This is a genomic window from Rahnella victoriana (genome assembly GCF_021276285.1).
In the GTDB taxonomy this organism is placed as follows: Bacteria; Pseudomonadota; Gammaproteobacteria; order Enterobacterales; family Enterobacteriaceae; genus Rahnella; species Rahnella victoriana.
Genome location: NZ_CP089919.1, coordinates 1,382,692 through 1,440,362 on the forward strand (window position 1 = coordinate 1,382,692; position 57,671 = coordinate 1,440,362).

The window sequence follows — 57,671 nt, forward strand, 5'->3', positions numbered from 1 at the left end:
TGTGAAACCTGTCTTAAGCCTAGCGGAGAACCGCGCCGCGCGTGGAAACCGGCCGGAGATAAGAACGGCAATCGCGCCACAGCGACCGCCGGACGCGGGCTGAAAGAGACGTAACAAAGTGCGAATGAGAACAATAAAAAAGGGGCACCAGAGTGCCCCAAACGTGTCAGTAACAACACAACGTCATTTTACTCAGTGCAAAATCAGGCTTTCTCAGCGCGCAGGCGCCTGGCGGCTTTCACCATGTTTTCCAGCGACTCGCGGGTTTCCGGCCAGCCACGGGTTTTCAGGCCGCAGTCCGGGTTCACCCACAGGCGTTCTGCCGGAATACGATCCGCTGCTTTACGCAGCAGGTCTTCAATCCATTCCACGCTGGGTACATTCGGTGAGTGAATGTCATACACACCCGGCCCGATTTCATTCGGATACTCGAAGTCTTTGAACGACTCCAGCAAGTCCATATCGGAGCGTGAGGTTTCGATGGTGATCACATCCGCGTCCAGCGCGGCAATCGAGTCCATGATGTCGTTGAATTCGCAGTAACACATGTGGGTGTGGATCTGCGTGTCATCGCGGGCAATCGCCGCATTCAGTTTGAACGCATCCACGGCCCAGCGCAGGTAGGCGTTCCACTCAGACCGGCGCAATGGCAGGCCCTCGCGCAGTGCCGGTTCATCAATCTGGATAATACCGATACCGGCTTTTTCCAGATCTTCCACTTCGTCGCGCAGCGCCAGCGCAATTTGTCTGGCGATGGTTTCACGGCTGACATCTTCACGCGGGAAGGACCAGCAGAGAATGGTCAGCGGACCGGTCAGCATGCCTTTCACCGGTTTTTCGGTCAGCGACTGCGCGTACTTCGCCCACTCAACGGTGATGGCCTGCGGACGGCTGACGTCACCGATAATCACCGGCGGTTTTACGCAGCGTGAACCGTAGCTTTGTACCCAGCCGTTTTGCGTGAACACAAAACCGTCCAGATGTTCGCCGAAGTATTCCACCATGTCGTTACGTTCAGCTTCACCGTGAACCAGCACGTCGATACCCAGACGTTCCTGCTCTTTAATGGCTTGCTTAATATGTTCGCTGATGCCGGTGCGGTATTTAGTGTTATCCAGACGACCCTGTTTGAAGTCCAGACGCAGGCCACGGATTTCGGTGGTTTGCGGGAATGAACCGATGGTGGTAGTCGGCCAGGCTGGCAGGTTGAAACGGGCGCGCTGCGCTTTGGCGCGTTCGGTGTAAACATTCGGCCGCTCAATATCTGCGGCTGTGATCGCCGCCACGCGTTTACCGACCGCCGGATTGTTCACACGGGCGGATTCACGGCGGGCGCGGATTGGCGCGCTATACTCCGCCAGTTTTTGCTGCGCTTCAGCGGTCGGATTGTTCAGTGCCGAGGTCAGTAAGGCCAGTTCTGCACATTTTTGCAGGGCGAAGGCGAACCAGCTTTTCACTTCCTCATCCAGACGGCTTTCGACGCTTAAGTCGATCGGGCTGTGCAGCAGCGAACAGGAGCTGCCGATCCAGATATTGCGCGCCGCCACCAGCGGTTTCAGACGCTCAAACCAGGTGCTCAGATCGGCGCGCCAGACGTTACGGCCATTGATGACACCCAGAGAAATCAGCCAGTCTTCAGGCAGTTTGCTGATGACGCTTTGCAGGTCATCGCGACCGGCGACGGCGTCAATGTGCAGCCCCTGTACCGGCAACTGACGGATAGTGTCTAGGTTGTGCCCGACGCTGTCGAAATAAGTGGTCAGCAGCAGTTTGGTTTTGCTCTGTTCCAGCGCGGTATAAGCCGGTTTATACGCATCCAGCCACTCCTGCGGCAGTTCCAGCACCAGTGCCGGTTCATCAATCTGCACCCATTCGATGTCACGTTTTGCCAGTTCAGCCAGCACCTGCTGGTAGACCGGCAGAATGTCGTTGAGCAGGGAAAGACGGTCAAACTGTTCGCCTTTCACTTTGCCGAGCCACAGATAGGTCAGCGGCCCCAGCAGAACCGGTTTTACTTTGTGGCCGAGCGCCAGCGCTTCGTCCACTTCTTCCAGCAGTTGTGTCCAGCTCAGTTTGAATTTCTGCCCTTTGACAAACTCCGGCACCATATAGTGATAGTTGGTGTTAAACCATTTTGTCATTTCCGCAGCGGCAGCCGGTTTACCGGTCGGTGCGCGGCCACGGCCAAGACGGAATAAGGTATCGAGATCAACAGAGCCGTCGGCATTCTGGTGACGTGCGGGCACGTTTCCCAGTAACAGGCTGGTGGTGAGTACGTGATCGTACCAGGCGAAATCGCCCACCGGCACCAAATCCACGCCTGCTTCAGCCTGTTGCTTCCAGTGACGGGCGCGCAGTTCACGTCCGGTTGCCAGCAGTTCTTCCTGAGTGGAATTGCCTGCCCAGTAGCTTTCTTGTGCTTTTTTAAGTTCACGACGCAGACCAACGCGTGGAAAACCCAGAGTGTGATTCAGTATCGTCATCTTTTTAATTCCTGTTTAGCCATCCAGATGTTTACACATCCATAATCCGCAGGTACTGTATATTCCACAAGCGCAAATTATTCATGACACAGTGAAGGACTCTCATGATCGAACTGAAACACCTGCGAACGTTGCAAGCACTGCGCAACACCGGGTCACTGGCCGCAGCCGCCTCGCAGCTTCATCAGACACAATCGGCCCTGTCGCACCAGTTCAGTGACCTTGAGCAACGCCTCGGTTTCAGGTTGTTCGTGCGAAAAAGTCAGCCTTTGCGTTTTACCCCGCAGGGCGAAATCATGCTGAATCTGGCTGAACAGGTGCTGCCGCAAATCCAGCAGGCGTTACAGGCCTGCAACGAGCCGCACCAGACTTCACTGCGCATCGCGATTGAATGTCACAGCTGTATTCAGTGGCTGACGCCCGCGCTGGATAACTTCCATCAGAACTGGCCGCAGGTGATGATGGATTTCAAATCCGGCGTGACCTTCGACCCGCAGCCCGCGCTGCAGCAGGGCGAGCTGGACATCGTATTAACCTCCGACATCCTGCCGCGCAGCGGTTTGCATTATTCACCGATGTTCGATTTTGAAGTGCGTCTGGTGCTGGCTCCGGACCATCCGCTGGCGGCCAAAACGGTGATCACGCCGGAAGACCTCAGCACAGAAACGCTGATGATTTATCCGGTACAGCGTCAGCGTCTGGATATCTGGCGTCATTTTCTGCAACCGGCAGGGGTCAGCCCGTCACTGAAAAGTGTCGATAACACGTTGTTATTGATTCAGATGGTGTCGGCGAGAATGGGTATTGCGGCGTTACCGCACTGGGTCGTAGAGAGTTTTGAGCGCCAGGGTCTGGTGGTGACCAAAACCCTGGGCGATGGCTTATGGAGCCGCCTGTACGCTGCCGTGCGTGACGGCGAACAGCGTCAGCCGGTGACCGAAGCCTTTATTCGTTCGGCGCGGCAGCACGCGTGCGATCATCTGCCGTTTGTTCGCGACGCGGCACGACCCAACGCCGGTGTACCCACAGTGAGGACATAATCACGGCCGCACCGATGATAAAGCTCGGCCAGTGCGGCTGCTGTTGCCAGATCGCCAGATTCACCAGCAGCCCGGCCGGGACGTGAAAGTTATTCATAATCCCCAGCGTTCCCGCATCAACCTGCGTCGCCCCGTAGTTCCACATGAAATATCCCAGCCCGGAAGCGCCGATCCCCAGCCACACCAGAATGCCCCACTGTAAATTCGTGGTCGGCAGTTTCTGCGGATTGCCCCACAGGAACCACGCCACGACGGCACACAGCAGCGCGCCAAGATAGAACCAGGAAAACGCCGTGTGCTGCGGCATCGGCCGGGTTTCCATCAGTCGTTTGTAGCCCACCTGCCCGATGGCAAAACAGATATTTGCCGCCTGCACCAGCAGCAAGCCAATGATGAAGTGTTCGCTGATATGGTCGTAACGGATAATCGCTGCTCCGGCCACCGCCAGCAGGGCGCTGAGCGCATAGCCAATGCGGATTTTGCGGCCACTGATCAGGTCATAAATCAGCGTGACATACAGCGGCGTCATCACCGTGAACAACAGGAATTCCGGTACCGACAGGTAGAGATACGCCTCGAAGCTGATGAGATACATGATCCCAAGCTGCATCGCCCCGACCGCCATATACAGCAAAATGGTGGTGAACTGATGGCCTTTCCAGCGCAGGAAAGGCAGAAAGACCAGCGCCGCCAGCCCTAAACGGACCAGCACGGAAAACACGCTGTCGACCTGTCCGGCCAGATAGACGCCGATCAGGCTGAAGGAGAAGGCCCACAAAATGGTGGTGATAATAAGTAAAGGCACGGCAGTTCGCCCTGTTTGTCAGTGAAAAGTGTGAAAGATGCACGATTGTAACGGAATGAGGGAAACCGCGACGGGTGAAGGTGGTTGACGTCTGTTCAATTATAGAGCAAACGAGAGCCACGCCACGCTTTGAGGGAATCGTGCGCTCAAATGACACGCCCGCCGCCGGGATGGCATACACTTAAACGATGACTGTAAATGGAGGATGACCTGATGAAATGTTTATATGGAATGCTCGCCGCGCTGCCATTGCTGTTTGCCGTGCAAACCGCCAGCGCCGCCGAAAAGGTACCGAATCCTAACGATCCGCTGCTGACCAACCCGTCGCAACAGCGTATGCAGCAGCAACAGCAAAACAATCAGCAGATGCAGAAACGTCAGCAGGAGCAGGATCTGCGTAACAGTCAGCAACAGCAACAACTCAAGCTGAAGTCGCAAATCCAGAGCAATCAGCAGCGTTTGCAGATCCAGCAAAATAACCAGACGCTGAATCAGAAATTGAATCAGACGCCTTAGGGCGTCTTTCCTCTTTTCTGTTCCTTAAACGCCCGCCACTTTCTGTAAAATAAAGACTCTTTCCAACAAGGCTATTATTTTTATAAGAGCCTTGTTATAGCCGTTCGCATTACTTAATATATCGCCGGATTACTCTGGGCATGAAGTCAATCAGAGTAAAAATGCTCACCAAGATCGGTGAATGTATTATTTATGGAAATGGATTTTTAATGAAAAAGTTAAAATTTATATTTTTAATCGTCGGATTATTCTTTCTCGCCCTCACCGCTTATCTGTCTTTCAGTACAATACAGTTTCAAAAAACAGCGCAGCGTACTGAAGGCACAGTAGTAAAACTTCATGAACGAATTTCCACCAAAGACAAAAAACGCGAAGTCATGTATTACCCGGAATTTGCTTTTCTGGACGGGGATAAACAACTTCATTTGATTGAATCCTCTAAAGGAAGTCATCCGCCAGCGTATGACATCGGTGAGAAGGTGTCGATAATCTATCAGCCTGATGAGCCTGACAATGCCAAAGCGGATACCTTTGTGGAGTTATGGCTCGCGCCGGTGATTATGTTGATCCTTGGCGTCGCGTTCACGTTGCCCGGACTGATTATGTTCCTCATTCCTGTGCTTTCCGGTAATAAAGCAGAAAAACTTCAACGTACAGGTTTGTCAGTAAAAGCAAAAATCATTCGTGTTGAACAAAATGAAGCCATTACTATGAATGGACGATCCCCATGGCGGATTGTGTGCCAATGGCATAATCAGCTGGAAAATCGCGTGTATGTATTTAACAGCCAAAACTTTTGGTTTGACCCTCAGGACTACATAAAGTCAGACGAATTAACGGTATTCATTGATAAGTCCAACCCGAAAAAATATTGGGTTGACACTCGGATGATCCCAAGCAAAGCATAAATAATCACAAGGTCTGACAGGAAAATTCCTAAATTAAAACGGGCGCTGTTATGGCGCCCGTTTTTATATACCACCTAAAGAATTTTTATTCGAAATCCGGCCCGATCACATCAATCTTATCGGTACAAATACAGTCCACGCCCCAGCCCAGCAATTCGCGGGCGCGCGCCGGATTGTTCACCGTGTACACCAGAATATGCAGCCCGGCGTCTTTAATTGCCCGGACGCGTTCCGCGTTGAGCAATTTATGATTGAGATGCAGCGAAACGCATTCCAGTTCGTCGGTCAGCGCTTTCCAGTCTTCGCGCCATTCGTCGATCAGCAGACCGCGTGGCAATTCCGGGGCGGCTTTTTTGGCGGCCATCAGCGCGTCGAATTCAAACGAGGAAAGCAGCGGCGGAATCGCCTGGTCTTTCCATAATTCACGGGCGGCCAGCGCGACGTCGGTGCCGGTTTTCTCATCCAGGCCGGTGGTCGGTTTGATCTCGATATTCACCATCATGTGATGACGGGCGCAACGCTCTGCCACCTGGGCCAGCAGTGGCAGTTTCTCGCCTTTAAACGCAGCACCGAACCAGTCACCGGCGTCGAGTTGCAGAAGTTTTTCCCACGGCAAATCCCCGGCGACACCCCAGCCGTTGCTGGTGCGTTGCAGCGTGTCGTCATGCAGCAGGAAAATTTCCCCGCCCTGTGCCAGTTTGGCGTCAAATTCGATCATGGTATGACCGTATTTTGCGCCCGTGTCGATGGCTGCGAGCGTATTCTCCGGCGCCAGTGCGCCGCCGCCACGGTGTGCCACAAAACGTGGATAGGGCCAGGCTTTCATGTTCATTCCATCCGTAATCCGCTGTGAGTATCGAAAAAGTGTAACGCTTTCGCCGGGAAATCCAAGCGCAACAGCGATCCGGCTGTCGGGAACACTTCATGCGATAAACGCACCACCACGCCGCTGCCCGCCAGCCTGCCGTGCGCCAGATTATCCGCCCCCAGCAGTTCCAGCGTATTCAGCACCATCGGGATGCCATTTTGTGTGTCATCAGTCAGATGAATATGTTCCGGGCGGATACCGACCGTCAGCTCACGACCGCCCCATTCCGGACGAGGAACCGGCAACGGCAGCTCAAATCCGTCTTCCATCACCAGCGACGTACCGTCAGTGGTCAGCTGGCCGGGCAACAGATTCATGGCCGGAGAGCCGATAAAGCTGGCGACAAACAGGCTGGCCGGACGGCGGTAGACTTCCGACGGCGTCCCGATCTGCTCGGCGATGCCTTTGTTCATCACGATCACCCGCTCGGCCAGCGTCATGGCCTCGACCTGATCGTGCGTGACGTACAAACTGGTGGTGCGCAGACGACGGTGCAGTTGTTGCAGCTCGAGGCGCATCTGCACGCGCAGTTTGGCGTCGAGGTTGGAAAGCGGTTCATCGAACAGGAATACCGCCGGTTCACGCACGATGGCGCGCCCCATCGCCACGCGCTGACGCTGACCGCCGGAAAGCTCGCGGGGCTTGCGTTTGAGCAGCGGGCCGAGTTCCAGAATACGCGCCGCTTCTTCGACGCGGGCGAGGATCTGCGCCTTACCGAAGCCACGAATTTTCAGGCCATATGCCATGTTGTCGAACACGGTCATGTGCGGATACAGCGCGTAGTTCTGAAACACCATCGCGATGCCACGGTCTTTCGGTTCCAGCTCGGTGACGCGCTGGTCGTTGATATAGATATCGCCGGACGTGGTACGTTCCAGCCCCGCCACCATCCGCAACAGGGTCGATTTACCGCAGCCGGAAGGCCCGACCATCACGATGAATTCGCCGTCGGCGACGTCCAGATCGATACTTTGAATGATCTGATTTTTGCCGTCGTAGGATTTGGTCACTGCCTGTAATTTCAAATTTGCCATTTCAGTTACTTCTCACTGTCTACCAGACCGCGCACAAACCAGCGCTGCATCAGGAGCACCACCGCCAGCGGTGGCAATAAGGTCAGGATCATGGCCGCCATCACCTGATTCCATTGGGTCGAACCGTCACCGGAGGAAATCATGCTTTTAATCCCCGCCACCGCCGTGCCCATTGAGGCATCGCTGGTGATCAGGATCGGCCACAAATATTGGTTCCAGCCATAAATGAAGGTGATGACGAACAGCGCCGCGAGGTTGGTTTTCGACAGCGGCAACACGATGTCCCAGAAGAAGCGCATCGCACCCGCGCCATCGATACGCGCGGCTTCCAGCAGCTCATCCGGCAAGGTCATAAAGAACTGGCGGAACAGGAAGGTCGCGGTCGCCGAGGCCATCAGCGGCAACGTCAGGCCGGTGTAGCTGTCGAGCATATGCAGATTGGCGATCACCTGTACGGTTGGGAAAATACGCACTTCCACCGGCAGCATCAGCGTCATAAAAATCAGCCAGAAGAACAGGTTACGCAGCGGAAAACGGAAATAGACAATCGCGAAGGCCGAGAGCATCGACACAGAAATCTTACCGACGGTGATCACCATCGCCATGATGAAACTGTTGATCAGCAGGCGTCCGAATGCCGGGCTGTTGTTGCCTGCGCCCTGCGTCCAGATGGTGCTGATGTTTTCCCACAAATGCGTGCCGGGGATCAGCGTCATCGGCACATCGAAAATCTGTGTGTTATCCAGCGAAGCCGCCACAAACGCGACGTACAGCGGGAATAAAATCACCAGCACGCCGAGCAGCAGCATGATGTGGCTGAAGATATCCAGCCCTCTGCGGTTTTCAATCATTGGTAACGCACCTTACGTTCGACGAAACGGAACTGAATGAACGTCAGACCGATCACCAGCATCATCAGGATCACGGACTGTGCGGCGGAACTGGACAGGTCCAGACCGGCAAAACCTTCGCGATACACTTTGTAGATAAGCGTGGTGGTCGCCTGCACCGGGCCACCGGCTGTCGCGGCATCAATCACCGGGAAGGTATCAAAGAAGGCGTACACCAGATTGACCACCAGCAAGAAGAAGCTCACCGGTGAAATCAGCGGCAGCACCAGATGGAAGAAACGGCGTACCGGGCCTGCCCCGTCGATAGCCGCCGCTTCCACCAGCGATTTGGGGATCGACTGTAACGCCGCCAAAAAGAACAGGAAGTTGTAGCTGATTTGCTTCCAGACCGACGCCAGCACCACCAGGAACATCGCCTGACCGCTGTTTTGCGCGTGGTTCCAGTTGTAGCCCATCGAGCCTAAGAAATGGGTGATCAGGCCCAGACCGGGGCTGAACAGGAACATCCACAAGACGGCGGCCACCGCAGGCGCAACGGCGTAAGGCAGGATCATCAGCGTCTGATAAATCCGGCTGCCGCGTACCACATGATCGACCAGCGCCGCGAAGAACAGCGAAACCGCCAGCCCGATAAAAGCCACCATAAAGCTGAATTTCAGCGTGGTGTAGAAAGAGTCGAGATAGTACGGATCCTGAAACAGCTGCGTGAAGTTCGTCAGACCGGCAAACTCGCTGGATAAGCCGAACGGATCCAGCGTCTGCACCGAATACCACAGCGCCTGACCGGCAGGCCACAGGAAAAATATCGCGGTGATTAACAGCTGCGGCAACACCAGCGCGTAGGGCAACCAGCTGCAACCAAAACCGGGACGGTGTGAACTCATGATGGTTTACTCGTTGATATAAAAGACTCCCCGAAAGGGAGCAAACCAGGTTGGTTTTGAATTTGGCTTTCGGCTCCTCCCCCTGCGAAGGGGGAGGTTGGGAGGGGGTTTTGCAAGCGACTGAGTTGTCTTTAATACCCCACCCCAGCCCTCCCCTTCGCAGGGGAGGGAGCAAAACGGGATTACTTAGTAGAAGCTTCGAAGCGACGGAGTAACAAATCCCCGCGCTGTGCTGCTGTGTCTAACGCTTCTTTAGCCGTTTTCTTGCCGCTCCACACGCTTTCCAGTTCTTCATCCACGATGGTACGGATCTGCGGCATGTTGCCCAGACGCAGACCTTTGGTGAACGGTAACGGTGGCTTGTTCAGCATCTGGCGGGTAGCAACGTCAGAACCCGGGTTTTTCTCGTAGAAGCCGTCTTTTTTGGTCAGCTCATACGCCGCCGTGGTGACCGGCAGATAACCGGTTTTCTGATGCCATTCGGCAGCGATTTCCGGCGTGGTCAGGAATTGCAGGAATTCGGCAACGCCTTTGTAGGTGTCTTTGTCTTTGCCGTTCATCACCCACAGGCTTGCACCGCCGATGATGGCGTTTTGTGGCGCGCCTTTGATGTCCGCGTCGTAAGGCATCATGCCTACGCCGTAGTTGAATTTGGAATACTGACGGATATCCGCCAGCGAACCGGAAGACGCGGTGGTCATCGCACAATCGCCGTTGTAGAACTTGGCAGTGGATTCATCTTTACGACCAAAATAGGTGAAATCACCTTTTTTGTTCATGTCTTCCAGCATCTGAATGTGCTTGATTTGCTCAGGTTTATTGAATTCCAGTACCGCATCTGTGCCATCGAAACCGTTGTTTTTGGTGGCGATCGGCAGACCGTGCCAGGCGCTGAAGTTTTCAATCTGGATCCAGCCCTGCCAGCCGCTGGCGTAACCACATTTCATGCCCGCTTCACGCAGTTTCTCGGTATACGCGGCCATGTCCTGCCAGGTTTTTGGCGGCTGATCCGGATTCAGACCGGCTTTCTTAAAGGCATCTTTGTTGTAATACAGCACCGGCGTGGAGCTGTTGAAAGGCTGCGACAGCAGACGGCCTTTGGAATCGGAATAATAACCGGAAACGGTTGGCACAAACTGGGACACGTCTTCTTTAATGCCTGCATCGCTGAACACTTCGTAAACCGGTTTGATGGCTTTGCTGGCCATCATGGTCGCGGTGCCCACTTCGTAAACCTGCAAAATTGCCGGAGCATTACCGGTACGGTATGCCGCGATACCGGCCGCCAGACTTTCGTCGTATTTGCCTTTATAGACAGGCACGATTTTGACATCAGGGTGCGTCTGGTTAAAACGGTCGGCCAGCGAGTTCACTTCTTTGCCTAATTCGCCGTCCATTGAGTGCCAGAAAGGAATTTCTGTCACAGCGAAAGCATTGGCGCTGAAAGCCAGCGTCAGCGCAGTGCCGATAACCGTTTTTTTGAGGTTGATGAACATGCCTGTCTCCTGAATTCTGCTGGTGTGCTGCAAGTGCAGAGAAATAATGGATGTTAAGAAACGTTTTTAATCGCTGGTAAAATGACACGGCTAAATGACAGAAAAATAACCGTTAAATGACAATGAAGTGACAGCAGCATGAAGTGCAGGTGACGAACAGATGGCAAAAAATAAGGCGCATCGGGTTAACGATGCGCCTCAGGGAAGACGAAAAAGAGGAATTACAGTGCGCGTTTCAGACGGGCGACCGCCTCGTGCATTTGTTCTTCCGTCGCGGTGGCGAAGGACAGACGGAAGGTCGAGTGGTCAGGGTTATCGGCGTAGAAGAATTCGCCCGGCACAAACACCACGCCCTGCTCCAGCGTCTTTTTCATCCACTCCGCGCAGTTACGCGGTTCGCGGAAGCGCGCCCACAGGAACATGCCGCCTTTCGGGTATTCAAAGGTCAGCACATCACCCAGCTCGCTTTCCAGCAGTCCGGCCATGATCTGACATTTCTTTTTGTACGCCGCACGGATGGTTTCGATCTGCTTCGGCAGACGACCCAGACCGAGATAATATTCCGCAATAGTCTGGGACAGCGCGCTGGCGTGCAGATCCGCAGCCTGTTTGATGATGGCGACTTTATGCAGCAACCAGTCAGGCATAATTACCCAGCCCAGACGCAGGCCCGGTGCCAGAATTTTGGAGAACGTCGAGGTGTAGATGATGTTCTCCGCGTGACCGAACAGCGCCTTCGACAGCTCGAACAGCGTCGGCTGGCGTTCATCGGTGAATCGCAGTTCGCCGTACGGGTCATCTTCGACGATCAGGAATTCATGCTCTGCCGCCAGTTTCACCAGTTGCTCACGACGGGCGCGGCTCAGGGTCACACCGCTCGGGTTGCCGAACGTGGGCACCAGATACACGCCTTTGATTTTCTGCGTTTTCAGCAGTTCCGCCAGTTCATCAACAATCATACCGTCGCCGTCAGAACCGACGGACAGCAGTTTGGCTTCGGCCAGTTCCAGCGTCTGTAACGCCGCCAGATAGGTCGGGCGTTCCACCACGAAAACGTCATCCGGGTTCACCACGGCGCGCATCACCAGATCCAGCGCCTGCTGGGAGCCTGCGGTGACCACGATATCGTCCGGGCTTGCGACCACGCCACGTTGCTGACAAAGCTCAGCAATACGCTCACGCAGCGTATAACTGCCTTCAGTCAGACCATACTGGAATGCGTGTTCCGGTTGTTCGGTAATCGCCAGTTGGGTGGCTTCACGCAGACCGTCGAAATCAAAAAGCGCCGAAGAAGGAATACCACCCGCCAGCGAAATAACGCCTTCCATCTTGCTGTGTTTCAGCAATTCCCGGATGGCTGAACTTTTGAGCCTGACCATACGGGCGGCGAGTAAACCTTCTGTGTTCATGACATGTTCCTGATGATGTGCAAAGTTATACGAATGTAAGAGATGTTAATTTATAGACAAAATAAAAACCGCAAAGCGCTTGCCGTGCGGTTTACCAGATTTATCACAGATTTTTAAAATGTGAAGCCACTTTATGCGCCGAGATAGGCCGCACGCACCGCTTCGTTCGCCAGCAAGGCCGCGCCGGTATCTTCCAGCACCACATGACCGTTTTCCAGCACATAACCACGGTCGGCGAGTTTCAGCGCCTGATTGGCGTTTTGCTCGACCAGGAAGATGGTCATGCCTTCTTCGCGCAACTGCTGGATGGTGTCGAAGATCTGCTGAATGATGATCGGTGCCAGCCCCAGCGACGGCTCATCGAGCAGCAGCAGACGCGGCTGACTCATCAGCGCACGTCCGATTGCCAGCATCTGTTGCTCACCGCCGGACATGGTGCCGGAACGCTGAACGCGACGCTCTTTCAGGCGCGGGAACAGCGTAAACACGCGCTCCAGCCGGGCATGAAACTGATCGCGGGTGGCAAAGAATCCGCCCATCGCCAGATTCTCTTCCACCGTCATGCGGGAAAACACCCGACGGCCTTCCGGCACAATCGCGATATCGCCGCGCATGATTTTGGCGGTCTGCCACTGCGTGATGTCCTGCCCTTCGAAAATGATCGCGCCGTGGGAGGCACGCGGTTCGCCACATAAACTGCCGAGCAGCGTGGTTTTACCCGCGCCGTTCGCGCCGATCAGTGTGACGATTTCGCCTTTGTTAATACTCAGACTGACTTCATGCAGCGCCTGAATTTTGCCGTAATGGGCGGATACCTGATTGAATGACAACATCTTGTTCTGTCCCTTAACCTTCGCCTAAATAGGCGCGGATCACGTCAGGATTATTACGAATTTCAGCCGGTGTGCCTTGTGCCAGCGGCGTGCCCTGATTCACCACGTAGATGCGGTCAGAAATGCCCATCACCAGTTTCATGTCGTGCTCAATCAGCAGCACCGACACGTTGTGCTGGTTACGCAATTCCGCAATCAGCTGGTTCAGCTCTTCGGTTTCACGCGGGTTAAGACCGGCAGCCGGTTCGTCGAGCATCAGGATTTCCGGCCGCGTGACCATGCAGCGGACGATTTCCAGACGGCGTTGCTGGCCGTAGGCCAGATTGCCCGCCTGACGGTTGGCCAGTTCAAGTAATCCGACACGTTCCAGCCAGTCGGCAGCGCGATCCAGCGCATCGGCTTCGGCGCGACGGAAACCCGGCGTTTTGAACAGCCCCGCCAGTACGCCGCTTTTCAGGTGCTGATGCTGGGCAACCAGCAGGTTTTCAATCACCGTCATTTCACGAAACAGTCGCACGTGCTGGAAAGTACGCACCACGCCCATGCGGGCAATTTTCTGCCCCGGCAACCCTTCCAGATGCTGATCACGCAGCTTAATGGTGCCGCCGCTCGGTTTGTAGAAACCGGTCAGGCAGTTAAATACCGTGGTTTTACCGGCACCGTTCGGGCCGATCAGCGAAACAATTTCGCCCTGGTTGAGGTTCAGCGCCACGTTGTTGACCGCCAGCAGGCCACCAAAACGCATCATCAGACCTTCAACCGCTAACAGAGGTTGCGTGCTCATGCCTGTTCCCCCTGATCCGCGATTTGTTTCTTCGAAAGCTTCAGTTTGAGATGAACACGTTTCATCGGCAGTAAGCCCTGCGGACGCCAGATCATCATCAGCACCATTAACGCACCGAGCAGTAACATGCTGTATTCGTTGAGATCACGCATCAGTTCGCGGGAAACCACCAGCAGAATCGCCGCCAGAATGACCGCAAACTGCGAGCCCATTCCGCCGAGTACCACGATAGCCAGCACGAAGGCAGATTCCGCAAAGGTGAAGGATTCCGGGCTGACAAAGCCCTGACGCGCGGCGAACAGCGTACCGGCGAAACCGGCAAATGCGGCGCTGATGGTGAACGCAGTCAGTTTGATGCGGGTCGGGTTCAGCCCCAGCGAACGGCAGGCAATTTCATCCTCACGCAACGCTTCCCACGCGCGGCCCAGCGGCATCCGCAACAGACGGTTGATGATGAACAAGGTGGCGATCACCAGCAGCAGCGCCACCATGTACAGGAAGATAATGCGGTCACTCGGGTCATAGGCAACATTGAAGAAGTTGCTGAAGGTATCCCAGCCGCCGTCGCGTGGCGTCCGGCTGAACTCCAGCCCGAACAGCGTCGGTTTCGGGATCTGGCTGATGCCGTTCGGCCCGCCGGTCAGTTCGGTATTATTGAGCAGCAGGATACGGACGATTTCGCCGAATCCGAGTGTCACAATTGCCAGATAATCTCCGCGCAACCGCAGCACCGGGAACCCGAGCAGGAAACCAAAGGCTGCCGATACCAGTCCGGCCAGCGGCAAGGCTTCCCAGAATCCGATGCCGTAATAGTGATTGAGCAGCGCATAAGTGTAAGCGCCGATGGCGTAAAAGCCGCCGTAACCCAGGACCAGCAGGCCGGACAGCCCGACCACCACGTTCAGACCGAGGCCGAGCATGATGTAGATCAGGGTCAGCGTGGCGATATCCACCGTGCCGCGCGAGACGATAAACGGCCAGGCAATGGCAGCGATAATCAGCACCAGCGCCAGCAGTTTTTGTTTCGGCGTCGAGCCATCAAAGCTTGGCAACACCCAGCCCGGCCCCGAGACTTTTTTCAGGCCGCTGCTGACCATCGGACGGAATAACTGGAACACGAAGACGATGGCGCAGCCGATGGCAATCCACGTCCAGCGAACCTGACCCGCGCCGTTGACCACCAGTTTTGTGCCATCAAGGCCCAGTTGCAGGCCCATGATGAACGCCGCCAGCACCAGCAGGACGAAAGCGGAAACCAGCGCATTTAACAGATTCAGGCGCTTCATACTTTCTCAACCTCCGGACGGCCAAGAATACCGGTCGGCAGCACCAGCAGCACCACGATCAGTAATGCGAAGGACACCACGTCTTTATATTCAGTGCTCAGATACGCCGAGGTCAGCGCTTCGGCCACGCCCAAAATCAGGCCGCCGATCATCGCGCCCGGAATACTGCCAATGCCGCCGAGAACCGCAGCGGTGAAAGCTTTCATGCCGGCCATAAAGCCGATGTACGGGTTGATCACGCCATAGAACTGACCGAGCAGAACGCCCGCGACGGCCGCCATTAACGCGCCAATCACGAAGGTCAGGGAAATTACGCGGTCAGTGCTGATCCCCAGCAGGCTGGCCATTTTCAGATCTTCCGCACAGGCGCGGCAGGCACGACCCATACGCGAATAACGGATGAACAGGGTCAGCGCCAGCATCGCGACAAACGTGACGATCCAGATGATTAACTGCATGGTGCTGATGGTCGCCGCAAAGCCGTTGGCTTCGCCCAGTTTCCACTGGCCGGTGACGAGGCTTGGTAAAGCGAGATCGCGTGAGCCTTGCGTGAGGCTGACGTAGTTTTGCAGAAAAATTGACATCCCGATGGCGGAAATCAGTGCAATCAGTCGTTTGGAGTTACGCACCGGCTTATACGCCACGCGTTCAATGCTCCAGCCGTAGGCACTGGAAATCACAATCGCGGCGATAAAACCGGCACCGATCAGCAACCAGCTGGCGTCGATACCCATCATCATCAGAGCGGCGATTACGATAAAGGAGACATAACTGCCGATCATATACACCTCGCCGTGGGCGAAGTTGATCATGCCGATAATGCCGTAAACCATGGTGTAACCAATGGCGATCAGCGCATAAGTACTGCCCAACGTGACACCGTTGAACATCTGCTGAATGAAATAGAGGAACTGCTCTGACATACCCTATCCTTATTAATCAAGGGTTTGATAACTTGTGCTACTCCTCCCCCTGCGAAGGGGGAGGTTGGGAGGGGGTTTTGCAAACAACGCCGTTGCCATTAATACCCCACCCCAGCCCTCCCCTTCGCAGGGGAGGGAGCGGAGAACCACTTTGGTGCGGTTTTATTTGATCGGGGTAGACGTGCCGTCTTTATGCCACTCGAAAATACCGAATTCGAATCCTTTCAGGTCACCTTTCTCATCCCAGCTCAGCGGGCCCATGACGGTATCCACTGACGCTGATTTCAGGTTTTTGGCGATATCTGCCGGTTCCATGCTGCCGCTGCGTTCCATACCGGTGGTCAGCGCCTGCAATGCAGCGTAAGTCGTCCAGACGAACGGACCGGTTGGATCCAGTTTCTTGGCTTTCAGGGCATCGACGATTGGCTGGTTAGCCGGAACCTGATCGTAACGTTTTGGCAGGGTTACCAGCATGCCTTCGGAAGCATCGCCGGCGATGTTAGACAGTGAGGAGTTGCCTACGCCTTCCGGACCCATGAATTTCGCTGCCAGACCCGCTTGTTTTGACTGACGCAGGATCTGCCCCATTTCCGGGTAGTAACCGCCGAAATAGACGAAATCGACGTTTTCTTTCTTCAGACGCGCCACCAGTGTGGAGAAGTCTTTGTCGCCTGCGGTCACGCCTTCAAACAGCACCACGTTGCCGCCGCCTTTTTTCAGCGCGTCCTGTACGGAACGGGCCAGGCCTTCGCCGTATTGCTGTTTGTCATGCACAACAGCGATACGTTTTGGTTTGATGGTGTCGAGGATGTATTTCGCGGCAGTCGGACCCTGATCGGAATCCAGACCGGTGGTACGCATCACCATTTTATAACCACGGGTGGTCAGGTCAGCGTTGGTCGCCGCCGGGGTGATCATCAGCACGCCTTCGTCTTCATAGATATCAGAAGCAGGCTGAGTGGAAGAAGAGCACAAGTGGCCGATCACGTAACGGATACCGTCGTTGATCACTTTGTTGGCGACCGCCACGGCTTGTTTCGGGTCACAGGCATCGTCATATTCCACGCCAACCAGTTTGTCACCCTTCACGCCGCCTTTGGCGTTGATGTCAGCGATAGCTTGTTTTGCACCTGTAAATTCCATGTCACCGTACTGGGCAACCGGACCTGACATAGCACCCACAATGGCGACTTTAATATCTTTGGCGAATGCCGCCTGACTCATTGCTAATGCAATACAACCTGCCAGCCAGATCTTACCCTTTGTTACTTTCATCCGATTACCCCGTTCATGTGTGTGTTGTGGTTTGCTCTTTTGTTGCCTGTTCAAAACATCATCACTTAGGAAATTTAGTATAAGTAATAACGAGTTACCGGCTTATTTCGTCTTGTTTTCGAATAAGACTTTATAATTCATATCATTAAACAGGAATTTTCTTCTGCAAATCAAATGGCACAATCAGAAATATGAGGTGTAAACAGAATTTTATTTGGGTGAAAAAGCGGTTCGGATTTAAACAATCAGTCGTTAACACTGGCATTATTGATTAAAGCCAACATTTATCGCTTATGCAGAGATCGCTAAAAAACTTTTCGACCTGTTACTGTACAAAAAAAGTTACGCCCGTTTTTCAGAACGATCCGCTACACTGGCGTTCCCATTTTCTGACCCGTCCGCCTCATGAAATTAACCATCCAAAAACGCACTTCACTCAGCTCCCAGGACCTGATCGATCTGGCAAAAATCTGGCCGGAGCAAACCGAAAGTGACTGGCAAGCCAGCCTGCAAAACAACCGTGCGCTGTTTGCGGCGGTATTTAATGAACGCATTCTTGGCGCAGTGAAAATCACCCTCGACGGCGATCAGGGGCAACTCAGCGATCTGCGGGTGCGGGAAGTGACGCGCCGTCGCGGTGTCGGGCTGTATCTGATGGAAGAGTTGCAGGCGCAACTGCCGCAAGTGAAAAGCTGGACGATGCACGCAGAGCCGGAACCCGTGCTGAATGCGTTTATGCAGGCATGTGGTTTTGTGCGTGAAGGGAATGTCTGGAAAAAATCCTGAAGGCTGAATTTCAGGTATAAAAAAAGCGACCATAAAGGTCGCTTTTTAACAGAGTAAATCTGCGTTTATCAGGCTTCGATCGCCATACGCAGTTTCTTCATCGCGTTCTTTTCCAGCTGACGAACACGTTCTGCGGAAACACCGTACTTGTCGGCGAGTTCCTGCAGGGTCGATTTGTTATCGTCGTCTAACCAGCGGGCACGGATGATATCCTGGCTGCGTTCGTCCAGACCTTCCATTGCACTGGAAAGTTTGTCGGTCGCGTCCTGATCCCAGTTATCTTCTTCGATGGTTTCTGCAAAGTCAGAACTTTTGTCTTGCAGATACAGCATCGGTGCCATCGCTGCGCCGTCGCGTGGTTCATCATCCGGGGTCGGATCAAACGTCATGTCCTGTGCTGCCATGCGTGATTCCATTTCCAGCACATCTTTGCTGGTGACACCCAGTTCGCGGGCAACATGCTCCACTTCGTCATGGCTGAACCAGCCCAGACGCTGTTTGTTTTTGCGCAGGTTGAAGAACAGCTTACGCTGCGCTTTGGTGGTGGCGACTTTCACGATGCGCCAGTTACGCAGCACATATTCGTGAATTTCAGCTTTGATCCAATGCACGGCAAAGGACACCAGACGCACACCGACTTCCGGATTAAAACGGCGAACCGCTTTCATCAGGCCGATATTCCCTTCCTGGATAAGGTCTGCCTGTGGCAAACCGTAACCTGAATAGTTGCGGGCAATGTGAGCAACAAAGCGCAGGTGAGACAGGATCAGCTCTTTCGCTGCTTCCAGGTCACCGTCGTAATGCAGCCGTTCAGCCAGTGCCCGTTCTTCCTCTGCGGTGAGCATAGGATAGGCATTGGCGGCCCGAACATAGGCTTCCAGGCTACCTTGGGGTACTAATGCTAAAGTGCGCATTTCTTTGGTCATTCAAGCCTCTCATGTATGACGTAATGCAGGTTTTATACCACGTTGCTGCGGGATGATACCGCTACGTTGCTGGCCTTAAGGGGCGACAACAAAGCAACGCCGAGCCCTTCATATTCGCTGCTCTACGACCACGAATTTTACATAAAGTTCACGGACAGATTCAACAGTCTGATGACTGTAAGTGACAGACTGACTATTGGATAGTGAATTTGTGCCATTGCAGGGGAAGCAGGAAAATGACGGGACGATATAGCAAGAATCGGCTGTTCCCCTGAACACAAAGACTGAGCAGCAGGGGAACATTATAGCAAATTCTCACTACTGTGGTGTAAATCGCCGTAAATGTTGAACCGTCGCCAGCCAGGCGGCAATCCAGCCAATCATTGCGGACACGATCAGCAGCAGCAGGCTTTCATCCCAGCCCAGACCGTGCAGGTCAAACGTCGTGCCGAACACTTGTGCGACCTGAGTCACCACGCTCTCAAGGCGCAGCACCAGGACTTCCGAGAGGATCAGCGACAGCAACGCGCCGGTGAAACCGAGCATCGCCCCCCCGTTGAGGAACGGCCGCAAAATGAATCCGTCGGTCGCGCCAATCAGCTTCATCACGTTGATGGTATCGCGACGGCTGAAGATACTCAGTCGCACACTGTTACCAATCACCAGGAAGACGGCGATCACCATCAGGATGCCAATCATCGCCGCAATCTGCCCCACCAGACCGGTCAGCGCCGCAAGACGGGCAAACCAGCTGTCATCCATTCGCACTTCATCCACGCCATGCACCGCCGCCACGCGGTCGCGCAAGGTGTTGAGTGTGGCGGAGTCCTGGAAATTCATTTTCGGCGTGATAATGGCGACGGCAGGCAGCGGATTTTGCTCCAGCATGTCCATCGCGCCGCCAAAGCCTGACCAGTTGCGGAATTCACCCATCGCTTCTTCACGGGAGAGATAATTGACTTTATCCACGCCCGCTTCGGTTTTCAGGGTTTTCACCACATTTTCTGCGGCGTTATCATCCAGTGCTTTGTCGAGATACACGGTCAGTTGCGGCGTCGGATACCACTGTTCAGCCGCGGTACTGACGTTTTTCCACACCAGATAACAGACACTTGGCAACGTCAGGGAGATGGCAATGACCATCACCGTAAGCAGCGTCGCCAGCGGCTGACGCAGCATGTCAGCCAGCGCGTTCATCCACGCATAGCGCCACTGTTCGCGCCAGCCACCCTGCAACGCTTTGCTTTTCGCGGCGCGGGCACTTTTGGCGGTTTTCGCCGGGTTCGGACTGTTCGCCATTAGTACATCCCTCCCGACATACGCCCCTGACTCAGCGTCAGCGTGCGGTAATTACGACGGGCAATCAGACCCACGTCATGCGTCGCCATCAGAACGGTGACGCCGACACGGTTAAATTCTTCGAATAAACGCAAAATGCCTTCCGACAATTCGCCGTCGAGGTTACCGGTCGGTTCATCCGCCAGCAGCACCGCCGGTTTATTCACCACCGCACGGGCGATGCCCACACGTTGCTGTTCCCCGCCGGAAAGCTGGATTGGCAGATTCTTCGCTTTATCCAGTAATCCCACTTTATCCAGCGCAGCCGACACGCGACGGCGGATATCTTCGCTGCTGGCCCCGGAAATGATCAGTGGCATTGCCACGTTGTCATAGACGGTACGATCCATCAGCAGATGGTGATCCTGAAAGATCATGCCGATCTGGCGACGCAGGAACGGCACTTCGCTGGATTTCAGACGGCTGATGTCATGACCGCCAAACAAAATGTGACCGGCGCTCGGGCGTTCAATGCCGCAAATCAGCTTGAGCAGGGTACTTTTCCCTGCGCCTGAGTGTCCGGTCAGAAATGCCATTTCCGCTTGCTGGATGTGAAAGTTGACGCCCTGAAGCGCCTGTCGTCCGCCCAGATAAGCTTTACTGACCTGTTCAAAGCGAATCATCCGTATTAATCCTCTCGGGCAAAAAGTGCCTCAATAAAATCGTCTGCCTTAAACGGCCTTAAATCTTCGATACATTCACCGACACCAATGTAGCGGATCGGAATGCTGAACTGATCGGCGATGGCAAAGATCACGCCGCCTTTCGCGGTGCCATCCAGTTTCGTCAGCGTTATCCCGGTCAGCCCGACGGCTTCGTTGAACAATTTCGCCTGACTGACTGCATTCTGGCCGGTGCTGGCGTCGAGCGTCAGCATCACTTCATGCGGTGCATCTTCGTCGAGCTTCTTCATCACGCGGACGATTTTCTTCAGCTCTTCCATCAGGTGCGCTTTGTTTTGCAAACGCCCGGCGGTATCGGCAATGAGTACGTCGATATTACGGGCTTTCGCCGCCTGAATGGCATCAAAGATAACGGACGCGGAATCCGCACCGGTATGCTGTGCAATCACCGGGATCTTGTTGCGCTGACCCCAGACCTGCAACTGCTCAACGGCTGCGGCACGGAAGGTATCACCCGCCGCCAGCATCACCGATTTACCCTGTGCTTCAAACTGGCGTGCCATCTTACCGATGGTGGTGGTTTTACCGACGCCGTTCACGCCAACCATCAGAATGACATACGGGGTTTTCCCGCTGACATCCAGTGGCTCGTCAACTTTCGCCAGTATTTCGGACATTTCTTCCTTCAGCTTGCCGTACAGCGCATCGGCGTCTTTCAGTTGCTTACGCGACGCATGCTCGGTCAGTGAAGTGATGATTTTACGCGTGGTTTCGACACCCACGTCGGCGATCAGCAGCTGTTCTTCCAGCTCTTCGAACAGATCGTCGTCGATTTTCTTACCACGGAACAGCCCCACAAAGCCGGAGCCGAGATTCTGTTTGGTTTTGACCAGGCTGCGTTTCAGACGGGCAAAGAAGCCTTCTTTGGTCGGGCGTTCCTGCTCGGTTTCACCGGCGGGCAGCACAACGATCGGATCCAGCGCCACCGGCAGCGGTTCTTCTTCGGCGACCACATCGTCAACCGAATCAATGGCGTCCTGACGCTGGTCTTCGGCAATTTCTTCTGCCGATTCAACAAACTCGTCTTCCGCGATCTGTGCTTCAATCCTGTCTTCTTCAACAGTATCAGGCCGGGCAGCCACCTGTTCGGTGATGTGAACGATTTCTTCTGCCAGTTCAGCCGCCGCCTGCTCACGCACCGGCTCAGGTTTTTCTTCCGGCTCAGGCTCTGTCAGCGGTTCCGGTTCAATCTCCGGTTCCGGCTCGACGAGTGGCTCAGGCTGGATTTCGGGTTCAGGTTCGACATCCGGTGCAGGTTCAGCTTTTGGCTCTGCGTCAACTTCAGGTTCTGTAACAGGCTCGCGAACGAGCGGGACACCCGGTGCTTCCGTCAGTTGCTCTTCGACAACCGGCTGTTCTTCGCGTGTTTCTTCCTTCTGCTGCTCTTCTTCCTGACGGCCACGACCGAACCAGGAGAAGAAACCGCGTTTTTTGTCTTTTGCCATTTTACAACTTCACTCCTCGCCGTTAATGACTGGCGAACGGATTATTAATAGGGTTATGGTCAGGCAGTCTATCACTTTCCCCTTCAGGCAACACGCCCGCGTGTTGAATTCCGCTGGCTTTTCAATCGACAATGTTAAACATTTGCCCATTGCCCGCACACCGGTAGAATAGCCCTCCAAACGATATGCAACGAAGCCCGACGGCTTTGAATGACACAAGCGAACTATGGCAAAGAAACCCAACACTCCCGCCGCAGGCCAGATCCGAATTATTGGCGGACAATGGCGCGGACGCAAACTTCCGGTTCCACACAGCCCGGGGCTGCGCCCGACCACCGATCGCGTGCGCGAAACGCTGTTCAACTGGCTGGCACCGGTTTTACAGGGCGCGCGTTGCCTGGACTGTTTTGCAGGCAGCGGCGCACTCGGTCTGGAAGCCTTGTCCCGTTATGCGGCCAGCGCGACACTGCTGGAGTTTGAACGCCCGGTTGCGCAACAGTTAGAGAAAAACCTGGCGCTGCTAAACGCCGGTGATGCGAAAGTATTTAACGTCAATGCCCTGAACTGGCTGGCAAAAGCCGGAAGTGCCTTTGATGTGGTTTTCCTCGATCCGCCTTTCCGCAAAGGCATTCTGCAAGACACGCTGAACCTGCTGGAGCAAAACCAGTGGCTGGCTGACGAAGCCTGGATTTATGTCGAAACAGAAGCCGAGCACGACACTCTGGATGTGCCCGCCAGCTGGCGTTTACACCGTGAAAAAGTCGCCGGACAAGTTGCTTATCGCCTCTACCATCGCGATGTGACGCCTGAAACCGGCTCACCAGAACAGGAGCAGTAAGATGTTGATCAATATTGGTCGGTTGTTGATGTTATGTATTTGGGCGTTTCTGGCGTTTAACCTGATCCACCCGTTCCCGAAACCGATCAAATACTTTTTAGACGTGGCGATTGTGTTCATGTTCTTTATGCACGGCCTGCAGGTCATGCTGCTGAAAGCCACGCAGGGCAAGGAAAAGGACACCATCGGCCCGTGGCTGCAAACCCGCATTTTCCTGTTCGGCGTGTTCGAACTGATGGCCTGGCAGAAAAAACAGCCGCCGTTGCCGACCAAAAAGTAACTCCCGCTTTTACGGCGCGTCCTGCGCCGTAAACTGTCCCGCTATTCTAAACCAACGTGAATCAGACCGGCCGTTACGGGGATTTCTGATTGTCGCCGGTATGCCCTCTCTCCTACACTGAAAACAAGTACAGGAAAACAGGATGTGTTTTCCTGAAGGCAGACCCTTGCATCGGTTTTATGTTCTGTTCTGAAATATAAAAGGATAAACAATGAGTTGGCCATTCCTCGCTGTATTTTTCTCCGGCTGGTTGTTCGTTGATGCCAGCTATCGCGGCCCGCGCTGGCAACGCTGGGTATTCAAGCCCGTCACTCTATTGCTGCTGCTTTTGCTGGCCTGGCAGGCACCGACACTGAATGTTTACAGTTATCTGATCCTGCTGGGTCTGGCGGCGACGCTGGTGGCGGACAGCCTGTTGCTGCTGCCTGAAGAGCGCTTTATGTACGCCATTGGCGCGTTCTTCCTCTCGCATCTGCTGTATACGCTGAGTTTCGCCAGCCAGATGACCATTACGTTTTTCTGGCCGCTGCCGCTGACCTTGCTGATCATCGGCGCGATACTTCTTGCGGTGATCTGGACACGACTGGCCGAACTGAGATGGCCAGTGACCACTTACATCGCCATGACCCTGCTGATGGTCTGGCTGGCGGGTGAGCAATATTTTGCCCGCAGCACCGACATGGCGTTTTCGCTGTTCTGCGGCGCGGCGCTGTTACTGCTGGGCAATATTTTCTGGCTGCTCAGCCGCTACCGCTTCACCTTCCGCGCTGCCGACGCGCTGGTCGCCGCCTGTTATTTTGGCGGGCACTTCCTGATCGTCCGGTCTTTGTACCTGTAACCTCCCTCAGCGGAACCGTTCTGGTTCCGCTGATAAAATAAGGGTTGACCTTAGAGCTAACTCCAACGTTTACACTGGGGGTAATTCCACTCGGTGTTGAACCGGAGGCTTTATGATCCCAATGCAAAAAAACAACGGCTGTCGCTGCGGATGTCAGGGCAAACATGCGCCCGCATTACGTATCAACAAAATTGGCGCGATGGCCCGGCCCGGCACACATCCGGCGGGCTGCTGTAGCGAAAAGGCCACACTGGCGGTTTCCGCCTGCACCAGCACAGACAGTTGCTGCGCGCCAGAAACAGGTGAGCACTCACACACCTCTGACGATGGCAGCGCAGAAGGCTCGCCGGGCGAAGACGCCCCCGGCGCACCGCTTTCCGGCAGCCAGCAATACAGCTGGAAAGTGGAAGGGATGGATTGCCCGGCCTGTGCGCGTAAAATCGAAAAGGCCGTGTCCGGCATTGACGGCATCAGCCGCGCCAGAGTGCTGTTCGCCACGGAAAAACTGGTGATTGATGCCGGTCTGGATATCACCCAACCCGTGCAGCATGCCGTGATCGCCGCAGGTTTCACCCTACAATCCCTCGATAAAAAACAAAATATCCCGCAACCGGAAGCGTCACGCCTGAAAGAGGCGCTGCCGCTGATCGCCCTCTCGGCGCTGATGCTGCTGAGCTGGGTGCTCGATCACGTCAGTCCGCAGGCCGGTCAGATCGCGTTTATCGCCACCACGCTGGTCGGGCTGTGGCCGGTACTGCGTCAGGCGATCCGCCAGACCCGCGCCGGTTCGCCGTTCGCCATCGAAACGCTGATGAGCATCGCCGCGCTCGGTGCCCTGTTTATCGGTGCCACTGCCGAAGCCGCCATGGTGCTGCTGCTGTTTATGGTCGGCGAACGCCTGGAAGCTTTTGCCTCCAGCCGGGCGCGCAGCGGGGTGAAATCGCTGATGGCGCTGATCCCGGATACCGCCGTTCGCGTGGTAAATGGCCAGGCGGAAACCGTGCCGGTCAGCAGTTTACGCCCCGGCGACATCATTGAAATTGCGGCAGGCGCACGTCTGCCTGCCGACGCCATTTTACAAAGCGCGGCCAGTTTCGATGAAAGCGCACTGACCGGTGAATCGGTGCCGGTGGATCATCTGCCCGGCGAAAAAGTCCCGGCGGGCAGCCTGTGCGTTGACCTGCTGGCACGCCTTGAAGTGGCTTCCGCACCGGGCAACAGCGCCATTGACCGCATCCTGCAACTTATCGAAGAAGCCGATGAGCGTCGTGCGCCCATTGAGCGTTTCCTCGATACTTTCAGCCGTTATTACACGCCGGTCATTATGCTGATGTCGCTGCTGGTAATTATCGTTCCGCCGCTGGCGATGGGACTGTCGTGGGAAACCTGGATTTATCGCGGCCTCACGTTGCTGCTGATCGGTTGTCCGTGTGCGCTGGTGATCTCCACACCTGCGGCGATCACCTCCGGGCTGGCGGCCGCCACGCGTCAGGGCGCGTTAATCAAAGGCGGCGCGGCACTGGAACAACTGGCGCTGATTGAAACCGTCGCGCTGGACAAAACCGGCACGCTGACCGAAGGCAAACCGGAAGTCACCGAGGTGTTACCGCTGAACGGTACCAGTGAAGGCGAAGTGTTATGTCTGGCCTCGGCGGTGGAAGAAGGTTCGCATCACCCGCTGGCGCAGGCGATTTTAGCCCGCGCAAAAACCGGCAATCCGTTACCGCTCACCGCACAAGATCGCCGCGCGCTGGCCGGTTCCGGCGTGGAAGGCGTGGTGTCAGGCCGTAAAATTCAGGTGCTGGCACCGAAAAGTGTGGCCGGAAACAGCCTGACGGCAGAAACCCTTGCGCAAATTACAGCGTGGGAATCCAGCGGAAAAACCGTGGTGGTGGTATTGCAGGAAGACAGCGCAATCGGGCTGATTGCCATGCAGGATCGTCTGCGCGATGACGCCCATGAAGCCTTGCAGAAACTCAGGGCGCTCGGCGTATCCGCGGTCATGCTGACTGGCGACAATCCGCGTGCGGCAAAAACCATCGCTGACCGGCTGGGCATTGATTTCCGCGCGGGCTTACTGCCTGCGGATAAAGTCTCGGCGGTCACCGCGCTCAATGCGCAGAAACCGGTGGCAATGGTCGGGGACGGCATTAACGATGCCCCGGCGATGAAAGCCGCGACGATCGGTATTGCGATGGGAAGCGGGACGGATGTCGCGCTGGAAACCGCAGATGCGGCGCTGACCCACAACCGTCTGAGCGGGCTGGCGCAGATGATCAGCCTGTCACGCGCCACGCGGGCGAATATCCGTCAGAACATCACGATTGCGCTGGGGCTGAAAGCCATTTTTCTGGTCACCACGCTGATGGGGCTGACCGGATTGTGGCTGGCGGTGCTGGCGGATTCCGGCGCAACAGCACTGGTGACCGCCAACGCGCTGAGGCTGTTGCGCAATAAGTCGAAATAACCCGTCAGGGCTGAGCCATCAGCCCTGTTTTTCTGGCAACCCTTTGCACAGCAAATAGCGGTACGGCACGCTTTCGGTATCCGACGCCAGCAGCGTATGTTCCATAAAACGGCAGAAACCGGGGATATCGCGGGTGGTGGCCGGATCATCAGCGATGATCAGCAACGTTTCGCCGTCTTGCATGGTGCGAACCGCTTTACGAACCATCATCACTGGCTCGGGGCAACGCAGACCCAACGCATCAAGCTGATGGTCAGGATTGATAAAGGGGTCGGTCATTTCGTGTCTCAACATCTACATACGTGAATGGGCGGTTGTTTGGCAAAGGCGGATAGTTTAACCCGCTGGTTTTCTGGCGCAACAAACACGGCTCATTGCGCTAAAATTAACCGTCAGATCTGTTGCGCAAACGGTGCGCAAACAGGTACTATGCGCGCCGCAAACCGCTAACGCCCCTGCGACAGCTTCAAGAACGCAGGGTATTTGGGTTCCCTCACCCCAATTTTTCACAAAAAAAGGTCACATCTATGTACTCCTTTACTGCTCAGCAGCGGTTTTCCGCGCTGATATGGCTTTCGCTATTCCACATCGCCATCATCACCTCCAGTAACTATCTGGTTCAGTTGCCCGTTTCCATTTTTGGTTTCCATACCACCTGGGGCGCGTTCACTTTCCCGTTTATCTTTCTGGCTACCGACCTGACCGTGCGTATCTTTGGCGCACCGCTGGCGCGACGGATTATTCTGTCTGTGATGGTGCCGGCTCTGGCCATTTCCTACATCATCTCGGCGCTGTTCTTTGAAGCGCAGTGGCAGGGCGTAGACGCGCTCAACAGCCTGAATATCATGGTTGCCCGCATCGCCACCGCCAGCTTTATGGCCTATGTGCTGGGGCAAATCCTCGACGTTCATGTGTTTAACCGCCTGCGCCAGAACCGCCGCTGGTGGATCGCACCGGTCGCCTCGATGTTCCTCGGCAATATCAGCGATACCCTGTCCTTCTTCTTTATCGCCTTCTACAAAAGTACCGATGCCTTTATGGCGCAGCATTGGGTGGAAATCGCGATGGTGGATTACACCTTCAAGGTCCTGATCTGTCTGGTGTTCTTCCTGCCGATGTACGGCATGCTGCTGAATATGCTGCTCAAACGTTTGTCCGCTCACGGCAACAACCCGCATTCTGCCGTCAGCGCGCACTAAAGCGGGCCGCCGGAAAGACACAAATCGCGCCATAATCTGACTTGCATTTGTGGTCTGAATAGGTTGCCATAAAGACTGTTAAGTCAACATGTAAGCCTGGTGAACAGGCCACTTAAGGAAGCCCGATGCGTAATATCGCGAAAATGATGGGAATGGCAGTACTGATCGCCGGTCTGGCTGCGTGTGACGGTAAAACCACCGACGCACCTGCAGCGGATAAAGGCGCGCCAGCGGCCGCAGCAACGGCAGCCACCACGCCGGTCAGCCTGCTGGAAGGCAAAGTCACCTTCTCCCTGCCGCAGGGAATGAGCGACCAGAGCGGTAAGCTGGGCACGCAGGCCAACAATATGCACGTTTACGCTGACAGCACCGGTCAGAAAGCCGTGATTGTGATCCTGGGTGATAACACCACGGAATCGCTCGAGGTTCTGGCGGGTCGTTTACAGGATCAGCAAAAAGCCCGTGATACCAATCTCCAAGTAGTGACCAATAAATCCATTCAGGTGAATGGTCAGGATCTGCAACAGCTGGATACGGTGATCACCTCTGCCGGTCAGAAAGCCTATTCTTCTATCGTGCTGGGTAAAGTCGACAGCCACTTACTGACTTTGCAAATCACCCTGCCAGCCGATAATCAGCAACAGGCGCAAACTGACGCTGAAACCATTATCAGTACGCTGAAAATTCAATAAATTCAGTGCGTACGTAAATAGCAGGCGGAGCTTTGGCTCCGCCTTTTTTGTATTATGCCATTACTCAACCTCACCAACCTGCCTCATTTATAAGGTGAAAATATATCGTTATATTATTTACAATGAAGTACAGTGGTATATAAAAGAGAGTAACTGATAGTATTATCATATATTTTAACCAGCACATATCATAAAATGGAATAATTAACTTAAGGAATAAGTTATGTACCATAGTGATTTCATTATTAATAAGTTGGCAAATGACGAAATACTTGCAAAAAAGTTGGATACAGCTGTTATCGGAGTTAAAGAGCAGATTCTCGATCAATCTCACAGAATTCAGGATGGCGCAACAAGGCTAGTGTATTACACTTCTTGTTTTACGGAGAATTATCAAGATGTTTGCGCAAAGCTGAAACGAGAAGATGTTCGATTCCTTGAGTCTTTACAGCAGTTAATTAAAGACAGAAGAATCATATCTGACATGATACAGATTTATATCGAATCACTTATTAAAAATAGAAACCAAAGTCAACTACACAATATCCAACGCACCTTAATGAAAGCAAGCGTAAATATATCAACGAGTTCTCTGACGACACAATCATTTGCATTGGGCATAACAACGTCCATTTGCCTTGGATTCAATATTCATACCAGCTTCAGCCAGAAAATTGGGAAGGTGTCCGCACTTGCCGCTGCCGGAATAGGCTTTTACGGATACGTACAGGAAGCCGCAGAAAGTGCGGAACGTTTGCAGGTTCTGAGTCCTGCATATTACTATGCGTTATATATGCGAAAATTAGAAATGATGTATTTTTTAGTTGAGCCTCTTTTTATGAAAGCTCACGCCTTTAGCACGAATCTTACATCAGATGATGAAGTCGCCAAAACAATAATTGATATGGTAAGGTGAACATCATGATTAATTTTTTAAAGCGATGGTTTAGACATCAACTGTCTTATTTTTTTTGGACTTACATTCCATTAATTATAACTGTGATCTTCGGTGTGTTTATGGTGAGTTTTTTTCCTGACATTGCGATACAGTCAATTGGCGCGTTTTTCCTGCTAATGCTAGTTTTCGTTTTTTTATTCTCGCGGTAAATTTTACACGCTCGGATTATATAAGGATATAAAATATGTCAAACCCAGCTCACATTTGGTTAACTGATGAAAATGGCTCGCCTATTGTTGGGGGATGTCTGATACCCGCCAGGCTCGGTTCCATTGAGTTAAAATCATTATCACACAATGTTAATATTCCTGTTGATCAGCACATGGGAAAATTAACAGGAACAAGAATTCATTCACCGATTATTATGCAAAAAGAGTTTGACCAAACCACACCTATTCTTTTCCGGGCATTATGTGAAGGCCGCACATTGCAATCCGCAATCATAAAAATGTATCACATATTGGATGCGGGGATTGAAAGTGAATACTTCCATATTATTTTAGAAAACGTCAAAATCACCTCTATTTCCCCCTATTTGCTCCCAAATGGTATGACAAGTACACATATAGAAAATATCGAATTACGTTATCAAGCCATAACATGGAAAAATGTAGAAGGGAATATAATATACAAGGATACGTGGAATGAGCGCATGACAGCTTAATGCCGAAAAGAATGTCTGACGATTTAGAATGAGTCTTTTGATATGTCACGAACCTGCCAGGCGGAGCTTTGGCTCCGCCTTTTTTGTTTCTTATTGTCACCCTCGCTCACAAAATCGCCTCCCTCTGTAATAAAAATGTAACATTTCCGTCATAAATCACAGTTCGTTTGTGCGCGAATGGCTAAAGTGATGTTCGTTTTAGAACACACTGGATCCACCATTTCGTCCGTGGCTCATGATGAGTCCGACCTGATTTATGCCATCGGAGGCATTTATGCTCAGTATCTTTAAACCCGCGCCTCACAAAGCTCCTGTTGATGAGGCTCACGTCGATCCGCTTTACCGCCGTCTCCGCTGGCAAATCTTCATGGGGATTTTCTTCGGTTATGCGGCCTATTATCTGGTACGCAAAAACTTCGCACTGGCTATGCCTTATCTGATTGATCAGGGTTTCTCGCGAGGCGATCTGGGTTTTGCGCTCTCCGGGATTTCCATTGCTTACGGCATCTCAAAATTCATCATGGGTTCGGTGTCTGACCGTTCGAATCCGCGCGTCTTTCTGCCCGCCGGTTTGATTCTGGCGGCCGCGGTGATGCTGTTTATGGGCTTCGTTCCATGGGCGACCTCCAGCATCGCCATCATGTTTGTGCTGCTGTTCCTGTGCGGATGGTTCCAGGGAATGGGCTGGCCGCCGTGCGGACGTACCATGGTGCACTGGTGGTCGCAGAAAGAACGCGGCGGCGTGGTGTCGGTGTGGAACTGCGCGCATAACGTCGGCGGCGGTATTCCTCCGCTGCTGTTCCTGCTCGGCATGGCATGGTTTAACGACTGGCACGCGGCGCTGTATATGCCCGCTTTCGGCGCGATTTTACTGGCGGTGTTTGCCTTCATGACAATGCGCGATACGCCGCAGTCCTGCGGTCTGCCGCCCATTGAAGAATACAAAAACGATTACCCGCCGGACTATGTCAAAGAGTCTGCCGAGCAGGAACTGACAGCAAAACAGATTTTCATGCAGTACATTTTGCCGAACAAATTGCTGTGGTATATCGCGCTGGCTAACGTCTTTGTTTATCTGCTGCGCTACGGGATTCTCGACTGGTCACCGACTTACCTGAAAGAAGTGAAGCATTTTGCGCTGGATAAATCCTCGTGGGCGTATTTCCTTTATGAATACGCAGGCATTCCCGGCACGCTGCTGTGCGGCTGGATGTCGGACAAAGTCTTCAAAGGCAATCGCGGCGCAACCGGCGTGTTCTTTATGGTGCTGGTGACCATCGCGACGGTGGTGTACTGGCTCAATCCGGTCGGCAATCCGGGCATTGATATGGCCTGTATGATCACCATCGGCTTCCTGATTTACGGGCCGGTGATGCTGATTGGTTTACATGCGCTGGAACTGGCACCGAAAAAAGCGGCGGGTACCGCCGCAGGCTTTACCGGGCTGTTTGGTTATCTGGGTGGGTCGGTGGCTGCGAGCGCCATCGTCGGGTATACGGTGGATTACTTTGGCTGGGACGGCGGATTTATCGTGATGATCGCCGGTTGTGTGCTGGCCGTTCTGCTGCTGTTACTGACCATGCTGAGTGAGAACAAACATAAAGCGCAGCTGGCGAAAAATGCTTAATTAACGTTGATGTTCGTCGAAAAGGCACCGAAAGGTGCCTTTTTCTATTTAACGCGACACTGCGGGGATCCGCCGCTGTTCCTCATCGAACAGCAACATACCGGACGTATTAAACCCGGCTGTCAGCGTCTCCGATTGGGCAAAAGAAAGCTGTCTGGAAGATTTGATTTTTACGCCATGCTCACCGAATCGCGCATACACCAGCGTTGAGTCGCCCTGCAATTCAGTGAAATCCACCGTCACGTCAAAATGATGATCCGTGGCTTCGTTCAGGCGCAACAACTCAGGGCGGATCGCCAGCGAAACGGACTGGCCCTCCCGCGCCGCCGGAAATTTATCCCCCAGCGGAAATCGTGCTTTTCCGTCAATCACCAGATGGCGGTCAATCACCTGCGCCGGGATCACATTGATTTTCGGCGTGCCAATAAAACCGGCGACAAACAGACTGGCCGGACTGTTGTAGAGTTCCACCGGCGTACCAATCTGCTCGATGTGCCCTTTGTTCAGCACCACAATCCGGTCGGCCAGCGTCATGGCTTCGACCTGATCGTGCGTCACGTAAATCATGGTGTTTTTCAGACGGGTATGCAGCTGACTGATTTCCTGCCGCATCTGCACACGCAACGCGGCATCAAGATTCGACAAAGGCTCATCGAATAAAAACACCTCCGGCTGCTGGACTATCGAACGGCCAATGGCGACCCGCTGACGCTGCCCGCCGGACAGGTTTTGTGGCAGCCGGTCAAGCATCTCATCAAGGCGCAGGATCTGCGCCGCCTGCTGAATGCGTCGTTCAATTTCATCCGGCGGCGTGCGGATATTCTTCAGGCCAAAGGAAAGATTCTGACGCACAGTCATGTGGGGATACAGCGCGTAAGACTGGAAAACCATCGACAGCCCGCGCTGACCGGCGGGCAAATCCGTGACATCTTTTTCGCCAATGCTGATGCTGCCGGACGTCAGTTCATCCAGCCCGGCAATCAGACGTAATAATGTGGATTTCCCGCACCCCGACGGCCCGACCAGAACCAGAAACTCCCCGGCATGAATATCGAGGGATAAATCAGGGATAACCGGCGCTTTATCATAATATTTCTGGATATTTTTCAGCGATAAGCCTGACATAACGTTGTCCTGTATGGAGTGAAGGGATTACGCATGGATAAGCGCGAGAAGCGCCCGGGTACTTTCAGCCAGCAATGAAGGAGACTGCCGCGTTTCCACGTTAAGACGCAGCAAGGGTTCGGTGTTGGAAGGGCGTAAATTAAAACGCCAGCACGCAAACTCCATACTGAGTCCGTCCGTTTCACTGATGTTCAGCGCCTGATTTTCGTAATGTTGACGAACCCTTGCGATCACCGTTTCTGGCAGCACAGCCGCAATGTTCAGCTCTCCCGATACCGGGAAAAGGGTTTTTCGCTGAGCGATCAGTTCTGACATTTTCTGAGAACCGCCGCTGAGTTGCTGTAACACCAGCAGGGCCGGGATCATTCCGCTGTCGCAGTAGCCGAAATCACGGAAGTAGTGATGCGCGCTCATCTCGCCGCCGTACAGGGCATTTTCGCTACGCATTCTTTCTTTGATGAAGGCATGACCGGTTTTGGTTTCGATGGCAACGCCGTGATGAGCATGGATAACATCGCGGGTATTCCAGACCAGTCGCGGATCATGAAGGATTTTCTCACCCGGCTCGCGCTGCAAAAACCATTTCGCCAGTAATCCGACAATGTAATAGGCTTCCACGTAGTCGCCCTGCTCGTCAAAGATGAAGCAGCGGTCAAAATCGCCGTCCCAGGCAATACCCAGATCCGCCTGATGCGCCCGTACCGCATCGCGTGTCGCCATGCGGTTCTCCGGCAACATCGGGTTGGGAATACCGTGGGGGAACGTGCCGTCCGGCTCATGGTGAATTTTTATCAGTGTCAGCGGAATGCGGCGTTGCTGAAATGCCTCTTCCAGCGCATCCAGTGTCGGCCCCGCCGCACCATTTCCCGCATTGACCACCACGCGCAGAGGTCGTCCGTTTTGCAGCGTAAAATAGCTGAGCAGACGCGCAAGGTACGCCCGGCGGTTCGACACTTGCTGATAATGGCCGCGTTGCGCCGCCACCGCAAAGACCGGGTTTTCAGCCAGTTGCTGAATATCCTTTAATCCGCTGTCGCGGCTTACCGGCCTCGCCTCTCTGCCGACGATTTTCATGCCGTTGTAATTATCCGGGTTATGACTGGCGGTGATCTGGATCCCACCATCGGCCTGCAAATCACGGGTCGCGAAATAGACCTCTTCACTGCCGGTCATACCGATATCGATGACGTCCGTTCCCTGATCCATTAATCCCCGTGCGACGGCCTGCTTGAGTGCAGCAGACGTCAGGCGGATATCACTCCCCAGCACCACCCGCTGCGGACGGTAAAATTGGGCAAATGCGGCACCAATACGGCAGGCAATATCTTCATTGAGTTCAGAACCCAGCACACCACGAATATCATAAGCTTTAAAACAGGTTAATAAGGCCATATTTCATCCTGAAAATTGACATCAGTAATTCAGACTTCATGGCAATACCGGAAATATCAGGTCGAGCCACGTATAATCAGCGTAAATCCGAGATCGTAATCAATATTCGACTTTCCGCTTAATAACAGACTGGCGGCCATTTCGCCTTTTTTAACCGGATCCTGTGAAATGGTCGTCAGGGCAATTTCATTACCGGTGCGCGGTATATTATCGAAACCGGTAATAGCGATATCCTGTGGGACAAATAATCCCGCTTTGCGGCAATAATTCGCCGCACCCTGTGCAAATCGGTCAGACAGACAAATCAACGCGGTGATGGCCGGATTGCGTACCAGTAATTCTCTGGCGGCCATTTCACCACATTCTTCATGGTGACGTGTCTCACAAAGAAAACAGGAATTCAGTGCAATATTTGCGGCAAGAAAAGTCTCCACGCAGGCATTTACCCGCGTGAGCATGACGTCATTATCCCCGGCAACAGGATCGGTCAGCGGCTTTATTCCCTTACTGCCCTGCAACGACGGAAATGAAATAATTCCGAATTCGCGGTGGCCTTTTCCCAGCAAGTGCTGGCAGATTTCATGCATCGCCTTGCGGTTATCAATCGACACGCTGCTGTGCGGCGGAATACGGAAATCCGTCGTCACGACCGGCACCTTTTTAGCCAGCGCTTTGGCGATGATCTGGTCGTTATTGTGCGTCGCATTGAGTATGTAGCCATCAACGGCCGTATTGATGGCGCTCACGCGCGGGCCTTGTTGGTTATGTAACGGGATCAGGATGAGGCTGACGCCTTCTTTGTCACATTCCGCAGCAATGCCCTGCATCAGTTGTACGTCATGCCTGTCGGTAAACGCATAACTGAGGGTGTCGTTAAAGATAATACCTATCGCATTCGATTTACCGGTGCGTAATGCCCGCCCCACATTATCCGGACCATAAAAATTCACCGAGTGAGCGTAATCGATAATTCGTTTTTTTAATGATTCTGACAACTTCCCCGGATTATTAAAGGCATTAGATACCGTCGTGTGCGTCACGCCTAATTCTCTGGCAATCGACTTCAGTGTTATCTTACTCAGTGTGAATACTCCCTGATGTTTAAATAATACAATCAAAACACAAGCACAGTATTAGACCGCCCACAGTTAGTCATAAGAAATTGTGTTTTGCAATGAATATAAAAATAAAGTTTAACGTTAAACAAAATCATTTGTGTGACGGCAATAACATTTATTCACCAAATGTCCATGCTAGCGTTTAAATAGAAACTAACTCATATAATAAAAATATGAATAATCCATAAATATAATTACGGATTATAAATCCAAACCTAACGGAAATAGGAATTCGGATGAAAACACTCAAACTGGCTGCTATTGCGGGGCTTACGCTATTAATTTCAGGCTGCGGACCGGACGAGAAAGATCAGACGGCGATAAAGATGTGGGTGGCGCCTAATATTACCCAGGAAAGATACTGGGGTGAAATCGTCAAAGAATGGAACAGCCATCCGGAAAACAGAAAAGTGGAATTCACCGCAATTCCGGCGGCGGGAAGTTCTGAAGAAGCCATTATGAATGCGCTGGCCTCAGGGACCGAACCCGACATCTCCACCAATATTTTTATTGGTTTCGCTAAACAGTTATCCGAACTTAAACAGCTTAATGATTATTCTAAAATGCCCGGTTTTCAGGAGCTGGTAGAAACCCGCCATATGGGCAAAGCCGTTTCCAGCTGGCAGTTCGGGGGCCAGCAAACCGTCATCCCGATTTATATCACCCCGATCGTCTACTGGTGGCGCGGTGATTTGCTGGCCGCTCAGGGATTTGATCATGTGCCGACCTCCTACGACGAGATTTACACCCTTTCCGGGCGTATGGCCTCAAGTAAGCAAGGCTATGGCCTGCAACTCACCAGCGGTAAAAACTGGTGGGATCGCTGGTTTGATTTTATTCCGCTGTATTACGCCGCCTCCGGGGGCAGCCCGTATCTTACGGATAATAAATCCACGTTCGATAACGAAGCGGGTGTGGAAGCCCTGAATTTTATGGGGAAAATGTTCGCCAACAAATGGACCAGCTACGACTTTACCGCTGCGGATGATCCGCTGGCGGCAGGTACCGTGCTGGGTGCGGTACGCGGTCCGTGGGATATCGAGCGTTATCAGAAGCAATTCCCTGAGGTGTTAAAAACCATCCGTATCGGCCCGATGCCGACGCAGTCAGGAGAACCCGGAGCGACGATGGCAGACAGCAAAGGGATCGTGATGTTCAGTACCTCAAAAGTGCAGGACGATGCCTGGAAATTCATTCAATGGGTATACAGCAATCCGAAGAACGACTTGCGCTGGCTGGAACTGACGGGGATGCCTCCGGCCCGGGAAGATCTGCAAAGTAACCCGGTATTCAGCGGTTACCTGCAACAGCATCCGCTGGTGAATGACATCGCATCTTATCTGCCGAAAGCCGTACCCCCTGCCGCCGTCACCAAAACGGTGGAAGTCCAGCGGGCAATGACGCAAATGATTGAAAAACTGGTGTTTGATAACAAACCGGTGCCGGACGCCCTGCATGCGTCGTCGCAAGAGATTGACCGCGTGCTGGAGCAGTAAACCGATGATAAAACTGAAAGATTCCACCACCGGAGGCCTTCTGGCCTCCACTTATCTGGGATATTCCCTGATATTCTGGCTCTATCCTTTTATCTGGCTATTTATATTAAGTTTTACAGACTGGAAATTTATTGGTGTTCCTTCCTTCAATGGTGTGAAAAATATTCTGGCGGTGATGCAGAATCCTTTATTCTGGACGTCGATTTATAACGTATTTAAATTTCTGCTTTATTATCTGCCGATCGTGCTTATTTCATCATTATTGTTTGCCTTTGGATTACAACGGATAAAATACGGCAAAGCGTTTGTCGCACTGAGTTTTTTACTGGCCAATGTGTCATCCGGCGTGGCGTATTCCATCGTTTTTTCGAAGTTATTCAGTGAGACCGGCCCGGTGAATACGTTTCTGATGCAATGGTTCGGGATCTCGGTTCCCTGGTTTACGCATCCTGATGTGGCGATGTTATCTGTTGCGCTGATTATCACCTGGAAATTTGTCGGTTATTACGGGCTTATTTTTTATTCCGGTTTGATCACCATCCCGAAAGATATTTACGACGCAGCAGAACTCGACCGGACCTCGCGCGCGGGGAAAATCTGGCACGTCACCTTACCGATGATGAATGCGCAAATCGTCATGGTGCTGGTGCTGGCCCTTACCGTCGCCTTTGCCATTTTCACCGAGCCGTATCTGATCACCGGCGGCGGGCCGCTGGAGAGCACCACCACGCCGATGGTGGTGATGTATGAAGCCGCGTTCAGGCAGATGCAGCCGAGCTGGGCGGCCACGATGTCTATCATCGTCGCCCTGTTCAGTTTCTCGCTGATCTGGATTGTCCGCCGGTGTCTTGAAAAGAAAATCGAGGTTGTATGATGAAGCCATCCACGTCACTTTCTGCGCCGGGAACACGTAAAAAAATCGGGTTTTCCTCCCTCGTGATCCATCTGCTGATGTTCACGCTGGCACTGACCTGGTTATATCCCTATATCTGGATGTTCATGGGGTCACTGAAAAAGACATCGGAAATATATACCACCGGCCTTTTCTCCGGCCATCTGTCTTTCGATAACTATGTCTTTTTATTTGACGGTTCAGGAAAAGCAGAAAAACCTTTTCTGCGCACATTATTCAACTCAATATTTATTACCCTGACGATCACGGTCTACGTCACCCTCACGTCGTCTTTCATTGGCTATGCACTGGCGAAAATGGAATTCAAAGGGCGGGATATTTTTAAAAACCTGCTGATCCTACAAATGGTATTTCCGGCCTTCATGTTTATTATTCCGCATTTCGTGCTGATCCGGGAACTCGGCCTGATGAATTCCTACGGGGCATTAATTTTGCCCTTTGTGATGAACGGCTGGGGGATATTTATGATCTCCCAAAGTTTCAAAGGTACGCCGAACGATTATATTCATGCCGCCCGCCTCGACCACGCCGGTCTGGTGAAAATTCTGCTTCACGTCATGCTGCCGCTGAATAAATCCATTCTCGCCATCGTCGCCTTGTTTACCTTCACCAGCGCCTGGGACAATTTCCTGTGGCCCCTGATCGTCATTCAGGACGCCAGCAAAATGCCGCTTTCCGTGCTGCTGGCGACGTTCAGTAAATCCTACAGCATTTATGTCGGCCCAGTGCTGGCAGGCTCCGTCGTACAGACCCTGCCGATCCTGATACTTTTCATTCTGTTCAGAAAACATTTTCTGCAAGGGATGTCACTTTCACTCAAATAGCAGGATGCGAATGATGAACTGTCAGAAAACATGGCCTGAACGGGTCTTTTATCAGGTGTACCTGCCCTCTTTCTGCGACGGGAATGACGACGGTCTGGGGGATTTTAAGGGGCTGATTTCGAAACTGGATTATCTGGCCGGGCTGGGCATTGGCGGTATCTGGATCACGCCGTTTTATCCTTCGCCGCTGGTGGATAACGGCTATGACATCAGCGATCACTGCGCGGTAGATCCGCGTTTTGGCACGCTGGACACTTTCGATGCCCTGATCGCCGCGTGCCATGCGCGCGATATTCTGGTGGTGACAGACGTCGTGATTAACCACGTTTCAGACCAGCATCCGTGGTTTCAGCAGGCCCTTGACCAACCCGACAGCCCGTATCGTGATTTTTTCTTCTTTCGTCAGGAAATCAACAACTGGACGTCCTTTTTCGGCGGTCCGGCATGGTCTCTGACACCGGATGGCACGACGCATTATTACCATAAATTTTCCCCGCAGCAGGTGTGCCTGAACTGGTCGAATCCGGCCGTCGAACAGGAAACGAAAAAGATTTTCGATTTCTGGATTGCCCGTGGCGTGGACGGCTTCCGTTTTGACGTCATTAATTTTCTGACCACCGACGGCATTGGTGACGATCACCCGCCAGCCGAAGCAGGCGCTGAGCCGCCGCATGAGAAAGACATCAATCAGCCCGGCGTGCTGGAAGTGGTGAAACGGTTATGCCGGCACATCCGTTCACAAGGCGATTTCTTACTGATTGGCGAAGTCGGCAGTGAATCGCTGCCTCTGCTGGTGCCTTATCAGGACAAGGAACGGCTGGACGTGGTGTTCAATTTTAATCTGGGGAGTCAGAAAACATTCGACATTGCAGCCATTTTCGCCGAAATGCAGGCAATGGAAGCCACCCTGTCCGGTTTACCGACCCTGTTTTTCTCCAGTCACGATATGTCCCGCATGATCAGCCGCTTTGGCGAATCGCCCCGTGACACCGGCCGCGCGGTAGCCGTGTTTGCGCTGCAAATGACAGCGCGGGGTCTGCCTTTTATTTTTCAGGGAGAAGAAATCGGCATGACCGATTTTATTCCTGAGAATGTGCAGCAGATGCGGGATATTCAGGGCGTCACTCACTATCACAACGCCATTTCACAAGGCATGAGCGATAAGCAAGCACTCACTTATGCATTGCCATTTTGCCGTGATGCCTCGCGTTCGCTGATCCCCTGGGCACCGGCCGGTGAAGGAACGGAACCGCTGAGTGTTAAAAATGAGAGTGAGTGCTCACAATCAATATTATCGCGGTATAAACAACTGATCCACATCAGAAATCGCCATCCGGCCCTTCAGCAGGGCAGCTATCCGTACCTCACCTTGTTTCAGCAATGCCTGATATTCCGCCGCCAGCTCGGCGGGGAATGTCTGGAAGTGATGATCAATTTCGGTCCCCCTGTCGTCAACGTAGGTTACGGCGATGGCAACACTGTCTTATTCGGCGCAGACACACCGGTGCTGAACAAAAATCACATTCTTATCAAAAAGGTACGCCATGAAAATGCACAGAAGTGAGAAAAACCCGCTGTTAACGCCTGCCGACGTAACGCCTTCCCAGTCGGGCTGGAAAGTGGAGTGCGTCTTTAATGCCGGCGTTTGCTCGTATCAGGGGGAAACCCTGCTGCTGTTGCGCGTGGCAGAAAGCGTGAAATCCGCAGAGGAAAATTGTCTGGAGGTGCCCCTGTTATTGCCGGTGAATGGCGGCTGGCAGGCAGGGACCAAACGGTTTCAGCGCGATGACCCGACGTATGATTTCAGCGATCCGCGCATGATTGTGCTGAAAGCCGATCCGTCACAGGTGTTTCTTACCTCCATGTCGCACCTGCGGTTAGCCCGCAGCCAGAACGGTGAAGATTTCGTGGTGGATGACCAGCCGTTCCTGACGGCAGATACGCAATACGAGCAGTTTGGCTGCGAAGATCCGCGTATCACCCTGATCGACGGTATTTACTACATCAATTATTCCGCGATTTCACCGTACGGGATTTCCACCGCGCTGGCGACCACCACCGATTTTGTCACCGTGACCAAACAGGGCGTCATTTTCTGCCCGGATAACCGCGATGTCTGCTTCTTCCCGGAGAAAATTCAGGGCCGCTATCTGGCGCTGACCCGTCCTTCGCCTAAGCATTTTGGCAAACCCGATATCTGGATTTGTGAATCGCCGGACATGCTGCACTGGGGCAACCATCAGCATTTGCTGGGCAGTGCCTCCGGCGAATGGGATGCGCTGAAACTCGGCGGCGGTGCGCCGTTAATCCGCACACCGCGCGGCTGGCTGCAAATTTATCATGGCGTGGATAAAGACCAGCGCTATTGTCTGGGTGCGATGCTGCTCGACCTGAATAATCCCTTCAACATCCTCGCCAAATCCGCCGAACCGCTGTTACAGCCGGAAGCGATTTACGAGAGAGAAGGATTTTTCGGCAACGTGGTCTTTACCTGCGGCGCGCTGGTGGAACAGGACGTGCTGAAGATTTACTACGGCGCGGCCGATGAATGTATCGCGCTGGCGACCATGCCGCTCGACGCTTTATGGGCGCATCTCGGACTGGCGGAGTGAGTGCAGCAATTAACTTATTTCGGCAATTCCGCCTCCCGGAATTGCCGTCACCCACCTATAACAGAATCGGATAATTTACAGATAAAAATCATTCATTAACTCACCAACACAGAGGTGAATTAAGTTTATTTCATTATTAATATAATTATAGTATTTGATTTATTTATGAGTCCATAACATCATATTGGAAATCATGTCAAAATATTACTTTTAAATTATTCATGGAATGAATTTTGTGTTGTGTAAACATTATATTTTTAAATGCTTATTATCTATTGTTGTCTCCGGGGTCGCCCTGTCTGCAATGGCTGCGCCCCTGAGCCCGGCTGACCGGGGCCTGATCCGTCAGGAACAACAAGATATTTTAAGGCAGAGCCAGCAACAACGTGATGATCTTCAACGTAGTTTCTCTCCCCGCCCCGTCGACGACTCTCATTCAGAAAAAGATAATGGCCCTTGCTTTAACATTCATAAAATATATATAAATAACACAACACTGCTATCAGATAAAAAACAACACGAGATCACGCAATATCATCTTAACCAATGTGTTGGGATGAACCGCATCGCGGAAATAACCCATCAAATCTCTGACTGGTATATTCATCAGGGATATATAACCAGCCGGGCATTTATCTCTGAACAGGATTTATCTCAGGGGGAATTACATATTTCGGTGCTGGAGGGACGTCTTGAGAAAATCACCCTCGAAGGCGGTTCATCTTCGCAGCTCACCATGGCTTTTCCGGGGCTGGAAGGCGGTATTCTTAATCTGCGTGACATCGAACAGGGCATGGAGCAAATCAACCGGTTACGCAGTAATCCGGTGCAAATAGACATTCTTCCCGGCAAAAAATCCGGCTATTCCATTGTTAATCTCACCGCCACGCCGGAATCCCCTCTCAGTGCCTCGTTGAGTTTTGATAACAGCGGGCAAAAAAGTACCGGGACCGGGCAGCTTAGCGGCTCGCTGACCGCCGGTAACGTGCTGGGCATGGCGGATAAATGGTTCGTCAGCGGCGGATAAATGGTTCGTCAGCGGCGGACGCAGCAGCGACGGGGCTACCTCGCATGACGCACAGAACGTACAGGCCGGACTCAGCATTCCTTACGGCTATAACCTGGTCGATTACAGCTACAGCTGGAGCAACTACCTCAGCACGATCGACAACAATGGCTTTGGCTGGGCATCCACCGGCGACAGTGTCACCCACCGTTTAACCGCCTCGCGGGTGCTATTTCGCAACGGCGATATCAAAACCGGTGCATCTGTCGGACTGACACATCAAATCAGCAATAACTACCTCAATGACGTGCTGCTCGACAGCAGCAGCCGCAAACTTTCCAGCCTGCTGTTTGGCCTGAACCACACGCAAAAAATCTTCGGCGGTGTCGCAACGTTAAACCCGACATTCAGCCACGGCGTGTCCTGGCTCGGTGCGGAAGACGACAGCGGTAAACATGACGATATGCCGAAAGCGGGTTTTAAAAAATGGAACCTGAATGGCAGCTTCCAGTTGCCCGTCGCGAACCATTTAGGATGGCTGACCAGCTTCTACGGTCAGTGGTCGCCGGACCGCCTGTACGGCAGCGAACGCCTGACCCTCGGCGGCGAAAGCTCGGTACGCGGCTTCAAAGAACAATATCTCTCCGGCGATAAAGGCGGTTACTGGCGTAACGAGCTGAACTACACACTGTTCACGCTACCGCTTATCGGCCAGGTCAGCAGCGTGGTCGCACTCGACGGCGGCTGGCTGCAAAAAGATCCCAAAGACCCCTGGGCTTCCGGCACGTTGTGGGGCGCTGCCGCCGGACTTTCCGCGGCAAATCGTTATTACTCCAGCCAGCTGACCGTCGGCACACCGGTGAAATATCCCGACTGGCTCGCGCCTGATCATCTCACTATTTATTACCGCATCGCGTTTGTTATTTAAGGGAAAACGATTATGGATAATCATCAAAAACCAACGTGTTTTGCGCAAAACCTGTTGAGTTACCTGATCTGCGGCTTGCTGGCAGGACAACCGGTTTTCCCGGCGTTTGCCGCACCGACCCCGGCGAATGCTGCCACCGGCATCGATAAAGCCGGAAACGGTGTGCCGGTGGTGAATATCGCCACCCCTAACGGGGCGGGAATTTCCCATAACCAGTTTCAGAATTACAACGTCGGCAAAGAGGGGCTGATCCTCAACAATGCCACCGGCCAGCTAAACCAGACACAGTTAGGCGGGCTGATTCAGAACAACACGAATCTGAAAGCAGGCCATGAAGCGCGCGGCATTATTAATGAAGTGACGGGCGCGAACCGCTCACAACTGAACGGCTACACCGAAGTGGCCGGAAAAGCGGCAAACGTGATGGTCGCCAACCCTTACGGCATTACCTGTAACGGCTGCGGATTTATCAACACGCCGAATGTCACGCTCACCACCGGTAAACCGGTATTCGATGCCAGTGGCAACATGCAATCCCTTGAAGTGAAAAAAGGGGCCATCACCATTGAAGGCCAGGGGCTGAATGCCAGTCAGGCGGATGCGCTGTCAATCATTTCGCGAGCGACCGAAGTGAACGCTGAAATTCATGCTAATGCGCTGAACGTTATCGCGGGCGCTAACCGTGTGGATAAAAAGGGCCGTGTGACCGCGATAAAAGGTGAAGGCGCGGCACCGGTCGTGGCGGTGGATACCGGTGCGCTCGGCGGCATGTACGCCAATCGTATTCATCTGGTGTCCAGTGATAAAGGCGTGGGCGTCAACCTCGGCAACCTGGATGCCCGTCAGGGCGATATCACTCTGGAGGCTAACGGCAAACTCACGGTAAAAAACAGCCTTGCCCGTGGCAGTCTGAATGCCAAAGGGGAAAGCGTGACGCTGAGCGGGGAACATAAAGCCAGTGGCAATATGACTGTCAGCGGGCACGACATGACTCTCAGCAACGGGACCTTTGCCAGCGATAACAATATTGTCCTGAACAGCGAGGGCAAACTGACCATCAATAACACCCGTTTAACCACCGGAAACAACCTCAGTCTCACCGCGCAGGATTTCACGCAGGACAGCCGAAGCAGCGTCAATACGGCCCGTGATATCTCCGCGCGCGTCACAGGAACCGCGACCAATCAGGGCCAGCTGATAGCCGGTCACAGCGCTGCCATCAGCAGCGGTTCCCTGTCCAACAGCGGTAAAATCGCCGCCAAAAGCACCACTTCGATCACCGCCACAAAAACCCTGAGCAACGCAGCGGGAGGAGAAATCCTCTCAGATGAGGCGCTGGTCGTGTCTGCGGAAGATACCCGGCAGAGCGGAACGTTGTCCGGCAAAAAATCACTGGCGATAAGCGGACGCTCACTGACCGCGACGAAAGGGTCACTGTCGACCAGTCTGGGCGATGTTTCCCTGAAAACCCATGAGGCAAATCTGGGTGGCGACGTTATTGCTCATGGTGACCTTGCCGTGCAGGCAGAGAGTCTGACCAGCCAGCGCGATGCCCGGCTTCAGTCCGATGGGTCACTGACGCTGACAGCGACGGATGCCACGCTTTACGGGACGCAGGCGGCACAGGACGCCCTGACGCTTACGGCACAAAGTCTGGTTCATGGCGGCGTAACCACAGCGGCGAACCTGACAGTCAACAGCGGACAATTTAATAACCTGAGTGAAGGCTTGTTTTTAAGTCAGGGGTCTCTGGACGTCAGCGCAAACGCCCTTCTCAACACCGGGCAGATCATGGGGGATAACCTGTCTCTGACGTCAAAAACCCTCAGTAACGAGGGCCTGTGGCAAGGAACCTCTGCGCTGACTCTGACGGCGGAGGAATTGCGCACGGGTAACACCAGCCGCACGCTGACCGCAGGCGATCTGACCCTGAATGCGGGTTTACTCAATACGGCAGGTACGTTGCAGGGGCAACATGTTGTTATCTCTGCCCGCGACTGGATGCACAGCGGTTCCCTGCTGGGAACCGGCGATGTGGATGTCTCGCTCGCCCGTACACTGGATAACAGCGGCGACATTTTAAGCGAGGGCAACACCACCCTGACCGCGCAAAGCATCACGAACCGTGGCTCGCTGCTGAGCAATACAGACCTCACCCTGACGGGCGATATGCTGGATAACCGTGGCGCGTTGCAGGGCAATAATCTGCTGATGAACCTGTTATCTGCCACTAACTCGGGAACGGCGATTGGCCTGCAATTGTTGCAGTTTGCCGGACAGGAACTCTTTAATGACGGGCAGTTATTGAGTGGCGGCGCGTTAGCGATCCGCAGCGAAAACATCACCAATAACGGCATCTGGCAGGGACAGAACATTGTGCTGGATGCGCACCAGCTGGTGAACCGGGGCACATTGCAGAGCGCCGATGCGCTGACGCTAAAACTGACCGGTGACCTGACCTCCGCTGCCGGCAGCAAAATTATCGCCAATGGCAACGCGGCGTTGCAGGCGCTAAACCTGACCAACGACGGCCAGTGGCTCGCCAGTAATCTGGTGATTCACGGCGCGTCGCTGAATAACAATGGCGACATCAGCGGCGTCAACGGGCTGGTTGTGGCACTGACCGGCGCATTTACCCAGCAGCAGGACAAAACGCTGTTAACGGGCGGAACTCTGGAGCTGAGCGCGGAGACCGTCAATAATGCCGGGCAAATTCAGGGGGCCGATATTGCGCTGACAAGCCATGCTGTCGGCAACAGCGGGCGTATTCAGGCGAACGCTGACCTCACCCTGAGCGGCAATCTGACCAACCGCGCGACGGGTAGCGTGCTGAGTCAGAACACCCTGAACCTCGCCATGGCAACGCTTGAGAATGACGGTTTGATTCAGGGTGGCGGGACGACAAAGATTGATGCCTCAGCATCCGCCCGCAACGACGGCAGAATACTTTCCGGCGGCGAACTCACGCTTAACTCGGTGAAGCTGACCAACAATAACTGGCTACAGGCCACGTCCCTGCTGCTGAATGCCAATTCCCTTGATAACGCGGGAACCCTGTTTGGCACCTCGAATCTGACGATTCATGCTGACCAGATTGAACACCGAACCACTGGCAAACTTTACAGCGGCGGCAATCTTCTGCTGACCAGCGGCGTTTTTGATCAGCTTGGTCAGGTGGTCGCGCTGGGTAATTTGACCCTGAAACTCACCGATGCCTTCACCGCTAAAAATGTGCTGGCGGCAGGTAACGTGCTGGATATCACCAGCAATGGCGCGATAACGAATCAGAGCGTGATGCAAGGTCAGGCGGTGAATCTGACGGCCGGAGGAGCATTCACCAATTACGGGCAAATCACCACCGGCAGCGGCGCCAGCACCCTTTCCGCTGACAGTATGGCGATGAACGCCTCCGGCACCTTACAGGCCGGTGGCGACGTGACACTGAACAGCCGTGGCAATATTACGGTGGACGGTTTTGTCGGCACCGCAGGCTCACTGACCCTGAATGCCGCCAGCAGCATTCTCAATACCGCCCTGCTCTATGCAGGCAACAATATGTATCTGCTGGCCAACAGCATCCGCAATAACCACGGCGATATTCTGGCCGGTGACAGCCTGTGGATGCAGCGTGATATGGCGGGCCATGCCAACGCCGAGGTGGTGAATACTTCCGGGAATATCGAGACGGTAAATGGCGATATTACGGTGAAAACCGGGCATTTACTGAATGAGCGGGAAAAACTGGAAGTGACAAGCTCTGGCGAAGAGGATCTTACTCAGCAGTATGATTGGCTGACAACAACTGAAGCCTATATTCCTCTGGATATGCTTACAGAGAGCGACTATGGGTATATTTATGGAGAGTCGTGCTCCGGAGGCGGTAGCCCCGGGCATGGTGCTTCACCAACCTGCCACGACTACGCTGTGGCCGCGCCTTACATCAATACGCCTGACAGAGAATTTGCAGTTTCACGTTATTCCGTCACCGTGGATAGCAAAGGTGCAGCCGGACGGATTTCATCCGGCCGCAATATGCTATTAGCAGCCGATTCTCTGGAGAATATTGCCAGTATTGTGCTGGCGAATGGAAATATTAACTTATCCGGAACAACGCTGAGAAATGAGTCATATATTTCAGGTAGTCGCACCCGCTATCAGACTTATGAAATTTTCACTCCAACAAGCTATGCAGAAACGGATTTTTTAGATCCTTCCGTGGATTTCAGAGGAGGCTCTCTTCATTTTGTTGCAAACGGTGAAAACAGAACTGAAAACAATGACTCGACACTCTACCGTTCCGTCATTCAGGCGGGGGGGAATGTCATTGCCAATTTCACCCGCGACATCAGTAACACCACGACCACGGCAAATGCCGGGAGCACCAGCAACACCCTCACGGTTCCGACCCTCGACACGCTTAGCCAGCCTGATGGCGCTCAGCAGCAAGATCTCGCCAACACAGATAGCGCGGATATCACTTCGCCGCAGTGGTACGACAGCCTCACCGATGCAGTGGCGAACATCACCGGTGGTGGCAGCTTGTATCCGCTGCCGTCGGGGAATAACGGCTATTTCGTGCCTGCAACCGACGCGAACAGCCCGTATCTGATCACCACTAACCCGAAACTTGATGGTCTGGGCCAGTTGGATCAAAGCCTGTTTGGCGAACTGTATTCTCTGACCGGAATGCAGCCGGGGAGTGCACCGCGTGAAACCAACAGCGCGTACACCGACCAGAATCAATTCCTCGGTTCGGCGTACTTCCTCGACAGACTCAACCTGCACCCGGAATACGATTACCGCTTCCTTGGGGATGCGGCATTCGACACGCGCTACGTCAGCAACGTGATGCTCAACCAGACCGGTAACCGTTACATCAACGGCCTGGGTTCCGATCTGGAACAGATGCAGTACCTGATGGACAACGCAGCAGGTGCGCAGCAGTCGCTTGGATTAGCGTTCGGCGTGGCGCTGACGGCGGAACAAATCGCCGCGCTCGACAGCAGTATTTTGTGGTGGGAATCGGCCACCATCAACGGTCAGACGGTGATGGTGCCGAAAGTGTACCTGTCACCCAAAGACGTAACGGTGAATAACGGCAGTGTGATTTCCGGCAACAACGTTCAGCTTACGGGCGGCAACATCACCAATAGCGGCAGCAGCATCAATGCCAGCAACAACCTGATCCTCGACAGCCAGAACAGCATCAGCAACCTGAATGCCGGTCTGATGCAGGCAGGCGGTGGTCTGCAGCTTAGCGCCCTGGGCGATATCAATAACATCGGCTCCACTATCAGTGGCAAAACCGTCCAGCTCGAAAGCGTGGGCGGCAGCATTAACAACATCACACAGACCGAACAACTGATGGCGAGAGGTTCAGGTGCCCGGGGAGAGTCTGACAGCTTTGCGGACACCTTTGTCAATCCGGTAGCGAGTATCACTTCTCAGGATGGTATGAGTCTGGTCGCAGACAAGGATATCAACATCGTCGGGGCAGACGTCGCCGCAGGCGAAAACCTCCTGATGCTGGCAGGGAATGATCTGAACCTGAATGCCATAGAAACCAGTCAGAGTGCCAGCCAGGGCAAAAGTGAAACCCACAGCACGGATGTCGCAACCACGACGATCACCAGCGGTAACGATCTGACACTGGTCGCCGGGCAGGACATCAACAGCCATGCCGCAGGGCTGGCCGCAGAAGGCGATGTGGCGATGCAGGCTGGTCGCGATGTGAATCTGATGGCGGAAGAAATCACCGACGGCAACAGCTACAAAGCGAAGAAAAAAGTCGAAATCAATGAATCGGTACGCCAGCAAAGCACCGAAATCATCAGCTCCGGCAACACCACGATTGTCGCCGGACGCGACGTTAACAGCGCAGCGGCGCAGGTGATTGCCAGCGGCGATATCGGCATCGGCGCAGGCCGTGATATCAATCTCGACACCGCGACAGAGAGCGATTACCACTTCAAAGAAGAAACCAAAACCAAAAAAGGGTTCATGAAAAAAACCACCACGCACACGGTGGAGGAAGACAGTGCAACCCGCGAGGCAGGCACGCTGCTCAGCGGCGATAACGTGACTCTCGTCGCCGGAAATGATCTGCGGGTGAAAGGCTCTGCGGTGGTGGGCGACGGCAATGTCAGCCTGAATGCGGGCAACAATATCGACATCGTGGCGGCGACCAACACCGATTCAACCTACCGTCTCGAAGAGAAGAAAAAGAGCGGCATGTTCAGCGGCGGCGGCATTGGCGTCACCATCGGCACCAGTAAATCACGTTATGAAATGAACGATGAAGGCACCACCCAGAGCGAAAGCTTCAGCACCGTCGGCTCGACGGGCGGCAACGTCAGCATTAACGCAGGCGGTCAGGCGCATATCGGCGGTGCGGATATTATCGCCGGAAAAGATTTACGCATCACCGGCGACAGCGTGCTGATTGAACCGGGCCGCGATGCGCGCACCCACGATGAATCGTTCGAACAGACACAGAGCGGGCTGACGATAGCGTTATCGGGCGCGGCAGGCAGTGCGGTAAACAGCGCGGTGACGACGGCACAGTCGGTGAGTGACGAAAGTGACGACCGGCTCGCCACGCTGAAAATCGCTCAGGGTGTGATGAACGGCGTATCGACCGGTCAGGCGATGGAACTGGCACAGGCCACCACCGGCGATGCTTCCACCGCCTTCGGCATCAGCGCCTCGCTGGGGACACAGTCATCCAAATCCGAGAGCCACAGCGGACAAAACACGGCCACGGGCAGCACGCTGACGGCGGGCGATAACCTGTCGATTACCGCCACGGGCGGCGATATCACGGTCATCGGCAGCCAGATTAAAGCCGGGCTGGACGTGGCGCTGAACGCCGCAGACGACATCAACCTGATTTCCTCACAGAACACGCAGTGGCTGAACGGAGAAAACAGCAGCAGCGGCGGCGCGATAGGAATGGGCATCGGCATGGGCAAGGACGGTGCCGGGATTAACATCTCCGCCAGCGGTAACGCCTCCAGAGGCAGCGAGTCGGGCAACGGCACGCAGCATAACGAAACCACAATCGATTCGGGCAACCGTATCAGCATCAACAGCGGCGACGACACAACGATTGCCGGTGCGCAAATCAGCAGCAACAGCGTGGTGGCGGATATCGGCGGCGACCTGACCATCAGCAGCCTGCAGGACAGCGACTATTACGACAGCAGCCAGAAGAGCATCAGCGGCGGGGCCAGCTTCTCCTTCGGCACCATGACCGGCTCCGGCAGCATCAGTGCCAGTCACGACGGCATGAACAGCGACTACAACTCGGTCACTGAGCAGTCGGGTATTTATGCCGGTGACGGCGGCTTTGATATCACGGTAGGCGGGCATACCCAGCTCGATGGCGCGGTAATTGCCAGCACAGGGTCGGCGGATAAAAACAGCCTCGACACCGGCACGTTCGGCTTCAGCGACATCGGCAATAAAGCGGAATACAGCACCGAGCATCAGGGCGCAGGTATCAGTACCGGCGGGAGTATTGCAGAGAACTTTATCGGCAATATGGCGAATGGCGTACTGGTGGGCGCAGGCGGTGAAGGTGAGGCATCAGGCACCACCAAAGCGGCCATCAGTGAAGGCACCATCACCATCCGCGATACCGAAAACCAGCAGCAGGACGTGGCTGATTTGAGCCGTGACACCGAACATGCCAACGGCAGCATCAGCCCTATCTTTGATAAAGAGAAAGAGCAGAAGCGGCTGGAAATCGCTCAGGCGCTGGGGGACGTGGGCAGTCAGGCAATGGATATTGCACGGACGGCTGGCGAGATTAAAGCGATAAGTGCAGGCAAGACGGAGCTGGCAGAAAAAGGCATAACCCCGCCGGGCAAAGAAGGAACAAAAGAGCAATGGGATGCCTACACTGCGGCGCTGAAAGAGACCGGCAGCTACAAAGACACCCAGAAACAGTACGGCACCGGCAGCGACATCCAGCAAGGTATCAGCGCGGCAACGATGGCGCTTCAGGGGCTGGCGGGCGGTGATATGGCAGCGGCACTGGCAGGCGGTGCGGCACCGTATCTGGCAGAGCAAATCAAGAAACAGGTCGGCGAAGATAACGTTGCCGCCAATGCCATCGCCCACGCCATTGTCGGCGGTGTGATCGCAGAGCTACAGGGACGTGACGCCGCAGCAGGCGCGGCAGGCGCAGCCACCGGTGAGCTAATCGCCCAGGTGCTATATCCGGGCGTAAAACGCGAAGATCTGGATGAAACGCAGAAGCAGAAAATCGTGGCGCTGAGTACGTTAGTTTCGGGGCTGGCGGGCGGACTTGCAGGTGATGATACGGCGGGTATTATTGCCGGTGCGCAGGGTGGGAAGAATGCGACGGAATACAATCACTTTAATCTGCCCTCAGGGATGATGGATTATATTGATACAGCAGGCTCGTGGAATCAGTTTGCGGTAGATAATAATCTCTCGCCCGAACAGATACAGGCCGGGCTGGATAAAATAGCGAAAGGAGATTTGCCGGAAGGAGCGAATATCACCAAAGCGATAGTCGAAGGTTATCAGGATGGCGTATTTATGGCCGGTGCTTTTTACCTTGGTCCGACAATAGCCATAGGAAAAGGCATTACCGGGGCGGTGATTGGTGGCGGTGCTAACTCTGCATTCCAGTATATGAATATGGCACCGGGCAGTGAGTTCAGTTATTACAGTGCAGCGGTTGCGGCAGGAGCGGGCTATCTTACTCCGGGTTATAAAATCGGTGGCAACACGCTTATTAATATGGGGGGCGCGTTTATGACGGATGGACCAAGTTTATCAGCCCAGAGCGGCGCTATTGCGGGTTCTGTGTTCGGTGGCGGTTTTGGGAAGTATGCGCCTGACTTGCTGGCGCCTTATGCGGGTAATGCTTCTGGTTTTATTGGGGATATTGGTGGTGCATTTACTTTCGAGTATTTCAATAAAAAAATGAAAGATAGTATGGAGAAGGAATAACTAATGAAGAAGAAACCATCATTTTTTATTCTCGTTCTAACCATAGCTTATTGTTGGCTATGCTTCTTTTTTTTGGGCCTTGTGATTGATGTTGTTGTAATGCTGATTAATATGAAAGGATTTGATTTCAGCATTACAGGATTTATATATTTAGCCAAAATGAGCGGGGTAGCGGGTTTTGCGGCAGGGTTAGGGTCATGGATATTTGCTAAAATAGACGAATACAACGCCCGAAAAAAGCCTCCAACCGATCCTGATAAATAATCTCATTAAGTCACCGATCCCGGCTTTTAAAGGAGAAAGAGCAGAAGCGGCTGAAAATCGCCCAGGCGCTGGGCGATGTGGGCAGCCAGGCGGCAGATATTGCACGGACGGCGGGCGAGATTAAAGGGCTGGAAGCCGCGAAAGCCGCGCATCCGGAACTGAGCGGTAAAGACCTGCTGGAGACTAAAGAGTACAAAGACCCCCAGAAACAGTACGGCACCGGCAGTGACATCCAGCAAGGTATCAGCGCAGCCACTATGGCGCTTCAGGGGCTGGCGGGCGGTGATATGGCTGCGGCACTGGCAGGCGGCGCGGCACCGTATCTGGCGGAGCAAATCAAGAAACAGGTCGGCGAAGATAACGTTGCCGCCAATGCCATCGCGCACGCGATTGTCGGCGGTGTTATCGCAGAGCTACAGGGACGTGACGCCGCTGCGGGTGCCGCAGGCGCGGCCACGGGTGAGCTAATCGCACAGGCACTTTATCCGGGCGTGAAACGCGAAGACCTGACGGAGAACGAAAAGCAGAAAATCGTGGCGTTGAGTACGCTGGCTGCGGGTCTGGCAGGTGGACTTTCGGGTGATGATACCGCGGGCGTTATTGCCGGAGCGCAGGGTGGTAAGAATGCGACGGAATACAATCACTTTAATCTGCCCTCAGGGATGATGGATTATATTGATACAGCAGGCTCGTGGAATCAGTTTGCGGTAGATAATAATCTCTCGCCCGAACAGATACAGGCCGGGCTGGATAAAATAGCGAAAGGAGATTTGCCGGAAGGAGCGAATATCACCAAAGCGATAGTCGAAGGTTATCAGGATGGCGTATTTATGGCCGGTGCTTTTTACCTTGGTCCGACAATAGCCATAGGAAAAGGCATTACCGGGGCGGTGATTGGTGGCGGTGCTAACTCTGCATTCCAGTATATGAATATGGCACCGGGCAGTGAGTTCAGTTATTACAGTGCAGCGGTTGCTGCGGGCGCGGGTTATCTTGCTCCGGGTTATAAAATCGGTGGCAACACGCTTATTAATATGGGTGGTGCATTTATGACGGATGGACCGAGCTTAACTGGTCAGGGTGGAGCCATTGCGGGTTCTGTGTTCGGCGGGGGATTTGGGAAGTATGCGCCTGATCTGCTTGCGCCATATGCAGGATCTTTTTCTGGGGTAATAGGAGATATTGGTTCAGCATCTGTCTTTGAAATATCCAATGATACAGTTAAAGAATTAATAAACAATAAGGATAATAAATAGTGAAGAAGAAAATGACACTTTTTATATTTATTCTCATGTTTATATACATGACTGTAGCCTTTTTTATATTAGGTATCTCCACCCGAATTATAACTGCCATAATTTATACAGGAGATTTTTATCTATCTGTGTCTGGCACGATAAAAGTTGTCAAAATGAGTGTGGTTGCTGGTATTTTTATTTCAGTAGGAACTTTTATCTTTAATCGAATAGATATTTACAACGCCCATAAAAAACCCCCAACCGATCCTGATAAATGACTTTCACAAACGCATATCCCGGTTGCCTGCGCCGGGATATTTTCCCGCTCACTCAGCAAGCCGGATCACCGCAATGAACAGCGACTACAACTCGGTGATCGAACAGTCCGGTATTTATGCCGGTGACGGCGGCTTTGATATCACGGTGGGCGGGCATACCCAGCTCGATGGCGCGGTAATTGCCAGCACAGGGTCGGCGGATAAAAACAGCCTCGACACCGGCACGTTCGGCTTCAGCGACATCGGCAATAAAGCGGAATACAGCACCGAGCATCAGGGCGCAGGTATCAGCACCGGCGGCAGTATTGCAGAGAACTTTATCGGCAATATGGCAAACGGCGTACTGGTCGGTGCAGGCGGTGAAGGTGAGGCTTCCGGCACCACCAAAGCGGCGATTTCCGCAGGCACCATCACCATCCGCGATACCGAAAACCAGCAGCAGGACGTGGCTGATTTGAGCCGTGACACCGAACATGCCAACGGCAGCATCAGCCCTATCTTTGATAAAGAGAAAGAGCAGAAGCGGCTGGAAATCGCGCAGGCGCTGGGGGACGTGGGCAGTCAGGCAATGGATATTGCACGTACGGCTGGCGAGATTAAAGGGCTGGAAGCCTCGAAAGCCGCGCATCCTGAGCTGAGCGGCAAAGACCTGCTGGAGACAAAAGAGTACAAAGACACCCAGAAACAGTACGGCACCGGCAGTGACATCCAGCAAGGTATCAGCGCGGCAACCATGGCGCTTCAGGGGCTGGCGGGTGGTGATATGGCTGTGGCACTGGCAGGCGGCGCGGCACCTTATCTGGCGGAGCAAATCAAGAAACAGGTCGGCGAAGATAACGTTGCCGCCAATGCCATCGCCCACGCCATTGTCGGCGGTGTTATCACAGAGCTTCAGGGACGTGACGCCGCAGCGGGTGCCGCAGGCGCAGCCACCGGTGAGCTAATCGCCCAGGTGCTTTATCCGGGCGTAAAACGCGAAGATCTGGATGAAACGCAGAAGCAGAAAATCGTGGCGCTGAGTACGCTGGCCGCGGGGCTGGCAGGTGGAATTGCAGGTGATGATACGGCGGGTATTATTGCCGGTGCGCAGGGTGGGAAGAATGCGGTTGAGAATAATTATCTGAGTTTTGATCAGGCGCGTGCGTTCGATAAAGAAATGACAGAGTGCAGGGCTTCTGGTCGTGATTGTTCAGACACCATCCTTAAATATGATGTGTTAAACAAAGAGAATCGAGCGGATATGCAGATACAGGTCGCAGAAGATCCATTAACGGCACTCGCTGGTCAGACTAAGTGGAATATTGAGGGTGGCCTTGCCGCAGGTGAGCGTCCTGACTGGCTATACGGATCATTAGATAATGATGATGTCAAAATCTATGTTCTGGATAATAATAGTTATGATTTGAATTATCTGAATGGCAACACCAACATGGGTAATAAAGGGCTGGCCTTCATAGGTGAACCTGAAAACTTCTGGGGTATAGTTGTTGGCGGGGGATCTTTATTTACGTCCTCTGCAACTTTTGGGAATAAATTTATCGGTGCTGGGTTGAGCTATGGAGCTAATGGCGGGGTTCAAATTTTGAATGGTAATACCGGTGATAAATTTGATTATCTGAGCTTTGTCACATCGGGAATTACTGGCGCTGCAGGGGTTGGTAAATCACTGAATTCAAATTTAATGATTAATGTTGGTAACGCGTATTTTACCAGTCAGCTTTCAGGGCAGGATTCAAAGGCAGCCATGATGGGTGCAGCGGCGGGTACAGGAATTGGTTTTGCTGGAGGGACATTGATTACTAATCAGTTGGAAGCAAAATTGATTAAAGATTACTTTGGCATGCCCGCCAGTAGCAATGCAATAAAATATACTGAGAGTTCTTTTGGTCCTGGCTTTTTGTATAAAGGTGGTGACATGAGCCCTATTCCGGGGATTTTTGGTGGTGGGGCTGGTGCAGGTTTCCTTGAATGGGCAGGTAGTGCGACGCAAAACAATGTAAATAAGACAGGTGATAAATGAAACGGCCTTTTACTTTTTTGATTTTTAACATTATGTATTGCTCTGTGTTTTTTGGGATCACATTCCCTGTAGGTATGTGGTTAGTATTTAAAAATACTGAACTCTTTTCATCTGATGGTGTTTTCTATGCCAGGCAAGGGATATATTTTGGAGTGATTTGTGGAATAGCCATCTGGTTCATTTATCGGTTCAATTTACATCAACGCAGCTAGACTGCTGCTGAGAAACGCATGGACCATATTTAAAAGGATATGCATTATGAAATTTAGAATATATTTCGCAACAGCCAGCCTTTTACTTTCCCCTGGAATCGTAAAAGCAGAAGAATTTTACATCCCTGTTATTTACAATTTATCAACACTATTTGATTTCAATCCTGTTAAAGGAAATATTAAAGATCTATATTCTGTGGGTCATAACGAAAATGGTGAAGAGACCTATAGAATTAAAATATCAGCAAATAAAGATAGATGCATTAACAGCATTGAGTTAAACAACAGAGATGCAAATATGACTATTTCTCTCACACGTGATGGAAGACATCTTAAAGGCACTAAAAATGGCTTACCTTATCTACTTCAGCTAGATGAACATTGTAATATAGTTTCAAGTAATGACAATGGTCATATGATCACCTATACAACTTATCCAAATGGATTATTGAAAAGCGTTATTTTTCTTGACCAAAAAATCTCAACACACTTTTATGATGAGGGCTTCAATTTAATCAAAACAGAATTTTACATATCTAATATGATCGCTTCCAGAAACATTGTTAGATATACACAACCTACTGAAAAACCGCTAGATTATGAATTAATAAATATTTCCAGTTTTTCGACAAACATCAAAGCTGACAGTACTTGCGAATACTCAGAGAAACTCGTCCCTACGTTATGTAATTTATCTATTCAAAAATATGAAAATCCCCTGCCCGCACTGGTAAAGATGCGTGTGCAGACAAATGTCGATTTTTATTAATTTAAAAACGCAGGCATGACCCCATCGCCAGGTACTCCATTTTAACTTATACCTATAGAACCAAAGCAGAGTTCCCCCTGCTTTGCTTTTTTCAACAAATTAGCTTTCTTCGGACAAATACATCTTACGCAGGTAATGCGGCACGGCATCGTCGGCGTTGGAGCCGATGATTTCCGCATCCGGCATGGCGGCTTTCAGACGTGGCAAGGATCCGCTCATCAGACAACCTTTACCGGCCATGGTCAGCATTTCCAGGTCATTGAGACCATCACCAAAGGCGATGCAGTCTTTCAGCGAATAACCCATCAGTTTGGACACATATTCAAGCGCATGCCCTTTCGACACCCCGCCCGCC

46 protein-coding genes and 1 pseudogene (1 of these 47 running past the window's edge) are annotated in these 57,671 nt (G+C 53.2%); 25 read left to right on the plus strand and 22 right to left on the minus strand.

Features of this window, described 5'->3' with window-relative positions; translation table 11 throughout:
* Nucleotides 1-203: 203 nt before the first annotated feature.
* Entirely contained in the window at nt 204-2,483 is a 2,280-nt protein-coding gene (metE, locus tag J9880_RS06405; protein ID WP_232770226.1) for a 5-methyltetrahydropteroyltriglutamate--homocysteine S-methyltransferase, read from the minus strand.
* A 104-nt stretch (nt 2,484-2,587) separates the two neighbouring features.
* On the opposite strand from metE, the gene metR reads away from it, so the two are divergent.
* Nucleotides 2,588-3,523: an HTH-type transcriptional regulator MetR gene (metR, locus tag J9880_RS06410; protein WP_095924245.1), complete on the plus strand. Its 936-nt coding sequence runs from the start codon at nt 2,588-2,590 to the stop codon at nt 3,521-3,523.
* On the opposite strand, the gene J9880_RS06415 is transcribed toward metR, so the two are convergent.
* Nucleotides 3,429-4,328 (minus strand): carboxylate/amino acid/amine transporter, encoded by a 900-nt coding sequence (locus J9880_RS06415; RefSeq protein WP_232770227.1) that lies wholly within the window; start codon nt 4,326-4,328, stop codon nt 3,429-3,431. The two genes, metR and J9880_RS06415, sit on opposite strands and share 95 nt — an antisense overlap.
* A gap of 213 nt (nt 4,329-4,541) precedes the next feature.
* On the opposite strand from J9880_RS06415, the gene J9880_RS06420 reads away from it, so the two are divergent.
* Both J9880_RS06420 and J9880_RS06425 read left to right on the plus strand, forming a co-directional pair.
* The gene (locus J9880_RS06420) at nt 4,542-4,844 is read left to right on the plus strand and encodes a DUF2756 domain-containing protein (protein WP_015699075.1); all 303 of its coding nucleotides are present in this window, start codon (nt 4,542-4,544) and stop codon (nt 4,842-4,844) included.
* A 140-nt stretch (nt 4,845-4,984) separates the two neighbouring features.
* Nucleotides 4,985-5,752 (plus strand): DUF3592 domain-containing protein, encoded by a 768-nt coding sequence (locus J9880_RS06425; protein ID WP_095924243.1) that lies wholly within the window; start codon nt 4,985-4,987, stop codon nt 5,750-5,752.
* A gap of 85 nt (nt 5,753-5,837) precedes the next feature.
* Here J9880_RS06425 and ugpQ read toward each other — a convergent pair whose 3' ends face one another.
* The 11 genes from ugpQ to J9880_RS06480 all read right to left on the minus strand — a co-directional run bounded on the left by ugpQ (nt 5,838) and on the right by J9880_RS06480 (nt 17,395).
* On the minus strand, nt 5,838-6,578 hold the full coding sequence (gene ugpQ / locus J9880_RS06430; protein ID WP_232770228.1) for a glycerophosphodiester phosphodiesterase: 741 nt from the start codon (nt 6,576-6,578) through the stop codon (nt 5,838-5,840).
* Nucleotides 6,579-6,580: 2 nt separating this feature from the next.
* Entirely contained in the window at nt 6,581-7,654 is a 1,074-nt protein-coding gene (locus J9880_RS06435) for a sn-glycerol-3-phosphate import ATP-binding protein UgpC (protein WP_232770229.1), read from the minus strand.
* A gap of 5 nt (nt 7,655-7,659) precedes the next feature.
* Complete coding sequence (ugpE, locus tag J9880_RS06440) at nt 7,660-8,505, minus strand: sn-glycerol-3-phosphate ABC transporter permease UgpE (protein WP_095924240.1); 846 nt, start codon at nt 8,503-8,505, stop codon at nt 7,660-7,662.
* Nucleotides 8,502-9,389, minus strand: a complete 888-nt coding sequence (gene ugpA, locus J9880_RS06445; RefSeq protein WP_095924239.1) for a sn-glycerol-3-phosphate ABC transporter permease UgpA — start codon at nt 9,387-9,389, stop codon at nt 8,502-8,504. Before ugpA ends, ugpE begins: the two co-directional genes overlap by 4 nt.
* 182 nt (nt 9,390-9,571) lie before the next feature.
* A complete protein-coding gene (gene ugpB, locus J9880_RS06450; RefSeq protein ID WP_232770230.1) occupies nt 9,572-10,885 on the minus strand; it encodes a sn-glycerol-3-phosphate ABC transporter substrate-binding protein UgpB in 1,314 nt (437 codons plus the stop codon).
* Between the two features lie 221 nt (nt 10,886-11,106).
* The gene (locus tag J9880_RS06455) at nt 11,107-12,294 is read right to left on the minus strand and encodes an aminotransferase-like domain-containing protein (protein ID WP_131694071.1); all 1,188 of its coding nucleotides are present in this window, start codon (nt 12,292-12,294) and stop codon (nt 11,107-11,109) included.
* 131 nt (nt 12,295-12,425) lie between these two features.
* Complete coding sequence (gene livF, locus J9880_RS06460; RefSeq protein WP_095924236.1) at nt 12,426-13,127, minus strand: high-affinity branched-chain amino acid ABC transporter ATP-binding protein LivF; 702 nt, start codon at nt 13,125-13,127, stop codon at nt 12,426-12,428.
* A gap of 13 nt (nt 13,128-13,140) precedes the next feature.
* On the minus strand, nt 13,141-13,911 hold the full coding sequence (gene livG / locus J9880_RS06465) for a high-affinity branched-chain amino acid ABC transporter ATP-binding protein LivG (protein ID WP_013577465.1): 771 nt from the start codon (nt 13,909-13,911) through the stop codon (nt 13,141-13,143).
* Nucleotides 13,908-15,197, minus strand: a complete 1,290-nt coding sequence (locus J9880_RS06470; RefSeq protein ID WP_232770231.1) for a high-affinity branched-chain amino acid ABC transporter permease LivM — start codon at nt 15,195-15,197, stop codon at nt 13,908-13,910. Before J9880_RS06470 ends, livG begins: the two co-directional genes overlap by 4 nt.
* Nucleotides 15,194-16,120, minus strand: coding sequence for a high-affinity branched-chain amino acid ABC transporter permease LivH (gene livH, locus J9880_RS06475; protein WP_095924234.1), 927 nt, complete (start codon nt 16,118-16,120; stop codon nt 15,194-15,196). The genes J9880_RS06470 and livH overlap by 4 nt, the downstream gene beginning before the upstream one ends.
* Before the next feature lie 162 nt (nt 16,121-16,282).
* The gene (locus tag J9880_RS06480; protein ID WP_095924233.1) at nt 16,283-17,395 is read right to left on the minus strand and encodes a branched-chain amino acid ABC transporter substrate-binding protein; all 1,113 of its coding nucleotides are present in this window, start codon (nt 17,393-17,395) and stop codon (nt 16,283-16,285) included.
* Nucleotides 17,396-17,800: 405 nt separating this feature from the next.
* On the opposite strand from J9880_RS06480, the gene panM reads away from it, so the two are divergent.
* Nucleotides 17,801-18,181, plus strand: coding sequence for an aspartate 1-decarboxylase autocleavage activator PanM (gene panM, locus J9880_RS06485; RefSeq protein ID WP_195818170.1), 381 nt, complete (start codon nt 17,801-17,803; stop codon nt 18,179-18,181).
* Nucleotides 18,182-18,249: 68 nt separating this feature from the next.
* On the opposite strand, the gene rpoH is transcribed toward panM, so the two are convergent.
* From rpoH to ftsY, 4 genes are all read right to left on the minus strand, one after another.
* Nucleotides 18,250-19,107 carry an RNA polymerase sigma factor RpoH gene (gene rpoH, locus J9880_RS06490; protein WP_095924231.1) on the minus strand — a complete coding sequence of 286 codons (858 nt, stop codon included), beginning with the start codon at nt 19,105-19,107 and terminating at the stop codon, nt 18,250-18,252.
* A gap of 318 nt (nt 19,108-19,425) precedes the next feature.
* Nucleotides 19,426-20,406, minus strand: coding sequence for a permease-like cell division protein FtsX (gene ftsX / locus J9880_RS06495; protein ID WP_195818171.1), 981 nt, complete (start codon nt 20,404-20,406; stop codon nt 19,426-19,428).
* On the minus strand, nt 20,406-21,068 hold the full coding sequence (gene ftsE / locus J9880_RS06500; protein ID WP_095924229.1) for a cell division ATP-binding protein FtsE: 663 nt from the start codon (nt 21,066-21,068) through the stop codon (nt 20,406-20,408). The genes ftsX and ftsE overlap by 1 nt, the downstream gene beginning before the upstream one ends.
* A gap of 5 nt (nt 21,069-21,073) precedes the next feature.
* Nucleotides 21,074-22,573 (minus strand): signal recognition particle-docking protein FtsY, encoded by a 1,500-nt coding sequence (gene ftsY / locus J9880_RS06505; protein ID WP_232770232.1) that lies wholly within the window; start codon nt 22,571-22,573, stop codon nt 21,074-21,076.
* A 226-nt stretch (nt 22,574-22,799) separates the two neighbouring features.
* On the opposite strand from ftsY, the gene rsmD reads away from it, so the two are divergent.
* The 4 genes from rsmD (at nt 22,800) to J9880_RS06525 (ending at nt 26,996) form a co-directional block, all read left to right on the plus strand.
* Nucleotides 22,800-23,411, plus strand: a complete 612-nt coding sequence (gene rsmD / locus J9880_RS06510; protein WP_232770233.1) for a 16S rRNA (guanine(966)-N(2))-methyltransferase — start codon at nt 22,800-22,802, stop codon at nt 23,409-23,411.
* Nucleotide 23,412: 1 nt separating this feature from the next.
* On the plus strand, nt 23,413-23,691 hold the full coding sequence (locus J9880_RS06515) for a DUF1145 family protein (protein ID WP_095924226.1): 279 nt from the start codon (nt 23,413-23,415) through the stop codon (nt 23,689-23,691).
* Nucleotides 23,692-23,902: 211 nt separating this feature from the next.
* Nucleotides 23,903-24,529: a lysoplasmalogenase gene (locus J9880_RS06520; protein WP_013577476.1), complete on the plus strand. Its 627-nt coding sequence runs from the start codon at nt 23,903-23,905 to the stop codon at nt 24,527-24,529.
* Between the two features lie 112 nt (nt 24,530-24,641).
* A complete protein-coding gene (locus tag J9880_RS06525) occupies nt 24,642-26,996 on the plus strand; it encodes a zinc/cadmium/mercury/lead-transporting ATPase (RefSeq protein WP_232770234.1) in 2,355 nt (784 codons plus the stop codon).
* Nucleotides 26,997-27,014: 18 nt separating this feature from the next.
* Here J9880_RS06525 and tusA read toward each other — a convergent pair whose 3' ends face one another.
* Nucleotides 27,015-27,275: a sulfurtransferase TusA gene (gene tusA / locus J9880_RS06530; protein ID WP_232770235.1), complete on the minus strand. Its 261-nt coding sequence runs from the start codon at nt 27,273-27,275 to the stop codon at nt 27,015-27,017.
* Nucleotides 27,276-27,523: 248 nt separating this feature from the next.
* On the opposite strand from tusA, the gene J9880_RS06535 reads away from it, so the two are divergent.
* The 5 genes from J9880_RS06535 (at nt 27,524) to glpT (ending at nt 32,136) form a co-directional block, all read left to right on the plus strand.
* Nucleotides 27,524-28,195: a 7-cyano-7-deazaguanine/7-aminomethyl-7-deazaguanine transporter gene (locus J9880_RS06535; RefSeq protein ID WP_095924224.1), complete on the plus strand. Its 672-nt coding sequence runs from the start codon at nt 27,524-27,526 to the stop codon at nt 28,193-28,195.
* 125 nt (nt 28,196-28,320) lie between these two features.
* On the plus strand, nt 28,321-28,887 hold the full coding sequence (locus tag J9880_RS06540; protein WP_095924223.1) for a DcrB family lipoprotein: 567 nt from the start codon (nt 28,321-28,323) through the stop codon (nt 28,885-28,887).
* A 223-nt stretch (nt 28,888-29,110) separates the two neighbouring features.
* The gene (locus J9880_RS06545) at nt 29,111-29,803 is read left to right on the plus strand and encodes a hypothetical protein (RefSeq protein ID WP_131694064.1); all 693 of its coding nucleotides are present in this window, start codon (nt 29,111-29,113) and stop codon (nt 29,801-29,803) included.
* 226 nt (nt 29,804-30,029) lie between these two features.
* Nucleotides 30,030-30,509, plus strand: a complete 480-nt coding sequence (locus J9880_RS06550) for an Hcp family type VI secretion system effector (RefSeq protein WP_131694062.1) — start codon at nt 30,030-30,032, stop codon at nt 30,507-30,509.
* A gap of 274 nt (nt 30,510-30,783) precedes the next feature.
* Nucleotides 30,784-32,136, plus strand: a complete 1,353-nt coding sequence (glpT, locus tag J9880_RS06555; protein WP_095924222.1) for a glycerol-3-phosphate transporter — start codon at nt 30,784-30,786, stop codon at nt 32,134-32,136.
* A gap of 48 nt (nt 32,137-32,184) precedes the next feature.
* Here glpT and J9880_RS06560 read toward each other — a convergent pair whose 3' ends face one another.
* The 3 genes from J9880_RS06560 to J9880_RS06570 are packed head-to-tail and all read right to left on the minus strand — an operon-like array spanning nt 32,185 to nt 35,735.
* Nucleotides 32,185-33,261: an ABC transporter ATP-binding protein gene (locus tag J9880_RS06560; RefSeq protein ID WP_133823991.1), complete on the minus strand. Its 1,077-nt coding sequence runs from the start codon at nt 33,259-33,261 to the stop codon at nt 32,185-32,187.
* Nucleotides 33,262-33,288: 27 nt separating this feature from the next.
* Nucleotides 33,289-34,653 (minus strand): phosphohexomutase domain-containing protein, encoded by a 1,365-nt coding sequence (locus J9880_RS06565; protein WP_232770236.1) that lies wholly within the window; start codon nt 34,651-34,653, stop codon nt 33,289-33,291.
* A gap of 56 nt (nt 34,654-34,709) precedes the next feature.
* Nucleotides 34,710-35,735 (minus strand): LacI family DNA-binding transcriptional regulator, encoded by a 1,026-nt coding sequence (locus J9880_RS06570; protein ID WP_408637230.1) that lies wholly within the window; start codon nt 35,733-35,735, stop codon nt 34,710-34,712.
* Nucleotides 35,736-36,007: 272 nt separating this feature from the next.
* Here J9880_RS06570 and J9880_RS06575 point away from each other — a divergent pair, with 272 nt between their 5' ends.
* From J9880_RS06575 to J9880_RS06630, 12 genes and pseudogenes are all read left to right on the plus strand, one after another.
* Nucleotides 36,008-37,267, plus strand: a complete 1,260-nt coding sequence (locus tag J9880_RS06575; RefSeq protein WP_133823993.1) for an ABC transporter substrate-binding protein — start codon at nt 36,008-36,010, stop codon at nt 37,265-37,267.
* A 4-nt stretch (nt 37,268-37,271) separates the two neighbouring features.
* The gene (locus tag J9880_RS06580; RefSeq protein ID WP_095924218.1) at nt 37,272-38,141 is read left to right on the plus strand and encodes a carbohydrate ABC transporter permease; all 870 of its coding nucleotides are present in this window, start codon (nt 37,272-37,274) and stop codon (nt 38,139-38,141) included.
* A complete protein-coding gene (locus J9880_RS06585; protein WP_232770447.1) occupies nt 38,141-39,004 on the plus strand; it encodes a carbohydrate ABC transporter permease in 864 nt (287 codons plus the stop codon). Before J9880_RS06580 ends, J9880_RS06585 begins: the two co-directional genes overlap by 1 nt.
* Before the next feature lie 13 nt (nt 39,005-39,017).
* Nucleotides 39,018-40,568 (plus strand): alpha-amylase family glycosyl hydrolase, encoded by a 1,551-nt coding sequence (locus tag J9880_RS06590; RefSeq protein ID WP_232770448.1) that lies wholly within the window; start codon nt 39,018-39,020, stop codon nt 40,566-40,568.
* Complete coding sequence (locus J9880_RS06595) at nt 40,555-41,616, plus strand: glycoside hydrolase family 130 protein (protein ID WP_232770449.1); 1,062 nt, start codon at nt 40,555-40,557, stop codon at nt 41,614-41,616. The genes J9880_RS06590 and J9880_RS06595 overlap by 14 nt, the downstream gene beginning before the upstream one ends.
* Before the next feature lie 304 nt (nt 41,617-41,920).
* A pseudogene (locus J9880_RS06600) lies at nt 41,921-43,550 on the plus strand (ShlB/FhaC/HecB family hemolysin secretion/activation protein).
* Nucleotides 43,551-43,562: 12 nt separating this feature from the next.
* The gene (locus J9880_RS06605; protein ID WP_232770237.1) at nt 43,563-52,535 is read left to right on the plus strand and encodes a hemagglutinin repeat-containing protein; all 8,973 of its coding nucleotides are present in this window, start codon (nt 43,563-43,565) and stop codon (nt 52,533-52,535) included.
* 3 nt (nt 52,536-52,538) lie between these two features.
* On the plus strand, nt 52,539-52,799 hold the full coding sequence (locus J9880_RS06610) for a hypothetical protein (RefSeq protein ID WP_232770238.1): 261 nt from the start codon (nt 52,539-52,541) through the stop codon (nt 52,797-52,799).
* Between the two features lie 77 nt (nt 52,800-52,876).
* Nucleotides 52,877-54,055 carry a VENN motif pre-toxin domain-containing protein gene (locus J9880_RS06615; RefSeq protein ID WP_232770239.1) on the plus strand — a complete coding sequence of 393 codons (1,179 nt, stop codon included), beginning with the start codon at nt 52,877-52,879 and terminating at the stop codon, nt 54,053-54,055.
* On the plus strand, nt 54,055-54,315 hold the full coding sequence (locus J9880_RS06620; RefSeq protein ID WP_232770240.1) for a hypothetical protein: 261 nt from the start codon (nt 54,055-54,057) through the stop codon (nt 54,313-54,315). The genes J9880_RS06615 and J9880_RS06620 overlap by 1 nt, the downstream gene beginning before the upstream one ends.
* 73 nt (nt 54,316-54,388) lie before the next feature.
* Nucleotides 54,389-56,335, plus strand: coding sequence for a VENN motif pre-toxin domain-containing protein (locus tag J9880_RS25075; RefSeq protein ID WP_269812096.1), 1,947 nt, complete (start codon nt 54,389-54,391; stop codon nt 56,333-56,335).
* A gap of 258 nt (nt 56,336-56,593) precedes the next feature.
* The gene (locus tag J9880_RS06630; protein WP_232770241.1) at nt 56,594-57,316 is read left to right on the plus strand and encodes a YnfC family lipoprotein; all 723 of its coding nucleotides are present in this window, start codon (nt 56,594-56,596) and stop codon (nt 57,314-57,316) included.
* A gap of 99 nt (nt 57,317-57,415) precedes the next feature.
* Here the strand turns inward: J9880_RS06630 and yigL are convergent, their stop codons facing one another.
* On the minus strand, nt 57,416-57,671 hold the final stretch of the coding sequence (gene yigL / locus J9880_RS06635) for a sugar/pyridoxal phosphate phosphatase YigL (RefSeq protein ID WP_095924212.1). Its footprint extends 554 nt past the window's final position; the window shows 256 of its 810 coding nt (coding positions 555-810); its start codon lies off the right edge, out of view; the stop codon is at nt 57,416-57,418.

Bases quoted from the DNA above. Each gene is read 5' to 3' on its own strand.
- tusA (WP_232770235.1), bottom strand. From the start codon at position 27,275: ATGACCGACCCCTTTATCAATCCTGACCATCAGCTTGATGCGTTGGGT.
- J9880_RS06610 (WP_232770238.1), top strand. From the start codon at position 52,539: ATGAAGAAGAAACCATCATTTTTTATTCTCGTTCTAACCATAGCTTAT.
- ugpE (WP_095924240.1), bottom strand. From the start codon at position 8,505: ATGATTGAAAACCGCAGAGGGCTGGATATCTTCAGCCACATCATGCTG.
- J9880_RS06535 (WP_095924224.1), top strand. From the start codon at position 27,524: ATGTACTCCTTTACTGCTCAGCAGCGGTTTTCCGCGCTGATATGGCTT.
- livF (WP_095924236.1), bottom strand. From the start codon at position 13,127: ATGTTGTCATTCAATCAGGTATCCGCCCATTACGGCAAAATTCAGGCG.
- J9880_RS06550 (WP_131694062.1), top strand. From the start codon at position 30,030: ATGTCAAACCCAGCTCACATTTGGTTAACTGATGAAAATGGCTCGCCT.
- J9880_RS06630 (WP_232770241.1), top strand. From the start codon at position 56,594: ATGAAATTTAGAATATATTTCGCAACAGCCAGCCTTTTACTTTCCCCT.
- J9880_RS06420 (WP_015699075.1), top strand. From the start codon at position 4,542: ATGAAATGTTTATATGGAATGCTCGCCGCGCTGCCATTGCTGTTTGCC.
- J9880_RS06435 (WP_232770229.1), bottom strand. From the start codon at position 7,654: ATGGCAAATTTGAAATTACAGGCAGTGACCAAATCCTACGACGGCAAA.
- ftsE (WP_095924229.1), bottom strand. From the start codon at position 21,068: ATGATTCGCTTTGAACAGGTCAGTAAAGCTTATCTGGGCGGACGACAG.
- J9880_RS06540 (WP_095924223.1), top strand. From the start codon at position 28,321: ATGCGTAATATCGCGAAAATGATGGGAATGGCAGTACTGATCGCCGGT.
- J9880_RS25075 (WP_269812096.1), top strand. From the start codon at position 54,389: ATGAACAGCGACTACAACTCGGTGATCGAACAGTCCGGTATTTATGCC.
- metE (WP_232770226.1), bottom strand. From the start codon at position 2,483: ATGACGATACTGAATCACACTCTGGGTTTTCCACGCGTTGGTCTGCGT.
- panM (WP_195818170.1), top strand. From the start codon at position 17,801: ATGAAATTAACCATCCAAAAACGCACTTCACTCAGCTCCCAGGACCTG.
- metR (WP_095924245.1), top strand. From the start codon at position 2,588: ATGATCGAACTGAAACACCTGCGAACGTTGCAAGCACTGCGCAACACC.
- J9880_RS06585 (WP_232770447.1), top strand. From the start codon at position 38,141: ATGAAGCCATCCACGTCACTTTCTGCGCCGGGAACACGTAAAAAAATC.
- rsmD (WP_232770233.1), top strand. From the start codon at position 22,800: ATGGCAAAGAAACCCAACACTCCCGCCGCAGGCCAGATCCGAATTATT.
- J9880_RS06605 (WP_232770237.1), top strand. From the start codon at position 43,563: ATGGATAATCATCAAAAACCAACGTGTTTTGCGCAAAACCTGTTGAGT.
- J9880_RS06480 (WP_095924233.1), bottom strand. From the start codon at position 17,395: ATGAAAGTAACAAAGGGTAAGATCTGGCTGGCAGGTTGTATTGCATTA.
- J9880_RS06515 (WP_095924226.1), top strand. From the start codon at position 23,413: ATGTTGATCAATATTGGTCGGTTGTTGATGTTATGTATTTGGGCGTTT.
- glpT (WP_095924222.1), top strand. From the start codon at position 30,784: ATGCTCAGTATCTTTAAACCCGCGCCTCACAAAGCTCCTGTTGATGAG.
- J9880_RS06560 (WP_133823991.1), bottom strand. From the start codon at position 33,261: ATGTCAGGCTTATCGCTGAAAAATATCCAGAAATATTATGATAAAGCG.
- ugpQ (WP_232770228.1), bottom strand. From the start codon at position 6,578: ATGAAAGCCTGGCCCTATCCACGTTTTGTGGCACACCGTGGCGGCGGC.
- J9880_RS06580 (WP_095924218.1), top strand. From the start codon at position 37,272: ATGATAAAACTGAAAGATTCCACCACCGGAGGCCTTCTGGCCTCCACT.
- J9880_RS06595 (WP_232770449.1), top strand. From the start codon at position 40,555: ATGCACAGAAGTGAGAAAAACCCGCTGTTAACGCCTGCCGACGTAACG.
- livH (WP_095924234.1), bottom strand. From the start codon at position 16,120: ATGTCAGAGCAGTTCCTCTATTTCATTCAGCAGATGTTCAACGGTGTC.
- ugpB (WP_232770230.1), bottom strand. From the start codon at position 10,885: ATGTTCATCAACCTCAAAAAAACGGTTATCGGCACTGCGCTGACGCTG.
- J9880_RS06520 (WP_013577476.1), top strand. From the start codon at position 23,903: ATGAGTTGGCCATTCCTCGCTGTATTTTTCTCCGGCTGGTTGTTCGTT.
- rpoH (WP_095924231.1), bottom strand. From the start codon at position 19,107: ATGACCAAAGAAATGCGCACTTTAGCATTAGTACCCCAAGGTAGCCTG.
- ftsY (WP_232770232.1), bottom strand. From the start codon at position 22,573: ATGGCAAAAGACAAAAAACGCGGTTTCTTCTCCTGGTTCGGTCGTGGC.
- J9880_RS06525 (WP_232770234.1), top strand. From the start codon at position 24,642: ATGATCCCAATGCAAAAAAACAACGGCTGTCGCTGCGGATGTCAGGGC.
- J9880_RS06425 (WP_095924243.1), top strand. From the start codon at position 4,985: ATGAAGTCAATCAGAGTAAAAATGCTCACCAAGATCGGTGAATGTATT.
- livG (WP_013577465.1), bottom strand. From the start codon at position 13,911: ATGAGCACGCAACCTCTGTTAGCGGTTGAAGGTCTGATGATGCGTTTT.
- J9880_RS06575 (WP_133823993.1), top strand. From the start codon at position 36,008: ATGAAAACACTCAAACTGGCTGCTATTGCGGGGCTTACGCTATTAATT.
- J9880_RS06590 (WP_232770448.1), top strand. From the start codon at position 39,018: ATGAACTGTCAGAAAACATGGCCTGAACGGGTCTTTTATCAGGTGTAC.
- ugpA (WP_095924239.1), bottom strand. From the start codon at position 9,389: ATGAGTTCACACCGTCCCGGTTTTGGTTGCAGCTGGTTGCCCTACGCG.
- J9880_RS06470 (WP_232770231.1), bottom strand. From the start codon at position 15,197: ATGAAGCGCCTGAATCTGTTAAATGCGCTGGTTTCCGCTTTCGTCCTG.
- J9880_RS06455 (WP_131694071.1), bottom strand. From the start codon at position 12,294: ATGAACACAGAAGGTTTACTCGCCGCCCGTATGGTCAGGCTCAAAAGT.
- J9880_RS06565 (WP_232770236.1), bottom strand. From the start codon at position 34,653: ATGGCCTTATTAACCTGTTTTAAAGCTTATGATATTCGTGGTGTGCTG.
- J9880_RS06545 (WP_131694064.1), top strand. From the start codon at position 29,111: ATGTACCATAGTGATTTCATTATTAATAAGTTGGCAAATGACGAAATA.
- ftsX (WP_195818171.1), bottom strand. From the start codon at position 20,406: ATGGCGAACAGTCCGAACCCGGCGAAAACCGCCAAAAGTGCCCGCGCC.